42 protein-coding genes and 1 pseudogene (1 of these 43 running past the window's edge) are annotated in these 57,671 nt (G+C 67.7%); 23 read left to right on the top strand and 20 right to left on the bottom strand.

What is annotated here, in order from left to right:
• The 4 genes from AC3WT6_RS16920 to AC3WT6_RS16905 form a co-directional block, all read right to left on the bottom strand.
• A protein-coding gene (locus tag AC3WT6_RS16920) for a carbon-nitrogen hydrolase family protein (protein ID WP_492654777.1) crosses the window boundary here: on the bottom strand, positions 1-452 show its start. The gene continues 454 nt to the left of window position 1, outside the view; the window shows 452 of its 906 coding nt (coding positions 1-452); its start codon is at positions 450-452; the stop codon falls past the left edge of the window.
• Positions 449-1,039, bottom strand: coding sequence for a GNAT family N-acetyltransferase (locus AC3WT6_RS16915; protein WP_492654776.1), 591 nt, complete (start codon positions 1,037-1,039; stop codon positions 449-451). Before AC3WT6_RS16915 ends, AC3WT6_RS16920 begins: the two co-directional genes overlap by 4 nt.
• An 11-nt stretch (positions 1,040-1,050) precedes the next feature.
• Complete coding sequence (locus AC3WT6_RS16910; RefSeq protein ID WP_492654775.1) at positions 1,051-1,458, bottom strand: ketosteroid isomerase-related protein; 408 nt, start codon at positions 1,456-1,458, stop codon at positions 1,051-1,053.
• 96 nt (positions 1,459-1,554) lie between these two features.
• Entirely contained in the window at positions 1,555-3,048 is a 1,494-nt protein-coding gene (locus AC3WT6_RS16905; protein WP_492654774.1) for a thrombospondin type 3 repeat-containing protein, read from the bottom strand.
• Positions 3,049-3,678: 630 nt separating this feature from the next.
• Here AC3WT6_RS16905 and AC3WT6_RS16900 point away from each other — a divergent pair.
• Positions 3,679-5,319, top strand: a complete 1,641-nt coding sequence (locus tag AC3WT6_RS16900) for a hypothetical protein (RefSeq protein WP_492654773.1) — start codon at positions 3,679-3,681, stop codon at positions 5,317-5,319.
• 199 nt (positions 5,320-5,518) lie between these two features.
• Here AC3WT6_RS16900 and AC3WT6_RS16895 read toward each other — a convergent pair whose 3' ends face one another.
• The gene (locus AC3WT6_RS16895; RefSeq protein ID WP_492654772.1) at positions 5,519-6,670 is read right to left on the bottom strand and encodes an acyl-CoA dehydrogenase family protein; all 1,152 of its coding nucleotides are present in this window, start codon (positions 6,668-6,670) and stop codon (positions 5,519-5,521) included.
• Between the two features lie 105 nt (positions 6,671-6,775).
• Here AC3WT6_RS16895 and AC3WT6_RS16890 point away from each other — a divergent pair, with 105 nt between their 5' ends.
• Together AC3WT6_RS16890 and AC3WT6_RS16885 are read left to right on the top strand one after the other, a co-directional pair.
• Complete coding sequence (locus tag AC3WT6_RS16890) at positions 6,776-8,473, top strand: AMP-binding protein (RefSeq protein WP_492654771.1); 1,698 nt, start codon at positions 6,776-6,778, stop codon at positions 8,471-8,473.
• A gap of 431 nt (positions 8,474-8,904) precedes the next feature.
• Entirely contained in the window at positions 8,905-10,353 is a 1,449-nt protein-coding gene (locus tag AC3WT6_RS16885) for a lysyl oxidase family protein (protein WP_492654770.1), read from the top strand.
• 3 nt (positions 10,354-10,356) lie between these two features.
• Here AC3WT6_RS16885 and dxs read toward each other — a convergent pair whose 3' ends face one another.
• The 4 genes from dxs to glgA form a co-directional block, all read right to left on the bottom strand.
• Positions 10,357-12,255, bottom strand: a complete 1,899-nt coding sequence (dxs, locus tag AC3WT6_RS16880) for a 1-deoxy-D-xylulose-5-phosphate synthase (protein ID WP_492654769.1) — start codon at positions 12,253-12,255, stop codon at positions 10,357-10,359.
• 83 nt (positions 12,256-12,338) lie between these two features.
• Positions 12,339-13,229, bottom strand: a complete 891-nt coding sequence (locus AC3WT6_RS16875) for a polyprenyl synthetase family protein (protein WP_492654768.1) — start codon at positions 13,227-13,229, stop codon at positions 12,339-12,341.
• The gene (xseB, locus tag AC3WT6_RS16870) at positions 13,226-13,468 is read right to left on the bottom strand and encodes an exodeoxyribonuclease VII small subunit (RefSeq protein WP_492654767.1); all 243 of its coding nucleotides are present in this window, start codon (positions 13,466-13,468) and stop codon (positions 13,226-13,228) included. The genes AC3WT6_RS16875 and xseB overlap by 4 nt, the downstream gene beginning before the upstream one ends.
• Positions 13,469-13,530: 62 nt before the next feature.
• The gene (gene glgA / locus AC3WT6_RS16865; RefSeq protein ID WP_492654766.1) at positions 13,531-15,012 is read right to left on the bottom strand and encodes a glycogen synthase GlgA; all 1,482 of its coding nucleotides are present in this window, start codon (positions 15,010-15,012) and stop codon (positions 13,531-13,533) included.
• 113 nt (positions 15,013-15,125) lie between these two features.
• Here glgA and glgC point away from each other — a divergent pair, with 113 nt between their 5' ends.
• The 4 genes from glgC to malQ are packed head-to-tail and all read left to right on the top strand — an operon-like array spanning position 15,126 to position 22,830.
• Complete coding sequence (gene glgC / locus AC3WT6_RS16860) at positions 15,126-16,397, top strand: glucose-1-phosphate adenylyltransferase (RefSeq protein WP_492654765.1); 1,272 nt, start codon at positions 15,126-15,128, stop codon at positions 16,395-16,397.
• A gap of 3 nt (positions 16,398-16,400) precedes the next feature.
• Positions 16,401-18,641 carry a 1,4-alpha-glucan branching protein GlgB gene (gene glgB, locus AC3WT6_RS16855; RefSeq protein WP_492654764.1) on the top strand — a complete coding sequence of 747 codons (2,241 nt, stop codon included), beginning with the start codon at positions 16,401-16,403 and terminating at the stop codon, positions 18,639-18,641.
• Positions 18,641-20,746 (top strand): glycogen debranching protein GlgX, encoded by a 2,106-nt coding sequence (gene glgX, locus AC3WT6_RS16850; RefSeq protein WP_492654763.1) that lies wholly within the window; start codon positions 18,641-18,643, stop codon positions 20,744-20,746. The genes glgB and glgX overlap by 1 nt, the downstream gene beginning before the upstream one ends.
• On the top strand, positions 20,743-22,830 hold the full coding sequence (gene malQ / locus AC3WT6_RS16845; RefSeq protein ID WP_492654762.1) for a 4-alpha-glucanotransferase: 2,088 nt from the start codon (positions 20,743-20,745) through the stop codon (positions 22,828-22,830). Before glgX ends, malQ begins: the two co-directional genes overlap by 4 nt.
• On the opposite strand, the gene glgP is transcribed toward malQ, so the two are convergent.
• Positions 22,827-25,448, bottom strand: coding sequence for an alpha-glucan family phosphorylase (gene glgP, locus AC3WT6_RS16840; protein ID WP_492654761.1), 2,622 nt, complete (start codon positions 25,446-25,448; stop codon positions 22,827-22,829). The two genes, malQ and glgP, sit on opposite strands and share 4 nt — an antisense overlap.
• Before the next feature lie 142 nt (positions 25,449-25,590).
• On the opposite strand from glgP, the gene parE reads away from it, so the two are divergent.
• From parE to htpX, 3 genes are read left to right on the top strand one after another with little or no spacing between them, the layout of a single operon-like run.
• A complete protein-coding gene (parE, locus tag AC3WT6_RS16835; RefSeq protein ID WP_492654760.1) occupies positions 25,591-27,510 on the top strand; it encodes a DNA topoisomerase IV subunit B in 1,920 nt (639 codons plus the stop codon).
• Positions 27,507-29,747 (top strand): DNA topoisomerase IV subunit A, encoded by a 2,241-nt coding sequence (parC, locus tag AC3WT6_RS16830; protein ID WP_492654759.1) that lies wholly within the window; start codon positions 27,507-27,509, stop codon positions 29,745-29,747. The genes parE and parC overlap by 4 nt, the downstream gene beginning before the upstream one ends.
• A 56-nt stretch (positions 29,748-29,803) precedes the next feature.
• Positions 29,804-30,688 carry a protease HtpX gene (gene htpX, locus AC3WT6_RS16825; protein ID WP_492654758.1) on the top strand — a complete coding sequence of 295 codons (885 nt, stop codon included), beginning with the start codon at positions 29,804-29,806 and terminating at the stop codon, positions 30,686-30,688.
• 246 nt (positions 30,689-30,934) lie between these two features.
• Here htpX and AC3WT6_RS16820 read toward each other — a convergent pair whose 3' ends face one another.
• From AC3WT6_RS16820 to metG, 5 genes are read right to left on the bottom strand one after another with little or no spacing between them, the layout of a single operon-like run.
• Positions 30,935-33,106 carry a sensor domain-containing phosphodiesterase gene (locus AC3WT6_RS16820; protein ID WP_492654757.1) on the bottom strand — a complete coding sequence of 724 codons (2,172 nt, stop codon included), beginning with the start codon at positions 33,104-33,106 and terminating at the stop codon, positions 30,935-30,937.
• Positions 33,103-34,113: an EF-P beta-lysylation protein EpmB gene (gene epmB, locus AC3WT6_RS16815; RefSeq protein WP_492654756.1), complete on the bottom strand. Its 1,011-nt coding sequence runs from the start codon at positions 34,111-34,113 to the stop codon at positions 33,103-33,105. Before epmB ends, AC3WT6_RS16820 begins: the two co-directional genes overlap by 4 nt.
• A 49-nt stretch (positions 34,114-34,162) precedes the next feature.
• Positions 34,163-34,798, bottom strand: coding sequence for an endonuclease III (nth, locus tag AC3WT6_RS16810; protein WP_492654755.1), 636 nt, complete (start codon positions 34,796-34,798; stop codon positions 34,163-34,165).
• Complete coding sequence (locus AC3WT6_RS16805; protein WP_492654754.1) at positions 34,795-35,370, bottom strand: RnfABCDGE type electron transport complex subunit B; 576 nt, start codon at positions 35,368-35,370, stop codon at positions 34,795-34,797. Before AC3WT6_RS16805 ends, nth begins: the two co-directional genes overlap by 4 nt.
• 45 nt (positions 35,371-35,415) lie before the next feature.
• Positions 35,416-37,476: a methionine--tRNA ligase gene (gene metG / locus AC3WT6_RS16800; protein WP_492654753.1), complete on the bottom strand. Its 2,061-nt coding sequence runs from the start codon at positions 37,474-37,476 to the stop codon at positions 35,416-35,418.
• A 130-nt stretch (positions 37,477-37,606) separates the two neighbouring features.
• Here metG and AC3WT6_RS16795 point away from each other — a divergent pair, with 130 nt between their 5' ends.
• Together AC3WT6_RS16795 and AC3WT6_RS16790 are read left to right on the top strand one after the other, a co-directional pair.
• Positions 37,607-38,041 carry a hypothetical protein gene (locus AC3WT6_RS16795; protein WP_492654752.1) on the top strand — a complete coding sequence of 145 codons (435 nt, stop codon included), beginning with the start codon at positions 37,607-37,609 and terminating at the stop codon, positions 38,039-38,041.
• 69 nt (positions 38,042-38,110) lie between these two features.
• A complete protein-coding gene (locus tag AC3WT6_RS16790) occupies positions 38,111-39,547 on the top strand; it encodes an aldehyde dehydrogenase family protein (protein ID WP_492654751.1) in 1,437 nt (478 codons plus the stop codon).
• 18 nt (positions 39,548-39,565) lie between these two features.
• On the opposite strand, the gene sbcB is transcribed toward AC3WT6_RS16790, so the two are convergent.
• Complete coding sequence (gene sbcB, locus AC3WT6_RS16785) at positions 39,566-41,017, bottom strand: exodeoxyribonuclease I (protein WP_492654750.1); 1,452 nt, start codon at positions 41,015-41,017, stop codon at positions 39,566-39,568.
• Positions 41,018-41,177: 160 nt separating this feature from the next.
• On the opposite strand from sbcB, the gene AC3WT6_RS16780 reads away from it, so the two are divergent.
• From AC3WT6_RS16780 to AC3WT6_RS16760, 5 genes are all read left to right on the top strand, one after another.
• Entirely contained in the window at positions 41,178-42,485 is a 1,308-nt protein-coding gene (locus AC3WT6_RS16780; RefSeq protein ID WP_492654749.1) for a S8 family peptidase, read from the top strand.
• A 116-nt stretch (positions 42,486-42,601) separates the two neighbouring features.
• Positions 42,602-43,675 carry an iron-sulfur cluster carrier protein ApbC gene (apbC, locus tag AC3WT6_RS16775; RefSeq protein WP_492654748.1) on the top strand — a complete coding sequence of 358 codons (1,074 nt, stop codon included), beginning with the start codon at positions 42,602-42,604 and terminating at the stop codon, positions 43,673-43,675.
• Between the two features lie 3 nt (positions 43,676-43,678).
• Positions 43,679-44,284 (top strand): hypothetical protein, encoded by a 606-nt coding sequence (locus tag AC3WT6_RS16770; protein WP_492654747.1) that lies wholly within the window; start codon positions 43,679-43,681, stop codon positions 44,282-44,284.
• A gap of 22 nt (positions 44,285-44,306) precedes the next feature.
• Positions 44,307-44,873, top strand: a complete 567-nt coding sequence (dcd, locus tag AC3WT6_RS16765) for a dCTP deaminase (RefSeq protein WP_123211317.1) — start codon at positions 44,307-44,309, stop codon at positions 44,871-44,873.
• 163 nt (positions 44,874-45,036) lie between these two features.
• The gene (locus AC3WT6_RS16760; protein WP_492654746.1) at positions 45,037-45,549 is read left to right on the top strand and encodes a hypothetical protein; all 513 of its coding nucleotides are present in this window, start codon (positions 45,037-45,039) and stop codon (positions 45,547-45,549) included.
• Here AC3WT6_RS16760 and AC3WT6_RS16755 read toward each other — a convergent pair.
• Both AC3WT6_RS16755 and rlmKL read right to left on the bottom strand, forming a co-directional pair.
• Positions 45,513-46,964, bottom strand: coding sequence for an alkaline phosphatase family protein (locus AC3WT6_RS16755; RefSeq protein ID WP_492654745.1), 1,452 nt, complete (start codon positions 46,962-46,964; stop codon positions 45,513-45,515). The genes AC3WT6_RS16760 and AC3WT6_RS16755 overlap by 37 nt on opposite strands.
• An 80-nt stretch (positions 46,965-47,044) precedes the next feature.
• Positions 47,045-49,396 carry a bifunctional 23S rRNA (guanine(2069)-N(7))-methyltransferase RlmK/23S rRNA (guanine(2445)-N(2))-methyltransferase RlmL gene (rlmKL, locus tag AC3WT6_RS16750; RefSeq protein ID WP_492654744.1) on the bottom strand — a complete coding sequence of 784 codons (2,352 nt, stop codon included), beginning with the start codon at positions 49,394-49,396 and terminating at the stop codon, positions 47,045-47,047.
• Between the two features lie 59 nt (positions 49,397-49,455).
• Between rlmKL and AC3WT6_RS16745 the strand changes: the two genes are divergently transcribed.
• Both AC3WT6_RS16745 and AC3WT6_RS16740 read left to right on the top strand, forming a co-directional pair.
• The gene (locus AC3WT6_RS16745; RefSeq protein WP_492654743.1) at positions 49,456-51,222 is read left to right on the top strand and encodes a DUF885 domain-containing protein; all 1,767 of its coding nucleotides are present in this window, start codon (positions 49,456-49,458) and stop codon (positions 51,220-51,222) included.
• An 18-nt stretch (positions 51,223-51,240) separates the two neighbouring features.
• Entirely contained in the window at positions 51,241-51,441 is a 201-nt protein-coding gene (locus AC3WT6_RS16740) for a PLDc N-terminal domain-containing protein (RefSeq protein WP_492654742.1), read from the top strand.
• On the opposite strand, the gene AC3WT6_RS16735 is transcribed toward AC3WT6_RS16740, so the two are convergent.
• Positions 51,438-52,418, bottom strand: a complete 981-nt coding sequence (locus AC3WT6_RS16735; RefSeq protein ID WP_492654741.1) for a ketopantoate reductase family protein — start codon at positions 52,416-52,418, stop codon at positions 51,438-51,440. The genes AC3WT6_RS16740 and AC3WT6_RS16735 overlap by 4 nt on opposite strands.
• 153 nt (positions 52,419-52,571) lie before the next feature.
• On the opposite strand from AC3WT6_RS16735, the gene AC3WT6_RS16730 reads away from it, so the two are divergent.
• The 4 genes from AC3WT6_RS16730 (at position 52,572) to AC3WT6_RS16715 (ending at position 57,416) form a co-directional block, all read left to right on the top strand.
• Positions 52,572-53,354 (top strand): outer membrane lipoprotein-sorting protein, encoded by a 783-nt coding sequence (locus AC3WT6_RS16730; protein ID WP_492654740.1) that lies wholly within the window; start codon positions 52,572-52,574, stop codon positions 53,352-53,354.
• A gap of 10 nt (positions 53,355-53,364) precedes the next feature.
• Positions 53,365-56,082 carry an MMPL family transporter gene (locus AC3WT6_RS16725; RefSeq protein WP_492654739.1) on the top strand — a complete coding sequence of 906 codons (2,718 nt, stop codon included), beginning with the start codon at positions 53,365-53,367 and terminating at the stop codon, positions 56,080-56,082.
• A 24-nt stretch (positions 56,083-56,106) separates the two neighbouring features.
• On the top strand, positions 56,107-56,475 hold the full coding sequence (locus AC3WT6_RS16720; RefSeq protein WP_492654738.1) for a hypothetical protein: 369 nt from the start codon (positions 56,107-56,109) through the stop codon (positions 56,473-56,475).
• Positions 56,476-56,558: 83 nt separating this feature from the next.
• Positions 56,559-57,416, top strand: coding sequence for an SDR family oxidoreductase (locus AC3WT6_RS16715; protein ID WP_492654737.1), 858 nt, complete (start codon positions 56,559-56,561; stop codon positions 57,414-57,416).
• 61 nt (positions 57,417-57,477) lie between these two features.
• Here AC3WT6_RS16715 and AC3WT6_RS16710 read toward each other — a convergent pair.
• Positions 57,478-57,671 (bottom strand): annotated as a pseudogene (locus AC3WT6_RS16710) (hypothetical protein); the annotation flags it as partial.

Genomic DNA, 57,671 nt, shown 5'->3' with positions numbered 1-57,671 from the left:
CCCAGTGCGGTGTCGAAGACCTTGAGCTGGCGGCCGGCGCTGATGCCCCATTGCTCGGTCTCGAAGCGGGTCATGGTCCACTTGTCCTGCCAGCCGCTGGCGCCGCTGGGGGCGAACAACTCGGCGCGGTTGCGGTAGACCTCGCCGACCTGCAGGGGAAAGCTGCCGGCCAGGATGTAGATGCGGTACTGCCGTGCGAGGCGCCGATGCAGACTTTGGTAGTCACCGTGCAGTGCCTGCAAGGCCTGCAACTGCGCTTGCAGGTCGCTGCGCACCGCAGGCGGAAACAGCGCCGCCAGGGACATCGCCGCGTACTCGGGGAAGGCCAGCAACTGCGCGCCTGCCTGGGCGGCCTCGGCCACCCAGCTCTCCAATTGTGTCTCCACTGCCTGCCAGCTCGCGGGTTCGCTGACCGGGTATTGCGCGGCGGCGATACGGACGCTGGCGCTCATAGAGTCTTGAGCCAATAGATGAGCGGGTGAGAACTGGGGGCGGCCTCGCCGAGATCCTGCCAGTCGAAGTGGCAGACCAGTTCCGGATGGCGCTGGTAGCCGCGTCGTTGCCAGAACGCGTCGTTGGGAACGTAGCCGGCGGGTTTCAGCGGGTGTAGTTCCGGACGGTCCACGGCGCAGAAGGCGCAGCGACCCAGACCCAGACGGCGGGCATGTGCTTCCCGTTCGGCGAAGAAGCGCAGGCCGATGCCGCGGCCGCGATAGGGGCTCAGCACGACCGATTCGCCGAAGTAGAGGATGTCCTCGGTGGCAACGCCGGCCCGCTCGAAAGGCTCGCGCATTTCCGGCTGGGCGTCGCGCAGGGGCAGGGCGGTGGTGGTGCCGATGCAGGTCGAGCCGTCCCAGGCCAGAACCGCGAGACTGTCCGGGCAGCGGCTGTAGGTCTCCAGATAGTGGCGCTCATAAGCTAGCGTGCCCTCGTACAGATAGGGCCAGTCCCGAAATACCTGCAGACGTAGCGCGGCCAGCGGTTCCACCCGCGCGGCGATGGTCTCGCCCTGCACCAGTTCGTAGCGCAACTCGGACACGCTGGGCGACCTCAGGCGCCGACCTGGTGCAGCCAGTCCTGCAGGTTGTAGTAATTGCTGATGCGCGCGACCTTGCCGTCGCGGATATCAAAGAAGGCGCCGGCCGGCAGACGGTAGGTCTGGCCGTGCGCCTCGGGCAGGCCCTCGTCGGTCTTCAGGTATTCGCCTAGCACGGTGAACTCGGCGGCAGCGCGGCGGCCGTCCTCGCTGGCGAACACGCAGAGGTCGACGATCTGCTCGCGGTAGCTGCGGTTCATACGCTCCATGAAGGCGACGAAGGCCGCGCGACCGGTTTCGCGCCCGCTCTGGTTGATGTCGTGGGCGACGTCATCGCTGAGCATGTCCAGAAAGCGGGGCATGTCACCGGCGTTGAAGGCGGCGTAGTAGTTCTCGATCAGCTGGCGGGTGGCGGCGGTCATGGGCTTCGGGTGAGGTCGATTCGCAGGCAATAAAAAGCCCGGCGGATGTTGCCATCCGCCGGGCCAGGTCTGCTAGCAGCCTGCTGTGAGCGAACCTTAGTTGGTCACCTTGAATTCGACGCGACGGTTGTTGTCGCGGCCGGCTTCGGTGAGGTTGGTGTCAATCGGCACGCTCTCGCCATAACCCACCGGCTTGAGGTTGACCGGGTTGACGCCGTTGTCGACCAGGAACTTCTTCACCACGTTGGAGCGGCGCTCCGACAGGCCCAGGTTGTAGGCGTCGGTGCCGACATCGTCGGTGTGGCCTTCCACGTCCACCTTGACGTCCGGGTAGCTGAGCAGCGTCACCGCCACCTCGGCCAGGATCTCCTTGGAGGGTTCGGTCAGGCGGTCGGAGTCGAACTCGAACTTCACGCCGCGCAGGATGAAGCGCTGATCCAGCGCGCAGCCCTTCTTGTCCACCGCTTCGCCCGGACGCGGACGACGGCAGTCACCCTTCAGCGCGCAGCCGTTGGGCAGCACCTTCAGGCCAGGCGGGGTGTTGGGGCATTCGTCGAGGTAGTCGGGGATGCCGTCACCGTCGCTGTCGAGCGGGCAGCCGTCCTTGCCGACCGGAATGTCCTTGGGCGAATCCGGGCACTTGTCGAGGTAGTCCGGCACGCCGTCGCCGTCCTTGTCGACGAAGGGGCAGCCACGGGCATCGACGCGCTCACCCTTGGGAGTGTTCGGGCACTGGTCGAGGTAGTCGGGCACGCCGTCGCCGTCACTGTCGAGCGGGCAGCCGTCCTTGCCGGTGGGCACGCCCTTGGGGGTGCCGGGGCACTTGTCGAGGTAGTCGAGCACGCCGTCGCCGTCGGCGTCGGCCGGGCAACCGTCCTTGTTGACCGCGGTGCCCTTGGGAGTGCCGGGGCACTTGTCGAGGTAGTCCGGCACGCCATCGCCATCGAGGTCGGTGGGGCAGCCATCGGAGTAGACCTTCACGCCGCGCGGGGTGTCGGGGCACTTGTCCTTGCCGTTCGGCACGCCGTCGCCGTCGGAGTCGTCCGGGTCGGCGCCAAATTTGTAGCGCACGCCGACGGTGCCGGTGCCGACATTGAAGGTCTTCTCGGCCACCGGACCGGAAGCCGACACGAAGTCGAGGTTGTAGCGGCCGTCCAGACGCAGATCCAGGCTCTTGGTGATGCTGATGAAGGCACCGCCACCGAGGCCGATGCCGGCGCCCGACAGGCTCTCACCCAGAAAGTCGATCGCGTGGAAGTTGCCGTTGGCCAGCAGGTAGGGGCGGATCTTCTCGCCCTGCGGCGTCAGATAGGCCAGGGCATTGACGCCGAAGATGGTGCGCTCGTAGTCGTTGCCGGAGGGCAGGTTATCGACGCTTTGGCTACCAGTCGCCAGCTCCAGTTCAACGCCGAAGTTGGGCAGCACGTCACGGCCTGCGGCCAGACTGAAGTGGGCGCCGCCGCCGGTGCCGGAGAAAATTGCCCCAACCGATGGTGAGACATACCACCGATAGTCGGGTTCGGCTGCCTGGGCGGCGACCGCCAGTCCGACGGTGGCAAGCACCGTGTACAACCATTTAATCCGCTTCATGAGTGTCATCCGTAGATGCTGCCGTTGCGTTAAGAGTTATTGGTCGCCGCTGCCGAGGCGTGCGCTGCTTGTGGTGCAAGAGTTGCATGTACTACCGCTCGGCCACGACTTTTCAACCGCTCTTCAGATTATGATTCGCGAAGGGCGGCGTCGTAAACCGTCCAACAGCATGGAAACCGAAAGAATTTTGTGTCAGCCTCCACCAATCTCGGGACAGGGGAATTTCAGATGATGCGCTTTGCGTGGTTAGCGGTAATGAGTGTGGCCGTGCTCTCGGCTTGCGATGGCGGGGTGGAAAGCCCGAACTTTGACGACCAGGTGGTCGGAATCCAAATTTCCCCTGATCCCGTGCGCGTGGATGTCGGCGGCACGGTGCAACTGGTTGCTCAGGGCCTGTATTCGCTGCCCCCCGGTCAGACGTCCTCCGTACCTTGCAGCACCGGTTTCTGCTCGGTGGGGCCTGCTCCTTCGAGCGTGGTCTGGACCATCGACGGCGCGGGCTCTAGCCAGAAAGCCAGCATTGATTCTTCTTCGGGTCTGGTCCGAGGCCTGCGTCATGGCACAGCAACGGTGACCGCGCAATTCCGCGGCTATTCGGACACCGCCCCGGCTTTGGTGGGCGGCGAAGTCTTGACTGCTATAGAGGTCAAGTCCACCGAGACCGGCAGCTCCACGTCGACGGCGCTCGGGCGCTCGATTGCCTATTCGGCGACCGGCACCTACACCACTTACGCCTGCACGGCTCCGAGCGGTGAATCTACGAGCGGCAACTGCACCGTGGCTTCGAGCCGCACGGCGCCAGCCAGCGTGAACTGGGCGCTGGCCAATGCCACCCTCGGCACGCCGAGCCCGGCGCAGGGCAGCGACACCATCGTGCAGAGCCTCCAGCAGGGTGCCACCACCCTGCGTGCCACGGTGACCAATGCCGAGGGCGATCCGCTGACCGCCAGCCAGCCGTTCTCCGTTACTCAGCCGGTGCTGGAAGAAATCGTGATCGCGCCGGACAACCAGTCGGCTCCGGTAGGCACTACCAAGAACTTCACGGTGACCGGCCGTTACAGCAATAGCACTAGCTTCGGTGAGATTCCGTCTTCGGCGGTTGACATCAAGTGGGCTTCTTCGCAGGTCGACTACGCGACCGTGGTCGAAGGTCCGGGCACCAGCACGGTGGCGACGGCGGTTTCCACCGGTTCTTCGGCTCCGAACTCGACGGTGACGGTCACCTTGACCGCGCGCGCGCTCGACAAGGGCGGCAGCGCCATCAAGGACGAGAACGGCAACAACGTCATCGACACCGCGCTGTTTGTGGTGACCCAGGCCGACCTCTTGGAAGTGCTGCAGGCCTGCCCGGTGTCGACCACCACTGGCGCCGTGGAGTGCCCGACTGGTGCGACCGACAGCTTCAATCTGCCGGCCTCGACCTCTGCGGCCAATCCGGACTCCAAGCGTGAAGTGCGCCTACTGGGCCGCTTCAGCAACAGCGAGGAGCCTCAGGAGATCAGTGACAGCTTCATCAACTGGACGGCCTCCAGCAACCTCGCCGCAGTCAGCGCCCAGGGCATCATCAGCGCCGGCACGACGGTGGGTGCGGTGGTGGTGACCGGCACCATCAAGGCGGGTGTTTATCCGAACGCCACCGTGCGTTCCGATGCCATCCAGGTGAACCTTACCGACCGGGTCTGCGTGATTCCGCTGCGCTCGGCCGACGGTGCCACCGTGTCTGGTACGCCGACGCCGTCGACCACGCCGATCTTCGGCAATCCCTCTGGCGTCACCGATGCCGGCAATGTGATTGACGAGGATGCCAACAACTTCGCTACCGTGGAGCTGGCTGCCGGTCCGCTGGACACCGAAATCCGGCTGGCGGTGTCGGCTGCGGCGGGCATCGAGTTCCCCTCGGAGAAGCGGGTTGGTTTCATCATCGAGCGCGCCACCAACAGCGTCTTCGTGCCGGGAGACACGGCCAACAACTCCGGCCTGGGCCTGTCGGTATGGTCTGGCGGCACCGAGTACGTCGGTAGTGCGCTGTCGGTGAACACCCTGCCGGGCGCCAGCGCCAGCAACCGTGTTCGCGAATTGGTCACCGTTGCTACTCCGACGACCAAGCCGACCTTCAATCGTGTCGACATGACGCTGACGGTGCCCGGCTTCCTGACCAGCGATCCGGTTGTTGTCGGGCCGGTGCTGGGCTTGCTGGAGTTCCTGTTGCTGGGCGGCAGCACCGAGTTCACCGTCTATGGCTCCTGCGCGCAGGCGGTTCTGCCCAACTGAGGTTTGCTGGGTAACGAAAAGGGGCGCCATCTGGCGCCCCTTTTTTTGTGCTGCTGCCGCTGCGGCGGACTAATACCCCATCTGCTTGCCAGCCGGATTCTTCATGATCTCCAGCGAACCGTCGCCGGTGGTCAGTACCTTGGTCTCGCGGTGCGCCGGCGAGACGGTGTCTTGAGTCCGGCCGCCGGCGCCGACCGCGTCAGTACCCCATCTGCTTGCCGGCCAGATCCTTCATGATTTCCAGCGAGCCGCCGCCGATGGTCAGCACCTTGGTCTCGCGGTAGATGCGCTCCACCCTGGAGCCGCGCAGATAGCCGGCGCCACCGAAGATCTGCATGGCCTCGTTGGCGATCCATTCCAGCGCGGTGCAGGCATGGTTCTTCAGCAGGCAGACCTCGGCGACCGGCATCTGCTTGTGGCTGACCCGCCAGGCCAGGATGTCGAGGTGCGCCTTCACTGCGTCCAGGCGCATCTTCATGTCGGCCAGCTTGTGGCGGATCACCTGGTTGCGGATCAGCGGCTTGCCAAAGGTCTGCCGTTCGCGGGCATAGGCCAGGCTGTCCTCGTAGCAGACCTTGGCGAAGGCCCAGGCCTGGGTGGCGAGCATGATCCGCTCCTGGTTGAAGTTCATCATGATCGCCATGAAGCCCATGTTCTCAGGCCCGATGCGGTTGGCGACCGGCACGCGGCAATCCTGGAAGTACAGGCTGGCGGTGTCCGAGGCCCACCAGCCCATCTTCTGCAATGGCGAGCGGCTGAAGCCGGGCATGCCGGCCTCGATCACCAGCAGGGAGATGCCGCCCATGCCCTCGCCGCCGGTGCGTACCGCGCAGGTGATGTAGTCGGCGCGCATGCCGGAGGTGATGAAGGTCTTGGAGCCGTTCACCACGTAGTGCTCGCCGTCGCGTACCGCGCGGGTCTTCAGCGCGGCGACGTCGGAGCCGCCGGAGGGCTCGGTGATGGCCAGCGCGCCGATCTTCTCGCCGGCCAGCACCGGTGCTGCGAAGCGCGCGATCTGCTCGGCGCTGCCGGTATGGCAGATCGGCGGGGTGGCGATGCCATGGCTCATCAGCGAGGCGATCAGGCCGCCGCTGCCGGCGCGTGCCAGCTCCTCGGTCAGCACGATCATGTAGAACAGGTCGGGTACTTCGACGCCGCCGGCCCGCTCGGGAAAGCCGATCTGTAGCAGCCCTGCGTCTGCCGCCTTGCGGTGCAGTTCGCGGGGCAGTTGCTCGGCGGCTTCCCAGTGTTCGATATGTGGAACAATCTCTCTTTCCACAAAGCGTCTAACCTGGCTTCTAAAGTCCTCATGTTCTTGGTTATAGAAAGGACTTGTGACGGATACAGACATTTCCATCTCCTCCAGAATTGTTGTTCCGGCAGGTTACGGGAGATGTTGGCGATGCGCTAGCATCGAAATACAACGAGAACCGCCTAAGCGTGTAGAGGAGAATCCATGTCTGCGCACCCCTGTGCCCCCGAATTCCTGCCGCTGGCGCGCATCTTTTACTGGGAGCACGAGCGGGCTCATTACCCCTATCTCACCCAACCCATGGGCAATGGCCTGGTGCGCGACTACACCTGGGCACAGGCGGTGGGCGAGGCACGCCGGGTGGCGGCCTGGTTGCAGGCACAGGGCTGGGAGCCGGGCTCGCGGGTGGCGATCCTTTCCAAGAACTGCGCCCACTGGATCATGGCCGACTTCGCGATCTGGATGGCCGGTTACGTCAGCGTGCCGGTGTACCCGACGCTGACCGCCGACAGCGTGCGCCAGATACTGGAGCACAGCGAGGCCAGGGCCTGTCTGGTCGGCAAGCTCGATGGCTGGGAGGCGATGCGTCCGGGCATCCCCGAAGGCGTGCTGTGCTTTGCCACGCCACTGTCGCCGAAGAACGACTATCCGCAGTGGGAGCAGATCGTGGCCGAGACCGAGCCGCTGCAAGGCGAGGTCGTCCGCGATGCCGACGAACTGGCCACCATCGTCTATACCTCCGGCACCACCGGCATGCCCAAGGGTGTGATGCACAGCTTCGGATCCATAGGCTGGTCCACCGGTCCAGTGACCGCCGCCAGCGGCATCGGTGCCGACGACCGTATGCTCTCCTATCTGCCGCTGGCGCATGTCGCCGAGCGCTGGCTGGTGGAGGCGGCTTCGATCCGCGCCGGCTTTCGCGTCTACTTTGCCGAGTCGCTGGACAGCTTCCTGAGCGATCTCCGCCGCGCCCGGCCCACCCACTTCGTCTCGGTGCCGCGGCTGTGGACCAAGTTCCAGCAGGGCGTGTTCAGCAAGCTGCCGAAGCAGAAGCTGGATCTGATCTTCAAGCTGCCACTACTGGGCGGTTTGATGAAGAAGAAGATCCTCAAGGGCCTGGGCCTGGAGCACTGCCGCTATGCCGGCGGCGGTGCCTCGCCGATGCCGCCCTCGCTGATCCAGTGGTACCGCGACCTTGGCCTGGAGCTGCTGGAAGGCTACGGCATGACCGAGAACTTTGGCTGCTCGCACGGCTGCCGCGTCGGTCGTGCACGCATCGGTTACGTCGGCGAGGTCTGGGAAGGTACCGAGCATCGCCTGTCGCCGGAGGGCGAGGTGCAGACCCGTGGACCGACCACCATGCTCGGCTACTACAAGGAGCCGGAGAAGACTCGCGAGGCCCTGACCGAGGATGGCTGGCTGCGCACCGGTGATCTCGGCGAGATCGACGAACTGGGGCGGCTGCGCATCATCGGCCGGCTCAAGGAGCAGTTCAAGACCAGTAAGGGCAAGTACGTGGCGCCGTCGCCGATCGAGAACAAGCTCAGCGTGCATCCGGCGGTGGAGGCCTGCTGCGTGGTTGGCGCCGGCTTTCCGCAGCCTTTCGCGCTGCTGATGCTCAATGCCGACATCGCCGCCGCCTGCGCCGCCGATGCCGGGCGGAGGGCGGAGCTGAGCGCCTCGCTGCAGCAGTTGCTGAACGAGGTGAATGCCAGGCTGGACGAGCACGAGAAGCTGGATTTTCTGGTGGTGGTGACCGAGCAGTGGACGGTGGATAACGGGCTGATCACGCCGACCCTGAAGGTCAAGCGGCCCAGCATCGAGGCCAGCTATGCCGCCCAGTTCGAGCCCTGGGCCCGGCGCAAGCAGAGCGTGATCTGGCAGGGATTGGCCGCGGCATAGGGCCTGCTAACACTGCGGGAATCGCTGCGTTGCCGGTCAAAAGCGCGTCAGGCAAGGCGCCGGCCGACGCCAAGGCTGGTTGCCTTCGCGAGGCGGGCAACGCCGCATGACGCGCTTTTGGCCAGCAACCCTTCGGGGCGGGACGGTTTTGGGGCATTGCAGCGTCAGCAAGAGTTTCAATAGGCCCGCTATTGCGCACTCTTGCTTCCTTGCACTGCCCCAAAACCGCCTTCCGCCGCAGCGATTCCCGCAGTGTTAGCAGGCCCTAACAGCCCGCGTCTTGGCATGCTGCTTGCGCTTTCCTCTGGCAATCACCAGGGGAAGGACCGATGCGGCAAGTGGCAAGACAGCGGGCTGGGCGGTGGATGGCGGCGGCGATACTGACTTCAGCTTCGGGCCTCGTCTGGGCGCATGGCACGGCGCATGCGCCGATGACGGCCAAGGCCGGCCTCAATGGCGGTGTGCTGGGCCTGGACGAGGCGGTGTTCTGGGACGGCGGCACGCTGGCGGGCACTGTGCCCTCCGCCGCGCTCTGCGATACCGCCGCCGGTGCATGCCCCACCTACAAGCTCAGCATCACCCACGGCGGCGCGCGGCTGCGGGTGGGCATCGACAGCCCGGTGCGCACCAATACCTTCGTGGTGGAACTGCTGGATGCGGCCGGCACGGTGCTGGCCAGCGAGGACAACTCCAACCAGTTCAACTCCGAGGCCATGCTGTTGCAGCCGGCCGGCGGGGTCTACACGGTGCGGGTAAGGCCGCAGTCGGTGAAGCAGGGTTCCTACCGCATGCGTGCCAAGCTGGAGTCCATGCTGCCGGAAGACTTGCCACGCGCGCCCGGCGTGGTCCCGGAACTGCCCAACCTCAAGGTGGTGCCGCCCTACGAGTTCGGCTTCATCGCGCCGCTGAATCCGCTCAATGGTCTGTATCCGCCGGACACCATCAATCCGCCGCTGGATATCGCCGGCATCCATCCGATCTCCTGCACGGTGGACGAGATGGCGCCGATTGCCCTGGGCGGCGGCGCGGCGAAGAAATGCCTGCGCTTCACCTCCGGGCCGATCAATCTCGGCGAAGGTCTCTACGACATGCGCTTCGACATGATCGGCGACTTCATCGCCGGCACCGCGCAGTTGGCGCCGCAGGAGGCTCTGTCGCGACTGGTGATCGGGCCGATGCGCCAGGTCATCCACTACAGCGACGGCAGCACCCAGGAGCGCTCGGCCGGCACCTACAGTTTCCATCCCATCCACGCGCACTTCCACGACGACTACGTGCTGAGCTTCCGGCTCTACGCGGTGCACGACACCGCCGGCGGCGTCATGGAGCGGGTGGGCGAGGGCACCAAGTCGGGCTTCTGCCCGGCCGATCAGCTCTGGGGTGATTGGTACAGCTTCGACCAGGGTTACGAGGTGCCGGGCGGCGACGAGCCGCTGGGCAACTGCACCTCGCCGGCCAATGGCGTGATGGGTTTGTCGGTGGGCTGGGGCGATGTCTACCGCTGGCAGCGGCCCGGCATGTACGTGGAGTTCTACGGCCAGCCCAACGGGCGCTACGTGGTGCAGTCCCGCGTTGACGAGCGCGACGCCATCCTCGAAAGCAACGAGAACGACAACGTCGCCTACGCTTATGTGCAGGTCGAGAACGACGTGGTGCAGTTGCTCGAGCGCGGCTGGGGCGAGAGCCCCTGGGATCCGAACAAGACGCTGTTCGCCGGCAACGGCCCCGCGCAGCGCGAGGTGCTGGCCATGCAGGCTTCGACGCCGGATACCGGCAAGGTCTTGGCGCAGTCGCCGACCGAGGCTGCCGACGGCGGTGCCTTGCCGCTGGGCTTGTTGAGCCTGCTGCTAGTGGCCGCCGGCTTGCGCCGGCGGCACTGAAACTCAGGAGGCCTGGCGCGGCAGCGCGCCGCTTTCGCGCGCGTCGAATTCCTTGCCGCGCAGGCGCTTCTGCACCGCGCGCAGTACGCCGGCGGCATCCAGGCCGATCTGCGCCAGCAGCTCCTCGCGGGTGCCATGCTCGACGAAGTGATCGGGCAGGCCGAGGTTGAGCACCGACAGCGGCTGGTGGTGGGCGGCCAGCACTTCGTTGACACCGCTGCCGGCGCCGCCCAGGCGGGCGTTCTCCTCCAGGGTCACCAGCAGGTCGTTTTCCTGGGCGAGATCGAGGATCAGCTCGACGTCCAGCGGCTTCACGAAGCGCATGTCGGCGACCGTGGCGTCGAGGATCTCCGCCGCTTCCAGCGCGGTCTGCACCATGGCGCCAAAGGCCAGGAAGGCGACCCGGGGCCGGCGCCGGCCGTGGGTCTCGCGGACGATGCGACCCTTGCCCAGCGGTAGCGGCTTGGCGATGGCGTCTACCTCTACGCCCTGCACATTGGCGCGCGGATAGCGCACCGCGCTGGGGCCGGCATGCGCCAGCCCGGTGGCGAGCTGGCGGCGCAGCTCGTTTTCGTCGGAAGGCGCCATCACCACCAGGTTGGGGATGCAGCGCAGGAAGCTGAGGTCGAACACCCCGTGATGGGTGGCGCCATCGGCGCCGACCAGGCCACCACGGTCGATGGCGAACAGCACCGGCAGGTTCTGGATGGCGACGTCGTGGATCAACTGATCGTAGCCGCGCTGCAAGAAGGTGGAGTAGATCGCGCAGACCGGCTTCAGGCCTTCGCAGGCCAGGCCAGCGGCAAGCGTCACCGCGTGCTGCTCGGCGATGCCGCAGTCGAAGTAGCGTTCGGGGAACTTCTGCGAGTACTCGACCAGGCCGGAACCCTCGCGCATCGCCGGGGTGATCGCCACCAGCTTGGGGTCGCGCGCGGCGGCCTCGCACAGCCAGTCGCCGAACACCTGGGTGTAGGTCTGCTTGGCGCCCGGCTTCTTGCCCGGAAAAGCACCCGTGACCGGATCGAACTGGGTGACGCCGTGATACTTGATCGGGTCGCCCTCGGCCGGCTCGAAGCCCTTGCCCTTGGTGGTGATGATGTGCAGGAACTGCGGACCCTTGGCGTTCTTCAGCTGCTCGAAGGCGGTGAGAAGCGCGTCGAGGTCGTGGCCGTCGATGGGGCCGTGATAGCTGAACCCCAGGGTCTCGAACAACGCGCCAGGTCGGTCGGCGAGGTGCATGGCGTTCTCGCAAGCCTCCGCCTCGCGGTGTGGAGTGGGGAAGCCGAGCTTGGCGGCGATCCGCGCCGAGTGGTTGCGCAGGGCGCCAACGTTCTCGGAGATGGACATGTCGTTGTCGTTGTAGACCACCAGCAGGTCCAGGCCGAGGTGGCCGGCGTGGTTCATGGCCTCGTAGGCCATGCCGCCGGTCATGCCGCCGTCGCCAATGATGGCGACCACGCGGCGCTTTTCGGCCTTCACCCGCGCGGCGGCGGCCATGCCGGCGGCGGCGCTGATGCTGGTGGAGGAGTGGCCGACCCCAAAGGCGTCGTACTCGCTCTCGCCACGATGGCAGAACGGCATCAGCCCACCCAGCTTGCGGATCGACTCCAGGCGCGCGCGGCGGCCGGTGAGCATCTTGTGTGGGTAGGCCTGGTGGCCGACGTCCCAGACCAGACGGTCGTGCGGAGTGTCGAAGGCGTGGTGCAGGGCGATCGTCAGCTCGACGGTGCCGAGGTTGGCGGCGAAATGCCCGCCGATCCGGCCCAGGGTTTCGATCAGGTGCCGGCGCATTTCCACTGCGAGATGGGGCAGCTCGCGCACCGGCAGCTGGCGCAGGTCGGCAGGAGTATTGACGCGTCCTAGCAGGGTGTAGCCGGGCGTGTCGGCGGAATGGGTGGTCATGTCGCGATTATGACGGAGCGGCGCACCAGCAAGGTGCAGGGGCACGGGTCGTTATTCTGACGAAGTTGTGCGTTGCAGCAAAATCAGTGCCGACGAGCCTGGATGCGGTCGGTGAGATCGCGCAAGGGGTCGGCGCGTTGGTCGAAGCCGGCCAGTGCCGCCAGTGCCTCTTCGAACAGGGCGCTGGCTCTGGCCTGGGCGGCGTCCAGACCGAGCAGGCGCACATAGGTGGACTTCACGCTGGCAGCGTCCTTGCCGGCGGTCTTGCCCAGGGTGCCGGTGCTGGCGGTGACGTCCAGCACATCGTCCTGAATCTGGTAGGCCAGGCCCAGGGCGCGGCCATAGCGGTTCAGCGCCAGACGCGACTCCGGGTCGGCCGTGGGCGCGGCCGACAAGGGTAGTTCCAGACAGGCCAGGATCAGGGCGCCGGTCTTGTGGCTATGCAACTGCTCCAGCTCGGCGAGGCTCAGGCTGGCGCCTTCGGCTTCGAGATCGGCCTGCTGGCCACCAGTCATGCCCCGGGAGCCGCTGGCACGCGCCAGCTGACAGAGCATTTCGGCCCTTGCCTGGGCGCTGAGCGGAGCGGCGCAGGCCAGCACCTCGAAGGCCAGCGTCTGCAGGCCGTCGCCGACCAGGATCGCGGTGCCCTCGTCATAGGCCTTGTGCACGGTGGCGCGGCCGCGGCGCAGGTCGTCGTTGTCCATTGCTGGTAGATCATCGTGCACCAGCGAGAAAGCGTGGATCAGCTCCACCGCCAACGCCGGCGCGTCGAGCTGCTCCGGGGCCAGGCCCAGCGTCTCGCCGGCGCCGTAGACCAGCAGCGCGCGCAAACGCTTGCCGCCCTCGCTGGCATAGCGCATGGCGCCGTGCAGGCGCGCAGGGTAGGCCTCGGCCGGCGGCAGCGCGGCATCCAGCGCCGCGTGCAGGCGCGCGCGCCGGGACAGCTCCCAGGCGGAATAATCACAGCGGTTCATTCGCTATCGTCAGCCGTCTTGCCAGGGACCAGGGTCTTGATCTTCAGTTCGGCACTGTCCAATGCGCCGCGGCACTCCTGGCTCAGGGCCATACCGCGTTCGAACAGGCTCAGCGATTCCTCCAGCTTCAGCTCGCCCCGCTCCAGCTTCTGGACAATGGCTTCCAGCTCTTTCATCGCCTCTTCAAAGCGCGCGACCGGGTCGGGCGTCAGCGGGCTGGTTGCGGGTATCGAGGACATGCCGGTTCCAAGTCGAAGGCCGGCATTTTAGCGGTACCCCGGACCCGGCGGCGGTCGACGGCTCAGCGGCCGGATTCCGGCCGCGCACTCAGCACCTGGGCGTAGCTTTGCCGGTAGCGCTGCGCCGAGGCCGACCAACTGAAGTCGCGCGCCATGCCCTGACGCCTCAGCTGCTTGCGCAGCTGCTGGTCGGCGCAGAACTCCAGGCCGCGCCGCAGCCCCCAGAGCAGGCCGTCGACATCGGCATGATCGAACAGTATTCCGCTGCCTTCTTCCGCCGCCGGTGAGCCGCCGCGCGCGTCGACGACGGTGTCAGCCAGACCGCCGGTCCGGTGCACGACTGGAATGGTTCCGTAGCGCTGCGCGTACATCTGGTTGAGACCGCAGGGCTCGAAGCGAGAGGGCATCACCAGCAGGTCGGCGGCAGCGGTCAACTGGTGCGCCAGCACCTCGTCGTGCGCGAGGCGCACCGCCAGACGGCCGGCAGGCGCCCGCCCGGCCCAATCGCGGAAAGCCGCTTCCAGCTTTGGGTCGCCGCTGGCCAGCACCGCCAACTGCAGAGGCAGCTGCATCAGCTCGTCCTGGGCGGCAAGCAGCAGGTCGGCGCCTTTCTGGTCGGCCAGGCGGCCGATGAACACCACCAGGGGCAGCGTCTGGCCGCGCGTCGGCGGAGTCAGGCCCAGCGTCGAGGAAACGGCAAGGCGGTTGGCCTGCTTGCCGGCCTCGACCGTGCGGGAGTCGTAATGCCTGACCAGATGCGGGTCGGTGGCCGGATTCCAGATCGCGGTGTCGATGCCGTTGACGATACCGATCAGCCGGTCGGCCCTGGTCGCGAGCAGGCCATCGAGGCCACAGCCGAAGGCGGGTGTCTGGATCTCCCTTGCATAGGTGGGGCTGACCGTGGTGATGAGATCGGCGTAGTTGAGGCCGCCCTTCATGCAGGAAAACCCGCCCCAGAATTCCAGGGCTTCGGGGGACCACCATTCCAGAGGCAGGCCCAAGGTCTCGAACGCCTCGCGGCCGAACTGTCCCTGATAGGCCAGGTTGTGGATGGTGAAGATCAGGGCCGGCCGTCGCGGCGCCGCGGCAAGCCAGGGGGCGGCGAGCGCGGTCTGCCAGTCGTGCAGATGCAGGATCTGCGGAGCGAAGCCGGCGGCACCCTCCGCGACGAAGGCCGCCAAGGCGGCGGAGAACGTGCCGAAACGCAGGGCGTTGTCGGCATAGGGTTGTTGCGACTCGTCGGCGTAAGGGCCGCCGGCGCGGTCGAACAACTGGGGTGCGTCGAACAGATAGACCGGCAGCCCGTCCGCCAATGCCCCGCGCAGCACCGTGTAGCGGATGCCGTTGATCTCATGGCTGGACAGCGGCTCGACACGGCCCAGGCTCCGGGCCACTCCGCGATAGGCCGGCAAGGCCACGCGGGCATCACAACCCAGCGAGCGAAGTGCGGCGGGCAGGGCGCCAGCGACGTCGCCCAAGCCGCCGGTCTTGGCCAAGGGGAAACACTCTGCGGCGGCGTGGAGAACACGCAAGTCGGATGTCATGTGTTACAGAGTAGCGAATCCGCTCCGGATATCGACAGACGACCCCACTTAACCACTAGGATAAGCGCATCAATCCGTAGGTGGCGCTGGCGTCGGATCGGGGGAGGGACTGCATGAGCAGCACGAGCACGAGCAACGAGCAGGACAGCCGTTTCGTCAGCCGCCTGACTCGCGACACCCTGGCGCTGATCATGGCGGGAGGACGCGGCAGCCGGCTGATGCAGATGACGCTGTCGCGCGCCAAGCCGGCGGTGCCCTTCGGTGGCAAGTTCCGCATCATCGACTTCACCCTCTCCAACTGCATCAACAGCGGCATCCGCCGGGTCGGCGTGCTCACCCAATACAAGAGCCACTCGCTGATCCGCCATCTGCAGCAGGGCTGGGGTTTTCTGCGTGGCCAGTTCGGCGAGTTCATCGAACTGCTGCCCGCCGAGCAGCGCGGCGAGGCCTACGACTGGTACTCGGGAACCGCGGACTCGGTGTACCAGAACCTGGACTTCATCCGCCGCCATCAGCCGGCCTATGTGCTGGTGCTCGCCGGCGACCACATCTACAAGATGGACTACGGGCCGATGCTGGCGCAGCACGCGCGTACCGGGGCGCAGGTCACCGTCGGTTGCATCGAGGTGCCGGCCGAGGAGGCCAACGGTTTCGGAGTGATGCAGGTCGATGCCGCCAACCGCGTGGTCGAGTTTCAGGAGAAGCCGCAAGCGCCCCATTGCCTCGCCGACAAGCCCGGGGTGGCACTGGCGAGCATGGGCATCTATGTGTTCGACGCGCGCTTCCTGCTGGAGCAGCTGTCGCGCGATGCCGGCGTGGGCGAGTCCAGCCACGATTTCGGCAAGGACGTGGTGCCCTCGCTCATCGCCGGCGGCAAGGTTTACGCCTACCGCTTCAGCGACCTCTACGAACCCGGCCGCCAGGGCTACTGGCGCGATGTCGGCACCATCGACTCCTACTGGCTGGCCAACATCGAGCTCACCTATCTGGTGCCGGAGCTCAATCTCTACGACGCGCAATGGCCGATCTGGACCCTGCAGGAGCAGGTGCCGCCCGCCAAGTTCGTGTTCGAGGAGGAGCCGGCTGCCGGCACGGCGGTCGAATCCCTGGTTGCCGGCGGCTGCATCGTCTCGGGCGCACAGGTGCGGCGCAGCGTGCTCTCGGTCAATGTCCGGATCGAACGTGACTCGCAGATCGAAGACTCGCTGCTGCTGCCGGGCGCGCGTATCGGCAGCAATTGCCAGATCAGGCGCGCCATCATCGACGAGAACTGCGTCATCCCCGATGGCAGCCGCATCGGCTGTGACAGCAGCCTCGACAGGAAGCGCTATTACGTCAGTGCTGGTGGCGTGACCCTGGTGACACGCGAAATGCTGGACGCCTGAGGCGTGGCTGGCACCACTAACTGCGAGCCTGTGCCCCTGGGGTTGGATGCAAGCGCCGCGGCGGCCCTGAGCGGCGGGCAGGTGGGCGATCCGTTTTCGCTGCTGGGCCCGCAACCCTGCGACGCCGGCTGGCTGGTACGCGCCTACCTGCCCGGCGCGCTGGGGGTCGATCTGGTCGATGCCGGCAGCGGCCAGGTGCTGGCGGCGATGCAGGCGCTGTCGCCGCCTGGGCTCTACGCGGCGCGGCTCGGGTTGCGCCGACCTTACCGCCTGCGTATCCGCTGGCCGGCGGCTGGTGGTGGCGAGGCCGAGCAGGAGACCGAAGACCCTTACTCCTTTGGCCTGTTGCTGGGCGAGCTGGATCTGCACCTGATCTTCGAGGGCCGCCACCGCGAACTCGCGCACTGCCTGGGCGCTCAGGCGATGGTGGTGGAGGGCGTGGCTGGTGTCCGTTTCGCGGTCTGGGCGCCGACGGCCCGGCGGGTGTCGGTGGTCGGCGCGTTCAACGGCTGGGACGGCCGCCGCCATGCCATGCGTCGCCGCGTCGAGAACGGAGTCTGGGAGTTGTTCCTGCCTCGCTTGGCGCCGGGGGAGGTCTATCAGTACGAACTGCTGACCGCCGACGGAACCCTGTCGCGCAAGGCCGACCCCTTGGCCCGTCAGGCGCTGACCGCGCCGCAGACCGCCTCGGTGGTCTTCGATCCGACGCCGTTCGCCTGGAACGACGCAGGCTGGCTGGCCGAGCGTGGACAGCGCCAGTCCAGTGGCAGGCCGATGAGCATTTACGAAGTCCATGCTGGCTCCTGGCGCCGGCACCCGGACGGACGCGCCTACCAATGGGGGGAGCTGGCGCAGGCGCTGATCCCCTATGTGCTGGAACTCGGCTTCACCCACATCGAGCTGCTGCCGGTGATGGCGCATCCCTTCGGCGGGTCCTGGGGCTATCAGCCGCTGTCGCTGTTCGCGCCGCAGCCGGAATGGGGCGAGCCGGCGGCGTTCGCCGGCTTTGTCGATGCCTGTCATCAGGCCGGGATCGGCGTGCTGCTGGACTGGGTGCCCGCCCATTTTCCCGCCGACCCCCACGGCCTCGCCCGCTTCGACGGCAGTGCGCTCTACGAGCACGCCGATCCGCGCGAGGGGTTTCATCGCGACTGGAAGACCCTGATTTACAACTTCGGACGCAGCGAAGTCGCCGGCTTCCTGATCGCTTCCGCCTTGTACTGGCTGCGCCACTACCACCTCGACGGCCTGCGGGTGGATGCGGTCGCCTCGATGTTGTACCGCGACTACTCGCGGACGCCGGGTGAGTGGCTGCCCAATCGCTACGGCGGCCGGGAGAACCTCGAAGCGGTGGACTTTCTCCGCGCCCTCAACGAGGCCGTGCGGGAACACAGTCCGGGCTGCCTGATGATCGCCGAGGAATCGACCTCCTGGCCGGGGGTCACGGCGGCGGTGGCCGATGGCGGACTCGGCTTTTCCCACAAGTGGAACATGGGCTGGATGAACGACACGCTGGCCTACGCGCGTCTGGATCCGGTCTACCGCCGCCATGCCCACGACCGCCTGACCTTTGGCCTGATGTACGCCTATGCGGAGCGCTTCGTGCTGCCGCTGTCCCACGACGAGGTGGTGCATGGCAAGGGCTCGCTCTGGCGCAAGCTGCCGGGTGACGACTGGCAGCGTTATGCCGGCCTGCGCGGCCTGCTCGGCTGGATGTGGGCGCATCCGGGAGGAAAGCTGCTGTTCATGGGCGGCGAGCTGGCGCAGAAAGCCGAGTGGAACCACGACGCCGAACTCGACTGGGCGGCCCTCGCGCATGCCGCCCCCCAGGGGGCCTGGCATCGCGGCCTGCAGGCAGTGGTGCGCGACCTCAACCGGCGCTACCGCGAACAGCCGGCGCTGCATGCCGAGGATCACCGCCCGGAGGGATTCGAGTGGCGGCTGGTCGATGCCCGTGCCGAGAGTCTGTTCGCGTTCTGCCGTCACGCGGCCGACGCGTCACCGGTCTTGGTGGTCAGCAATTTCACACCGGTGCCGCGTCACGGACTCCGGCTGGGCGTGCCGCGCGCCGGGCGCTGGCGCGAGCTGTTCAACAGCGATGCCGCCGAGTACGGCGGCGCCGGCGGCGGCAATCTCGGCGGCGTACTGGCCGAGCCGGGCGACTATCACGGCCGGCCGGCCAGTCTGAGCCTGTTCCTGCCCTCGCTGGCGACGATCTGGCTGATCTGGGAAGGCGGGGCCTGATGCCGTTGCCGGCGCCGTTGCCGCACCTGGAACCCTGCCCGCCGGGGCCGCTGGGCGCGCATCCCTATCGCCAGGGCTTGCGCTTCTGCGTCTATTCGGCGGCCGCGGAGTGGCTGGAACTCTGCCTGTTCGATCGTGATGGCCAGTCTGAACTGGCGCGGCTGCGTATGCCCGAATGCAGTGGCGGCGTCTGGCATGGCTATCTGCCCGGAGCCGGCCTGGGCCTGGTCTATGGCTATCGCGCCCACGGACCCTACGCACCCGCCCGCGGCCTGCGGTTCAACCCGCATAAGCTCCTGCTGGACCCCTATGCCACCGAGTTGCGCGGCGAGCTGATCTGGCACGACGCCCTGTTCGGGCATCACCGCGAGGTCGCGGCGGCGCAGCCGGACGAGCGCGACAGCGCCCCCTACATGCCCAAGGCGGTGGTGGTCAGCGAGGACTACGACTGGCAGGGCGATCGTCCGCCGGAGGTTCCCTGGTCACGGACGGTGATCTACGAGTTGCACGTCAAGGGCTACAGCCGCCTGCGTGCGGATCTGCCCGAGGCCTTGCGTGGCGGTTACCGGGCGCTGGGCCGGCCGGAAGTCCGGGCCTATCTGAGCGATCTGGGAGTGACGGCGGTGGAGCTGCTGCCGGTGCACGCCATGGTTCGTGAACGCCGGCTGCTGGAACGCGGCCTGACCAATTACTGGGGCTACAACAGCCTGGCCTATTTCGCGCCGGAGCCCGCCTATGGCAGTCGCGACGATCTGAAGTGGGCGGTAAGGGAGCTGCACAAGTCCGGCATCGAGGTGATCCTCGACGTCGTCTACAACCACAGCGGCGAGGGCGACGAGACCGGCCCCACCCTGAGTCTGCGCGGCCTGGGCAATGCCGAGTACTACCGCTTGCAGCCCGAGGACCGGTCGCGCTATCTGAACTACAGCGGCTGCGGCAACACCCTGGATTTCAGCCGGCCGCGCGTGGTCCAGCTGGTGATGGACTCCCTGCGCCACTGGGTCCAGGCCTATCACGTCGATGGCTTCCGCTTCGATCTGGGCGTGGTGCTGGGTCGCGGGGTGGGCGGCTACGACCCTGCCACCGGTTTCTTCCACGCCCTGTTGCAGGACCCGGTGCTCAGCCGGGTCAAGCTCATCACCGAGCCCTGGGATCTGGGGCCCGAGGGCTATCAGCTGGGCCGGCAGCCTACCGGCCTGGCGGAATGGAACGACCGCTACCGGGATCAGCTGCGGCGTTACTGGAGAGGCGACGCCGGCACCCGCGGCGCGCTGGCCACCGGTCTGCAGGGCTCGGCGGACCGTTTCGACCATGCGCGCCGCCATCCCTGGGCGAGCATCAACTACCTTACCGCGCACGACGGCTTCACCCTGGAAGATCTGGTGAGCTACAGTCACCGGCACAATGCCGCCAATGGCGAGCACGGGCGGGACGGACATCCCCACAACGAGTCCTGCAATTGGGGAGTCGAGGGCGAGAGCGAAAACGCCGAGGTCAGGGCCAGGCGCGAACGTATCCAGAGGGCCTTGCTGGCCACCCTGGCGTTCAGTCACGGCACGCCGATGTTCCTGGCCGGCGACGAGTTCGGGCAGACCCAATCCGGCAACAACAATCCCTACTGCCAGGACTCGCCACTGACCTGGCTGGACTGGAGCCGGCTCGATCAGCCGCACGGACGGATGCTGCACGACTGCCTGCGCCAGTTGCTGCGCCTGCGCCGCGAGCATCCTGCGCTGCGCAGCGCCGACTTCCAGCACGGCCGGGAGATCCTGCCGGGCTGGCCGGACACCAGTTGGTTCGACGAGCGGGGCCGGCCGCTCTCGACCCAGGATTGGCAGTCGCCGCTGGGACAGTTGCTGGGGCTGCGCAGGGTGGCCGCGCGGGAGCAGGGCGAGGGCTACGAGGTGTTGTATCTGCTGTTCAACGCCGGCATCGTCGATCAGGAGGTCCAGCTGCCGCCGCCGCTGCTGGACACCGAACTGCTGTTCGATAGCGAGGACCCGGCGCCGATGCCACGTCCCTGGCGTTCGGCCAGCTACCGACTGCGTGGCCAGAGCGTGGCGCTGCTGGCGGCAGCTCTGCCGGAACCGGGAGCCAGGGCATGAGTGAGTCCAGTTCGGCGCTGATGGCGCTGGCCGAGGAGGCCGGCATCGCGGTGCATTGGCAGGACTACCAGGGACAGACCAGGACGGTTTCCGACCCGGTGCTGCAGGCGCTGCTGAGTGCCCTGGAGCTGCCCTGCGCGAGCCGCGGCGACATCGCCCATAGCCGCGCCCAACTGGCGGCCGAAGGCGCCGCCGGGCAGTGGCCGGCACTGCTGACCGGCGAGGCCGGGCGAGCGCTGCCGCTGCCGTCCTGCGCGGCCGACCTGCCCGCCGTCGACGTCCTGCTCGAAGCCGGAGGCCAGCGGCGCCTGCCGGTCTCGCGCGCTGCCGATGGCAGGCCCTGGCTGGCGGCAATTCCGGAGACCGGTTACCACCTCCTGCTGGTTGGCTCCGGGGCGCCACCGACACTGGCCATCGCTCCGGCCAAGGCCTTTCCGATCTCGGCCCTGGCCGAGGGTCGCCGCCTGCATGGCCTGGTGGCGCAGTTGGCCTCGCTGCGCAGGGCCGGCGACGGCGGCATCGGTGATTTCGGCGGCCTGGCGCAGCTGGTCGCGGCGGCGGCTCCGGCCGGAGTGGATGCGCTCGCCATCAGCCCGGTGCACGCGCTCTACGCCGGTGATCCCGACCGCTATGCGCCCTATTCGCCGTCGAGCCGGCTGTTCCTCAATCCGCTTCACGCCGATCCGGCGATGGTGCTGGGCGAGGCGGCGGTGGCCTCGGCCCTGGCCGCCAACGGCTTGGCCGGCCTGTATGCCGAACTGGAGGCGCTGCCGCTGATCGACTACCCCCGCGCGGCGCGTGCCAAATGGCGCCTGCTGCGGGCGCTATGGCAGGCGCAGGCCGGCGAGCTGGAACAGGGCGAGTCGCCCTTGGCGCGGCGGTTTCGCGCCTACCGCGCAGGCGGCGGTCGCGCGCTGCTCGATCACGCGCGCTTCGAGGCTCTGCAGGTCGGGCAGGGCGGGGCGGACTGGCGGCGCTGGCCGGCCGAGCTGCGCGAGTCCGGCAGCGCGGCAGTCGAGGCCTACGCCGCCAATCACGCGGCGGAGGTGGGTTTCCATTGCTTCGTGCAGTGGCTGGCCGCGGACGGCCTGGCCGCCGTGCAGGCCGGCGCGCGCGCCGGTGGCATGCGGATCGGCCTGATCGGCGATCTGGCGGTGGGCACCGACGGCGGTGGTAGCCACGCCTGGAGCAATCCGCACGATCTGCTGCGCGGGGTGAGCATTGGCGCGCCGCCCGATCCCCTCGGCCCCCTGGGGCAGAACTGGGGGCTGACCACCTTCTCGCCGCGGGCCCTGAAAGCCCAGGGCTACGGTCCTTTTCTGGAGTTGCTGCGCGCCAACCTGCGGCATGCCGGTGGAATCCGCATCGACCATGTGCTCGGCCTGCGCCGGCTCTGGCTGGCGCCGGAAGGCGCGGCACCGGGCGAGGGCGCCTATCTGCGCTACCCCACGCAGGACCTGCTGCGGCTGGCGGCGCTGGAATCGCACCGGCACCGGGCCATCATCCTCGGCGAGGACCTCGGCACCCTGCCGGCCGGTTTCCAGAGCGAGCTCGCCGAGGCCGGCGTGCTGGGCCTGCGGGTGCTGTATTTCCAGCGCGAGCACAAGCTGTTCGTCGAGCCGGAGCGCTGGTCGGCGAGCGCCGTGGCCACCACCTCCACCCACGATCTGCCGACCGTCGCCGGCTGGTGGGCCGGCCGCGACCTGGACTGGCGCCGCCGCCTGGACCTGGTCGATGCCGAGGCGCAGGCCGGCGAAGAAGCGGAGCGGGAGGAGGGGCGGCAATGCCTGTGGTCGGCGCTGGAGCATGCCGGACTGGTCCAGGGCACGCGGCCGGAGCCGGCGGCTGGCGCGGCGGTCGTCGATGCCGCCTGCGCCTTCGTCGCCCGCAGCCCGGCGCCGCTGCTGCTACTGCCGCTGGAAGACCTGCTGGCCCTGGAGGAAGCACCCAACCTGCCCGGCACCGTCAGTGGGCACCCCAATTGGCAGCGCCGGCTGCCGGGCGAGGCGGGACGGTTGCTGGAACAAGCCGAGGTCGGCACCCGGCTGGCGCTGGTCCGCAGGGAGCGCGGGGCTGGTTCCTAGACCCAGACGACGCAGCCCATCTCGAACGGGTGCGACAAGGCGTCGTGATGAGGGCGCATGCGCAAGCGGTAGCTCTGCAGACCCGGCAGCGGTTCGAGGTCGAGTGCGTACAGATGGGCCTCGCCGACGGTGCCGGTGCTGGTCAGGGTTTCGGTCTTCTGGGGCTGGAAAACTCCCTGCGAGTCCTCGCGACCGACCACGCATTCAACCACCACGTCGGCAGGCGTCAGGCCATTCAGCCGGGCGTGGATCCGCAGCGGCAGGGTCTCGCCGTGGTAGAGCGCCTCGGGGTGGGGAGCTGCGGTCTGCAGGGACACCCCCGGCCACTGTGCGTGGACCCGGCGCTTCCAGGCCGCCAGATCCTTGGCGAGGCTACCGCCTGCGGCGGTGAACCTCGCGGTCTGCCGCGCCGCCGGGCCGTAGTACTGGCGCACGTAGTCCATCACCTGCCGCGCCGAATTGAAGCGCGGGATCAGTGTCTTCATCGCGTTCTTGCTGATCTGCACCCACTCGGGCGCGTAGCCATACTTGCGCGGACCGTAATACAGCGGCGCCACCTGGTGTTCGAGGATGTCGAGCAGTTGCCGGCATTCCTCCTGGTCGCGGTGCGCGCGGGCGGTGGCGTCGTCCGCCAGTTGGCCCCAGTAGCGGGGATCGACCGGCTTGATCGCGAAACCGTTGATCTGGCTCAGGTCGCCGCCGACATAGCCCTCGTCCCACCAGCCGTCGAGCACCGAGACATTGACCACGCCGTTGATGCCGGCCTTCTCGCCGCTGGTGCCGCTGGCCTCCATCGGATACTCGGGGTTGTTGAGCCAGACGTCGCAACCCTGCACGAGGTTGCGCGCGAGCAGCATGTCGTAGCCCTCGATCATGATCAGCCGGCCGATGAACTCCGGCTTCATGCTGGTCTCGTAGAGCTTCTTGATCAGCGCCTGGCCGGGCAGATCCTTGGGATGCGCCTTGCCGGCGAAGATCAGGATGGCGGGGTGATCGGGGTTGTTCAGCAGCCGCGCGAGCCTCGCCTCGTCGGCGAGGACCAGGGTGGCGCGCTTGTAGGTGGCGAAGCGCCGCGCGAAGCCCAGCACCAGGCTGCGGCTGTCGGGATTGGCGATGTACTGGGTGGCGTGGTTGATGATCGCTTCCGGCACGCCGTTCCGGCGCAACTGCCGGCGCAGCCGCTCGGCGACATCCAGCAGCAGGTCGTGCTTGAGCTTGTGGCGCACCGCCACGAAGGCGTCGTAGGGGATATTGTCGATGCAGCGCCAGTGGTCGACATCCAGCAGCTTGCTGCGCCATTCGCGGAAGCTGTCGTGGAACAACTGCGTCCAGGCGCGGGCGATGAAGGTGTGCATGTGCACGCCGTTGGTGACGTAGCCGATCGGGTTGTCTTCCGGCGCCACCTGCGGCCACAGCGCCTGCTCCATGCGGCTGGCGACCCCGCCGTGGATCTTCGAGACACCGTTGTGGAAGCGGCTGCCACGCAGGGCGAAGGTGGTCATGTTGAAGCGTTCGGCGCTCGGCTCCAGCGCTCCGAGTTGCAGCACCCGCGCCTCCGGCACCCCGAGTTGCGGCAGCAGACTGCCCAGATACCAGCGCAGCTTGCCGTGGTCGAACACGTCATGGCCGGCGGGCACTGGGGTGTGGGTGGTGAACACATGGCTGGCCGCGACCAGCTCCAGCGCCGAGTCGAAATCCAGCCCCGCCTGCACCTGCTCGCGGATGCGTTCGAGGATCATGAAGGCGGCGTGGCCCTCGTTCATGTGCCAGACCGTCGGCCCGCTGGCCAGGGCCGGCGTCGCGCTAGGCTGCCGGCCCAGCGCCCGCAGCGCGCGCACGCCACCGATGCCGAGCACGATCTCCTGCTGGATGCGGGTGTCGTTGTCACCGCCGTAGAGCTGGTAGGTGATCATGCGGTCGGCGGCGGAGTTCTCGGCGACGTCGGAATCCAGCAGATAAAGCGCCGACAGGCTGATCCGCGCCACCCAGACCCGCAGCTGCACCAGCCGGTCGGCGATTTCCACCGTCACCCTCAGCTCGCTGCCATCGGCGTTCAGGCATAGCGAGATCGGCAGGTCGGCGAAGTCCACCGCATGGGGGATGGCCTGCTGGTTGCCCTGGCCGTCGATCTGCTGGATGAAATAGCCCTGACGGTACAGCAGGCCGACGCCGACAAAGGGAACGCCGAGGTCTGCTACCGCCTTGCAGTGGTCGCCGGCCAGGATGCCCAGACCGCCGGAATAGATCGGAAAGCTTTCGTGCAAGCCGAACTCGGCACAGAAATAGGCGACCAGATCCCGGTCGGCGTCGAGGTATTTGTCGATCTCCGGGCGGTGGCCAGCGGCCAGGTGGGAGTCGAAGGAAGACAGCGCCGAGTGGTAGTCCTCGAGAAAGTCACGGTCCGCCGCCACCTGTTCCAGCCGGGCCTGATCGACCCGGCGCAGGAACAGCTTGGGGTTGTTGCCGCAGTCGCGCCAGAGCTCGCGGTCCAGCCGCCAGAACACCCCACGCACCTCACGGTCCCAGGAATACGCCAGATTGCCGGCAATCTCCTCCAAGCGACGGATATTGCTGGGAATACGGGGGCGTAACTCGAGGCGAAAGGTCTGGCCTTGCATGGCGCGCTCGCAATGGATGGGGTCCGTATCTCAGTGTAGCCAGCTCCGGGCCGGTGTTGCGCCCGACCGCGAAATTCCAGGGCGGTTGTGGGCTGGCGCCGGCTCCGGTACCTTGCCGCCCTCTCGCAGGTAGCCCCACGACATGGCTCAGCAGCAATACGACGTCAATGCCATCGAAGTCCTCGACGGCCTGGACCCGGTGCGCAAGCGCCCGGGCATGTACACCGACACCAGCCGCCCCAACCATCTGGCGCAGGAAGTCATCGACAACGCGGTCGACGAGGCCCTGGGCGGCTATGCCAAGCAGGTGCAGGTCACGCTCTACGCCGACGGTTCCTGCGAGGTGCGCGACGACGGCCGCGGCATCCCCACCGACATCCACCCGGTGCACAAGATCAGCGGTGTCGAGCTGGTGCTGACCAAGCTGCATGCCGGCGGCAAGTTCAGCAACAACAACTACCAGTTCTCCGGTGGCCTGCACGGTGTCGGTGTGTCAGTGGTCAATGCCCTGTCCACCCGCCTGGAAGTCTCGGTGCGCCGCAATGGCGTCGAGCAGGCCATGCACTTCGAGAACGGCTACACCGCCAGCCCCCTGCGCGAGGTGGGAACCTGCGCGAAGAAGGACACCGGCACCCGGGTGCGCTTCTGGGCCGACCCGAAGTATTTCGACTCGCCGAAGTTCTCGCTGCCAAGGCTCAAGCAGATCCTGCGCGCCAAGGCGGTGCTCTGCCCGGGGCTCAAGATCACGCTCAAGGACGAGCCGGGCAACGAGGAGACGGTCTGGTACTACGAGAACGGCCTCACCGACTACCTGCTCGACGCGGTCAAGGGCCAGGAGATCGTGCCGGCCGCGCCGTTCACCGGCCAGTTCAAGTCGCCGCGCGAAGAGGCCGAGTGGGCGCTGGCCTGGGTCAATGCCGACGGCGTCGGCGAGCTGCTGGCGGAGAGCTACGTCAACCTCATCCCGACCATGCAGGGCGGCACCCATGTCAACGGTCTGCGCACCGGCCTGACCGAGGCGATCCGCGAGTTCTGCGAGTTCCGCAATCTGCTGCCGCGCGGCATGAAGCTGGCCCCGGAGGACATCTGGCAGGGCCTGGCCTATGTGCTGAGCGTGAAGATGCAGGATCCGCAGTTCGCCGGCCAGACCAAGGAGCGCCTGTCTTCGCGCGAGACCGCCGCCTTCGTCAGCGGCGTGGTGCACGACTCCTTCGGGCTCTGGCTCAACCAGCACCCGGACGAGGGCGAGCGCGTCGCCCAGCTGGTGATCGCCAATGCCAGCGCGCGCATGAAGGCCGCCAAGCAGGTGGTGCGCAAGAAGATCACCTCCGGCCCGGCGCTGCCCGGCAAGCTCGCCGACTGCGTGCTCACCGACTTGAACCGCACCGAGCTGTTCCTGGTCGAGGGCGACTCCGCCGGCGGCAGCGCCAAGCAGGCGCGCGACCGCGACACCCAGGCGATCATGCCGCTGCGCGGCAAGATCCTGAACACCTGGGAAGCCACTGCCGGCGAGGCCATCGCCAGCGAGGAAATCCACAACATCAGCGTCGCGATTGGTGTTGATCCCGGCAGCCCCGACCTCAGCGGCCTGCGCTACGGCAAGATCTGCGTGCTGGCCGATGCCGACTCCGACGGTCTGCACATCGCCACCCTGTTATGCGCGCTGTTTCTGCGCCACTTCCGGCCGCTGGTGCAGGCGGGCCATGTCTACATCGCCATGCCGCCGCTGTTCCGCATCGACGCCGGCAAGCAGGTGTTCTACGCGCTCGACGAGGGCGAGAAGCAGGGCGTGCTGGACCGGCTCGCCGCCGAGGGCAACAGGGCCAAGGTCCAGGTGACCCGCTTCAAGGGCCTGGGCGAGATGAATCCCTTGCAGCTGCGCGAGACCACCATGAGCGCCGACACCCGCCGCCTGGTGCAGCTGACCCTGGACGAACCGGAGGCCGAGTCCGGCCTGGTCAACACCGACGGTCTGATGGACATGCTGCTGGCCAAGAAGCGCGCCGGTGATCGCAAGAACTGGCTGGAAGAGAACGGCAACAAGGCGGAGATCGAGGTATGAGCAGCACCCCGATGATGGAGGTCGAACGCACACCGCTGCGGGTGTTCGCCGAAAAGGCCTATCTCGACTACTCGATGTACGTGGTGCTCGACCGCGCCCTGCCCAACATCGCCGACGGCTTGAAGCCGGTGCAGCGGCGCATCGTCTACGCGATGAGCGAGCTGGGCCTGCAATCGACGGCCAAGCACAAGAAGTCGGCGCGCACCGTCGGCGACGTGCTTGGCAAGTACCACCCGCATGGCGACTCGGCCTGCTACGAGGCCATGGTCACCATGGCCCAGCCCTTCAACTACCGCTATCCGCTGGTGGACGGGCAGGGCAACTGGGGTTCGGCGGACGATCCGAAGTCCTTCGCGGCGATGCGCTACACCGAGTCGCGGCTGACGCCCTATGCGCAGGCGCTGCTGCAGGAGCTGGAGCAGGGCACGGTCGACTGGGCGCCGAACTTCGACGGCACGCTGGAAGAGCCCAAGCTCTTGCCGGCGCGGCTGCCCAACATCCTGGTCAATGGCACCACCGGCATCGCGGTCGGCATGGCCACCGACATCCCGCCGCACAACGTCGGCGAGCTGGTGAAGGCCTGCCTGCACCTACTCAAGCACCCGAACGCCCAGCTGGAAACGCTGATGGAGTTCGTGCCGGCGCCGGACTTTCCGACCGGTTGCGAGATCGTCAGCGAGTCGGCGGACCTGTTGAAGCTCTACCAGACCGGCAACGGCCAGATCCGCATGCGCGCGCGCTGGGAGCGCGAGGACGACGGCAATATCGTCATCACCCACCTGCCGCACCAGGTCAGCGGCAACAAGATCCAGGAGCAGATCGCCGAGCAGATGCGGGCGAAGAAGCTGCCGCTGGTCGAGGACCTGCGCGACGAATCCGACCACGAGAATCCGACCCGCCTCGTCATCGTGCCGCGCAGCAACCGCGTTGACGCCGAGCAGTTGATGGCACATCTGTTCGCCACCACCGATCTCGAAAAATCGGCGCGCGCCAACCTCAACATGATCGGCCTCGACGGCCGGCCGCGGGTGAAGAACCTGCGCGAGATCCTGGTCGAGTGGCTGGACTTCCGCTTTGCCACCGTCACCCGCCGGCTCAACCACCGGCTGCAGAAGGTCAACGACCGCCTGCACCTGTTGGAAGGCCTGCTGATCGCCTTCCTGAATCTGGACGAGGTGATCCGCATCATCCGCTTCGAGGACGAGCCGCGCCTGAAGCTGATGCAGACCTTCGCGCTCTCGGAAATCCAGACCGACTACATCCTCGACACCCGCCTGCGCCAGTTGCAGCGGCTGGAAGAGATGAAGATCAAGGGCGAGCAGGACGAACTCGCCGCCGAGAAGGCGCGCATCGAGGCGCTGCTGGATTCCGAAGACGCGCTCAAGAAGCTGATCGGCGAGGAGCTGCGCGAGGATGCCAAGAAGTACGGCGACGCGCGCCGCTGCCCGATGGTGGCGCGGCCAGCGGCGGTGGCGCTGGCCGCCGAGGAGATCTTGCCGGCAGAGGCGATCACCGTGGTGCTGTCCAAGGCCGGCTGGATCCGTGCCGGCAAGGGCCACGAGCTGGACCCGACCACGCTTTCCTACAAGGCCGGCGACGAATACTTCTGCCACGCCCAGGGCAAGACCAACCAGCTCCTGATCCTGCTCGACGACAAGGGCCGCGCCTACACGCTCAACCCGCGCGAGCTGCCTTCGGCGCGCTCGCAGGGCGAGCCGATCACCACCCGCATCGACCTACAGGACGGCGGCAAGGTGGTGGCGATGCTGCTCGGCGAAGCCGGCGAGAAGCTGCTGCTGGCTGGCAGCGACGGCTACGGCTTTGTCGCCAAGCTGGGCGATCTGGAAGGCCGCAACAAGGCCGGCAAGGCGGTGGTGAATATCGAGGGCGCGCTGCTGGCTCCGCTGCGGGTCGGCGACAGCGCCAGCGATCGCGTCGCGCTGGCCACCGCCGAAGGCCGGCTGCTGGTGTTCCCGGTGGCGGAACTGCCGGAGCTGGCCAAGGGCAAGGGCAACAAGCTGGTCACGCTCAAGGGCGAGGACCGCATCCTCGCTCACTGTGTGCTGCCGGCCGGCGCGCCGCTGGAGATCACCAGCGGCAAGCGCACCTACACGCTCAAGGCCAGCGATCTCGAAGGCTATCTCGGCTCGCGCGCCACCCGTGGCAACCATCTGCCGCGCGGCTTCCAGAGGGTCGACGTCATGCGGCCTGATCTGCCGACGAAACCTCAGGCTTGAGTTCGTGGTCACAGTCTCCACAATCCCTTGACACTTTGTTTTCACGACAATCCGCCATGAAACGCATTGCCTTGTTCCTGCTCACCAATCTCGCCGTGGTCCTGGTACTCGGCGTGGTCTGCTCGCTGCTCGGCGTCGACCGCTACCTGACCAAGAACGGTCTCAACCTCACCTCGCTGCTGGCGTTCTCCGCCGTCATGGGCATGGGCGGCAGCTTTATCTCGCTGGCGATGAGCAAGTGGATGGCCAAGCGCAGCACCGGCGCCAAGGTCATCACCCAGCCGAGCAATTCCGCCGAGCTGTGGCTGGTGCAGACGGTGGAGCGCCAGGCGCGCGCTGCTGGCATCGGAATGCCGGAAGTCGCGATCTACGATTCGCCGGAGCCCAATGCCTTCGCCACCGGCATGAACAAGAACAGCGCCCTGGTGGCGGTTTCCACCGGTCTCCTGCGCAGCATGAAGCAGGAAGAAGTCGAGGCGGTGCTGGGCCACGAGATCGGCCACGTCGCCAATGGCGACATGGTGACGTTGACCCTGATCCAGGGCGTGGTCAACACCTTCGTGATCTTCCTCTCGCGCGTCATCGCCTACGCGGTGGACCAGTTCCTGCGCCGTGGCGACAGCCGCGACAGCGGCCCCGGTATGGCCTACATGCTGGTGTCAATGCTCATGCAGGTGGTGCTGGGTATCGGCGCCTCGATGATCGTCGCCGCCTTCTCGCGCTACCGCGAGTTCCGCGCCGATGCCGCCGGCGCGCAGTTTGCCGGCCGCCGCAAGATGATCGCCGCCCTACAGCGCCTGCAGTCGTTCAAGGACAGCCCCAGCCAGCTGCCCAAGGAGATGACCGCCTTCGGCATCCGCGAGGGCATGATGGGCCTGTTCTCCTCGCACCCGCCGCTGGAAAAGCGCATCGCCGCGCTGGAGCAGGCGCAGGGCAATTAGCGAAAAGGCGGCCTTCGGGCCGCCTTTTCGGTGAGGGCGGCGGCTGCGCCGCCTGTGAGGGCGCCAGCATCGCTGCGCTCGCTGGCTGTGAGTCACTCCCCGCTGCGCGGGGCGTTGTGAGGGGAAGCGTAAGACAGGGCGCGGCCGTTTCTTGGCTTTTCCCTCACAGCGATGCGGAGCATCGCGCCCTTACAGTCGGGGAGCGCAGCGAACCCGACGCCCTCACAGGCGGCGCAGCCGCCGACCTCACCTCGGCGCGTGGATCGACTTCGCCTTGGTGATGAACTCGCTGGCCAGCAGCACCACTTCCGGCTCCTGTACGTGGTAGCCCTGGATGTAGTTGACGCCCATCTGCCAGAGCCGCGCCATCACATTGGCGTCTTCGACATGGCTGACGATGGTCTTGATCTTCTTCTGCTTGGCGACCTCCATCAGCTGGTTCATCCGCCGATTCACTTCCTTCTCGTTGAACTTCTGCGTGTAGGAGGAGTGGAACTTCAGATAGCTGATGTTGGGCAAGTGCTCCAGCAGCTGGGCGCTGTTGCTGGACATGCCGTAGTGATCCACGGCGATGCTGGCGCCCAGCTTGGCCAGGGTCTCGGTGAGGGTCCTGGCCTTGCGGATGTGGTTTTGCAGGATCATCTCCTGTATCTCGAAGACGAACTCCTCGTTCTGCAGGGGATGCGCCTTGAGCAGCTCGGTGAGCCATTTCAGGAACTCATCGGTCTCGCGCAGGGTGTCTTCCGAGAGGCGCACGAACAGCGAGGGCGCGTCCTTGCCGCCGGCGCGCTTGGCGATGATCGCCAGGCTGCGGGCGATCACCCAGCGGTCGACGTTGCGCATCAGGTTGAATTTGGCGGCGGCCGGCAGGAATTCGCCGGCATGCAGCTCCTTGCCGGTGTCGTCGATCATGCGCACCAGCACGTCGAAATGCTGACGGGAGTCGCCCTCCAGGCTGGCGATCGACTGGTAGGCGAGCTTCAGGCGGTTTTCCTCGATGGCCTTCTTCACCATCGCCGCCTTGCGGGCGTCCTCGCGCTCGCTCTGGCTGGCCTCGGCGGCCGCGCCCAGCACCGCGAACTGATTGCCACCTTTCTGGCTCAGCCGGCGGCCTTCGCGCTGCACGTCGCGCACCACCGCCTCGGCCTTCTCGTCGCCGCCCAGAGGGTAGGCGACCAGGGTCAGGGTCAGCTGCGCCTCGTGATTGGCGGTGGTGTAGATCTGCTGGCTCAGCTCGCGCTGCAACAGCTCGCCCAGGGCCTGGACGTCGGCCAGCCGTGGCCGGCTGACCACGGCGGCCAGCTCGCTGACCGAGAAGCGGTACACCTGATCGGCCGGCGCCAGCCGGGTCTTCAAGGCCTGGCGCAGCTGCTCCAGCAGCTCCTCGCAGTCGGCCAGACCAAAGCGCTCTTCCAGCGCTGAAAAGCCGTCCACCGACAGCAGCAGGGCGCCGCCGGGCTGGCCGGATTTCTGGCTGGCGGTCAGCGCGTGCAGAAAGGCCAGACGCTCGTTCTGCGCCGGTCCGCTGGCAATGGCGGCGACCGCCGGCGGGTTGGCGATCAAGGTGCCGTCCATGGCCACCGGCGGTGCGGCCGCTGGCTGGGTGTCGGAGCGGATGATCATCTGGATCACCCTCTCGCCGTCCTCGCTGCTCACCACCAGCTGGGCGCTGACCGATACCGGATGGTCCTTGCCGGCGAAGCTGAACTCCAGCGGCTCACCGACGTGCTTGCCCTTCAGCACCAGGCGCAGGCGCTCCTTGACGCGCGTGCGCTGGTCGGCGGCTACGAAGTCGATCAGCGGCTCGCCCTGCAGGGGTTCCGGGTTGTCGTAGCCCAGCAGTTTGGCGAAGGAGGGGTTGGCATGCAGCAGGATGCCTTCCTGGATGTGCGCCACGGCGTCGGCGGTGGTTTCCAGCAGCTGGCTGTGACGCTGCTCGAAGTCGTGCAGGCGGTCGCTCATCACCCGCAGCCGGCGCAGGTGCTGATGGTTGAGAAACTCGCGGATCACTACCAGCTCCAGCTGACGCAGCTGGCCGGCGTCGCCGTAACCGAGCAGGTCCCTGGCGCCGTGTTCCAGCGCCGAGACCAGGCTGGAAGGCTTGGGCTCGCGGCTCAAGATCAGCACCGGCAGGTCGGGACGCAGTTCCGTCGCCGCACTCAGCAGCCGGTCGGTCTGAGCCGGGCCGGCGGCGTCATCGCAGAGCAGCAGGTCGGGTGGCGAGCGGCGCAGGATGTCCTCGGCTTCGCCGGGATCGTCGACCCAGGCGCAGCGCAGCGGGTGCCCGGCATTGCGCAGGAAGCTCTCGATGCGCTTGGCCACCTCCTCCGAGGGCCCTGCCACCAGCAGCAGGCCACGGCTGTCGGCGGCGAGGGTGGCGCCGATGGGGCTGGGGTGACTGCGGGCGGGTGCGTTCACCAGGCGATCCAGGTCTTTGCGGGCTTGTCGGGAATCTCGCGGACCAGGCGCGGTACGAGGTAACCGGGAAGATGGCCGGCCAGCTCGCGCACCAGCGCCTTGCCAACCGCCTCGTCCACCTCGAAGTGCGCCGCGCCCTGCACGCGATCCAGTAGGTGCAGATAGTAGGGCAGCACGCCGATCTCAAACAGCCGCTCGGACAGGGTTTTCAGCACGTCCAGCGAGTCGTTGACTCCGGCCAGCAGCACCGATTGGTTGAGCAGGGGCACGCCGGCCGCCTTCATCCGGGCGCAGGCCTGGGCTACCGCCGGGCTCAGTTCCTGTGCGTGGTTGGCGTGCAGCACCAGCACCGGCTGCAGGCGCGAGCCGGTGAGCCAGTCGAGCAGGTCGTCGTTGACCCGCTCCGGCAGCACGATGGGCTGGCGGCTGTGCACGCGCAGGCGCTTCAGGTGCGGGATGCCGGCCAGGCCTTCGGCCAGATCGGCGAGCTTGTCGTCGGTCAGCGACAGTGGATCGCCGCCGGAGAGGATCACTTCCTCGATGCTGTCGTCGGCCGCCAGCTCGGCCAGCACGCCCTTCCAGTGGTTGCGCGAGGCGCGGGTCTCGCCGTAGGGGAAGTGGCGGCGGAAGCAGTAGCGGCAGTTCACCGCGCAGGCGCCGGTGGCGATCACCAGGGCTCGGCCGTGGTACTTGTGGATGATGCCGCCGGGCTTGAGCTTGGCCAGATCGCCGACCGCGTCGATCGCATAGTCGCGGCGGGTTTCGGCCTCCATCGCCTGCGGCCAGACCTGCAGGAACAGCGGATCGAACGGATTGCCCTTTTCCATCTGCTCGGCGAAGGCGCGCGGCACCCGCAGCGGGAACTCGCGCATCTGCGCCAGCCGCAGTGCCGGCAGGTCGGCAGGCAGGCGCAGAAACTCCAGCAGCTCGGCCGGCCGGGTGAAGGCCTCGGTCAGCGCCGACTGCCAGGCGGGGATCAGCCGCTGGGGTGAAGAAATCGCATTCATGGGGGGATTGTGCGTCGCAACACCTGAGGCGACAAGTGAAAAACCCGGCCTAGGCCATGGTTTTGGAAGGATATTCGCACCATTCACGGATACTGCACTGCGGGCAGTCGGGCTTTCGGGCCTTGCAGACATAGCGGCCATGCAGGATCAGCCAGTGGTGGGCGTCGCGGGCAAATTCCGGCTCGGTGAACTTCACCAGCCGGTCCTCGACCTGGCGCACGTCCTTGCCGGCGGCCAGCCGGGTGCGGTTGGCAACCCGGAAGATGTGGGTATCGACAGCGATTGTCGGCTCGCCGAAGGCGGTGTTGAGCACCACGTTGGCGGTCTTGCGGCCGACGCCGGGGAGGGCCTCCAACGCCGCGCGAGAGCGTGGCACCTCGCCCCCGTGCCGGTCGAGCAACTGCTGGCAGAGGCCGATGACGTTCCTGGCCTTGGTCTGGTAGAGGCCAATCGTCTTGATGTATTCGCGCAGCCTCGCCTCGCCCAGCGCCAGGATCGCCTCGGGCGTGTTGGCGACCGGGTAGAGCCTGGCGGTGGCCTTGTTCACCGAGACATCGGTGGCCTGCGCCGACAGCACTACCGCCACCAGCAATTCGAAGGGGCTGGAGTAGTGCAGCTCGGTGGTCGGCACCGGATTGGCGGCACGCAGGGTTTCGTAGATGGCGCGGCGCTTGGCGGCGTTCATGGCGCGGCTCCACGGGCCTTGGCGAGCGCCGCCGCCAGCGGGTCGGCGGCCTTGTTGCGCGCGCGCGCGGCGGCGTCCTCGGCCTGCCAGCGGTGCAGGCGCTGCTGGTGGGCGCTGTAGCGCTTGAGCGAATGCCGGGCGCGGGCGTAGGGCGGCGGCAGGCCGGGCGCCTCGACCATCTCGATGCAGTCCACCGGGCAGGGCGGGATGCACAGCTCGCAGCCGGTGCACTCGGCGCTGATGACGGTGTGCATGAGGTTGGGGCCGCCGGAGATGGCATCCACCGGGCAGGCCTGTATGCACTTGGTGCAACCGATGCAGTCGGCCTCGATCACCCGTGCCACCAACTCCACCGCGATCTCGACCCCGAACTGGGGGTTGAGCGGCTTTTCCGCCACCCCCAGCAGCGCCGCTAACCGCGCGACGCCGGCCTGGCCGCCGGGCGGGCACTGGTCGATGTCGGCCGCGCGGTTCGCCAGCGCTTCCGCGTAGGCGCGGCAGTCCGGGTAGCCGCAGCGGGTGCATTGGGTCTGCGGCAGGGCGGCGTCGAGGCGGTCGGCGAGACTGGTCACGGTAGAAGGCGGCTCAGAGCGCCAGCGGCGCGGCGGACCGGCGCCTCACTTGATGCGCATGCCCGGCTGCGCGCCGCTGTCGGGCGACAGCAGGTAGGGGCCGCCGCGCTCGTCGCTGGCGGCCAGCACCATGCCCTCGCTCATCCCAAACTTCATCTTGCGCGGCGCCAGGTTGGCGACGCAGACGGTGAGCCGGCCGACCAGGGTTTCCGGCGCATAGGCGCTCTTGATGCCGGCGAACACCTGGCGCTCGCCGAGCGGGCCGAGGTCGAGCTTCAGGCGCAGCAGCTTGTCGGCGCCTTCCACCGGCCCGGCTTCGGCGATGCGGGCGATACGCAGATCGACCTTGTTGAAGTCCTCGATGGCGATGGTGTCGCTGGCGGCTGGTGCCGGGCTGGCTGCCGGTGCCGGCTTCGCTGCCGACGGTTTCGCGGCTTCGGTCTTGGCCAGAGCAGGGGCGGGCGTGGCCGCGGCTTCTTCGGCGAGCATCGCGTCCACGGCCTTGGGGTCAATGCGGGTGGCGAGCGGCTGGTAGGGCTGGATGGCGTGATCGAGCAGCGGCCGCTTGAGATCGTCCCAGGACAGCGGCGCCACGCCCAGGAAGCGCTCAGCCTGGGCTGCCAGCTGTGGTAGCAAGGGTTTGAGCAGCACGCTGACCACGCGGAACGTGTTGAGTGCCGCCGAGCAGATCGCGTGCAGTTCCTGGCGGCGCGACTCGTCAGCCGCCAGTTTCCAGGGCGCGTGCAGCTGCAACTGCTCGTTGGCGCGGTCGCAGATGCCGGTGGCGAGACGCACCACTGCTGCGTATTCGCCGGCCTCGTAGAGCGCCGCCACTTCGGCGCCATCGAGTTGCGGGGTGTAGAGCGGGCCGATCTCGCCGAGGTCCGCCGCCAGCCGGCCGCCGAACAGCTTCTCGATAAAGCCGGCGCAGCGGCTGGCGAGGTTCACGTACTTGCCGACGATGTCGCTGTTGATGCGCGCCTGGAAATCCTTGAGATCGAGGTCGAGGTCTTCCGGCGTGCTGCCCAGCTTGGCGGCGAAGTAGTAGCGCAGGTACTCGGGATTCAGATGATTGAGGTAAGTGCGCGCCCGGATGAAGGTGCCGCGCGACTTGCTCATCTTCGCGCCGTTCACCGTCAGATAGCCGTTGACGTGCAGCGCAGTGGGCGTGCGGTGGCCGGAGCCGTGCAGCATCGCCGGCCAAAACAGGCCATGGAAGTTGACGATGTCCTTGCCGATGAAGTGGTGCAGTTCCGCCGCACTGCCGGCGTTCCAGTAGCTGTCGAAGTCCAGGCCCTGCTTGGCGCAGAGCGCGCGGAAGCTCGCCATGTAGCCGATCGGCGCGTCCAGCCAGACGTAGAAGAACTTGCCCGGCGCATCGGGGATCGGGAAGCCGAAATAGGGCGCGTCGCGGGAGATGTCCCAGCCCTTGAGGCCGGCCTCGAACCATTCGCGCAGCTTGGCGCGCACCGGCGCCGGCGCCACTGCTTCCTGGCTCAGCCAGCCTTCGAGAAAGCTCTGGAACTGACCCAGCTCGAAGAAGTAGTGTTCGGAATCGCGCAGCACCGGTGTCGCACCGGATACCACGCTCTTCGGGTTCTTCAGATCAGTGGGCGAATAGGCCGCGCCGCAGTTCTCGCAGTTGTCGCCGTACTGATCGGGAGTGCCGCACTTCGGGCACTCACCCTTGATGTAGCGGTCCGGCAGGAACATCTCCTTCACCGGGTCGTAGAGCTGCTGGATGCTGCGCACGCTGATCGCGCCGCCGGCCTTCAGCCGGGCGTAGATCAGCTCCGCCATCTGCTGGTTTTCCGGCGAATGGGTGGAGTGGTAGTGGTCGAAGGCCACGCCGAAGTCGGCGAAGTCCTGCTCGTGCTCGGCGCGGGTGGCGGCGATGAAGGCCTCCGGCGTCACCCCGGCCTTTTCGGCGGCGAGCATGATCGGCGTGCCGTGGGCGTCGTCGGCGCAGACGTAGTGCACTTCCTCGCCCGACATGCGCTGGAACCGCACCCAGATGTCGGCTTGCAGGTAGCCCACCATATGGCCCAGATGCAGGGGGCCGTTGGCGTAGGGCAGGGCATTGGTGACGAGGATGCGGCGCGACATGGGGACCTCTGCGTAGGGGGGCGCGATTATGCCACCCGGCCAGGCGGCTCCCGCCTTTCGGGGGCGGAGTTCAGAGCCGGTTCAGGCCGCCAGGCCTAGCTTGGGGACACCCGATATTCAGGAGTTCCCCATGAGCAACCTGTTGATGCGGTATGGGCTCGCGCTGAGCCTGCTCGCCGCCCTGGGATTGGCGCCGCTGCTATTGCCCCGCCTGGTGCCCGCAGCGCCCACCATCGCCGCCGCGAAACTGGTGCCGGCCGAGATCGCGGTTCCGGCGCTGGCGTCGGATGAGGTCTCCGGCTCGACCCGCGAATACGTCTACTACCCCGATGGCGGCTTCTATTACGCGCCACGCACCAAGACCTGGTTCTGGCAGGCCGATGGCGGCTGGCAGTACGGGCTGTCGCTGCCGGAGCGCTACTGGAATGCCTCCGGCTACGGCGTGAATCTGCGACTGCAGAGCGACCTGCCGTACCTGGAACACGAGCGGGTATTTGCCCACTACCAGGAACTTGAGCAGTTGCTCGCGTACCACCAGGACGCGGCTGCGGCTCTCGCGCCCTGAATCACCGCGGCTGGGCAAGCGGCGCGGGCGGCCGCAGACTAGCCGCCCGTTCCCATCGGTCGCGCCGGCATGAGCCCTTCCCAGTCCCGCCCTCAGGAGCCGACGGCCACGACGCTGCGGGTCGAGGCGCCCTATGACCGCAGTCCCATTGGCCAGATCGGTCTGGCCGACGCGGTAGCGGTGGAACGCGCCCTGGCCAGGGCACATGCGCTGTTCCGCAATCGCGACGCCTGGCTGCCCATGCCCAAGCGCATTGCCGTGCTCGAAGGCGCCATCGCCCGCATGCAGGCGCGTGCCGAAGAGCTGGCGGTGGAAGCCGCCCGCGAAGGTGGCAAGCCTCTGATCGACAGCCGGGTCGAGGTGGCGCGCGCCATCGACTCGCTCAAGCTCTGCATCGAAACCCTGCGCAGCGAGGCCGGCGAGGTGGTGCCGATGGGGGCCACCGCTTCCAGCGCCCAGCGCATCGCCTTCACTCAGCTGGAGCCGATCGGCGTGGTGGTGGCGGTCTCCGCCTTCAACCATCCGCTCAATCTCATCGCCCACCAGGTCGGGCCGGCGCTGGCGGTGGGCTGCCCGGTGCTGGTGAAGCCGGCCAAGGCCACACCGCTGTCCTGCCAGCGCTTTGTCGACATTCTCCACGAGGCCGGCCTGCCCGAGGGTTGGGTGCAGCTGGTGCTGCCGGTGGACAACCAGCTGACCACGGTGATGGTCAGCGATCCCCGAGTTGCCTTCCTCAGCTTCATCGGCAGCGCGGCGGTGGGCTGGAAGCTCAAGAGCCAGCTGGCTCCCGGCGCGCGCTGCGCGCTGGAGCACGGCGGCGTGGCGCCGGTGATCGTCGCCGCCGACGCCGATCTCGACGCCGTGGTACCCAGCCTCGCCAAGGGCGGCTACTACCACGCCGGCCAGGTCTGCGTGTCGGTACAGCGGGTCTATGCCGAGGCGACCATCGCCGAGACCCTGGCGCAGCGTCTGGCGGAAGCGGCGCAGCGTCTCAAGGTCGGCGATCCGACCCTGGCCGAGACCGAGGTGGGGCCGCTGATCTCGCCCGCCGAGGTGCAGCGCATCGACGCCTGGGTGAAGAAGGCCGTGGCCGGCGGCGCGCGCCTGCTGTGCGGCGGCGAGCCGCTGTCCGCCACCTGCTATGCGCCGACCCTGCTACTCGACCCGCCGGCCGAGGCCGAGGTCTCGAACCAGGAAGTGTTCGGGCCGGTGGTCTGCGTCTACCGCTATAGCCAGCTGGACGAGGCCATCGCCCGTGCCAACAGCCTGTCGGTGGCTTTCCAGGCGGCGGTGTACAGCCGCGATCTCGACACCGCCCTGCGCTGCTACCAGCGCCTCGATGCCTCGGCAGTGATGGTCAACGACCACACTGCTTTCCGCGTCGACTGGATGCCCTTCGCCGGGCTCAAGCATTCCGGCTACGGCGTCGGCGGCATTCCCCACACCATGCACGAGCTGCAGGTGCGCAAGATGCTGGTTCTCAAGTCCAGGGAGATTGTTCGCTAGGCGGATTGCGGATTGCGCTCAGCTTTCCAGCAACCGCAGCAGACCCGATTCCACCGGCCAGTCCTTGAGCTTCTGCAACAGCCGCAGGCGCTCGGGCTGGTGTTCGCCGGCGAAACGCTCGGCGAGCAGAGCTTCGTAGGCTTCCAGGGTGAGGCTGGCGAGGCCGGTGTCGTAGTGCAGCTTGCGCTGCACGAAGTCCTGCCAGCGGGCCTTTTCCTCCTCGTCGAGAAAGCCCGGGAAGTGGCGGGCGCGGTAGCGGAACAGCAGCTCGTCGTAACGCGGGTCCTTGAAGCTGTCCTGGTAGCGCCAGAGCGCGTCGCCGCTGGCGGCGCGGACCTTGGCGAGCTTGGCCTTGTCCTCGTCGGGCAGAAAGCCGCCGTAGAGCGAGAGCTCGGGGTCCTGCTCGCCGTACTCGGGCGCGCTGAACACCTCCTGCACCTTGGTCGCCAGCGCCTCGCGCAGCGCGTACAAGGCCTCGCGCCGTTCCTGGCAGGCGGCGAGGTCGATGCCCCAGCGCTCGGCGTCGGTGGCGCGCAGGGCCGAGAGCGGCGAGAGCATCGGCGACTTGTTGAGGTGCACGCCTTTCAGCGGCAGCCGCGCGACGCCCTCGGGCAGGTCTTCGGCGCGGGCGAACACCCGCTCGCGCAGTTCCTCGGGGTCCAGGCTGAGCAGTTCCTCGATGTCCTGGCCGAGGTCGTAGGTCAGCACGCAGTTGTTGTTGGTCGGATGGCGCGCCAGCGGCACGATCACCGCCAGGCAGCCGCGACTGGCCGGAATCTTTGAGGAGACGTGCAACACTGGGGTCATCGCGCTGACGTCGAGCAGGCTGGCGGCATAGCGCTTGTCGCGCAGCTTCAGGGCGTGCTCGAACAGCCGCGGCTGCGCCTGGCGCAGGCGGCGGGCAAGGGCGATGGTGGCTTCGACGTCGGAGAGCGCGTCATGGGCCTTGGCGTGATTCAAAGCGTTGGCGGCGCTCAGATGCTCCAGCTTGAAGCTGGTGGCGCCGTCCTCCCGCTTCGGCCATTCCAGACCCTGCGGGCGCAGGGCATGCCAGAGCCGCACCACGTCGATCAGATCCCAGCGCGAGTTGCCGCCGCGCCATTCCCGCTCGTAGGGATCATAGAAGTTGCGGTAGAGCAGATGCCGGGTCACCTCGTCGTCGAAGCGGATCGAGTTGTAGCCGGCGCCACAGGTTCCGGGCTGGCCGAAGGCCTCGGCGATCTGGCGGGCGAACTCGTATTCCGGCACGCCCAGTTCGCGCGCCTGCTGCGGACTGATGCCGGTGAGCAGGCAGGCGTCGGGGTGGGGCAGCACGTCGATCGACGGCTGGCAGTAGAGCAGGATCGGCTCTCCCAGCGGCTCCAGTTCGGCATTGGTGCGCTGCGCGGCGAACTGGCTGGGCCGGTCCCTGGCGGGGTCGGCGCCGAAAGTCTCGTAGTCGTGCCAGAGGAAGCTGGGAGTGGTGCTCATCGTGACCTACTTATCACCTGACAGTTGGTTCTGGTTGCTGATCGGAAAGTAAATTTGTGAGCATTGCCGTCAACCCATCCGTCGGGCGGCCGTTGCCAATCATCGGATGTTCTCTTGCTGGACTGCACTACTACTCCCCTCCACGTCGCTCAGGATTCCCATGACCGCTCGTAGCAAGCTGCTGAAATCCGTGTTTACCGCCGCCGTTGCCGGCTGCGCCACCCTCGCCGCCATGCCCGCCTCCTCGGCTCCGGCCGCAGCGGCGTCGCAGGCCCGCATCATCCCCAATCAGTACATCGTCGTGCTCAAGCCGGAGGCGCTGCCCAAGTCCTACCGTGGCCAGGGCGTCCAGAGCCTGGTGCAGTCGGTGCTGGCCCAGGTGGGTGGTGGTCAGGTGATCAACCACTACCAGGCGGCCCTGCTCGGCTTCTCGGCGCGGATGAGCGCCAACCAGGCCGCGGCGCTGGCCAAGCTGCCCTACGTGGCTTCGGTCGAAGCCGATCAGGTGATGAGCGCCACGGCCACCCAGACCGGCGCTACCTGGGGACTGGATCGCGTCGACCAGCGCAGCATGCCGCTCAACGGCCAGTACATCTACCGTGACCAGGGCGGCGCCGGCGTCAACGTCTACGTGATCGACACCGGCCTCAACCCCAACCACAGCGAGTTCACCGGCCGCGTCGGCGCCGGCCGCAACTTTGCCCCCAACAACGACGGTCTGGTCGGCGGTCTCCTGGGTGGCCTGCTCACCGGGCTGGTCCCGCTCAACCTCGCGGCGCTGGACTTTGGCCTGGGGCTGTTCTCCGGCCCCACCGATGCCGCCGATACCACCGACTGCAACGGCCACGGCACCCATGTCGCCGGCACCGCGGTCGGCACCAGCTATGGCGTCGCCAAGAAGGCCACCATCCATTCGGTGCGCGTGCTCGGTTGCAGCGGCTCCGGGTCCAACGAGGGCGTGATCGCCGGCGTCGACTGGGTGGCTGCCAACGCCCAGCATCCGGCGGTGGCCAACATGTCGCTGGGCGGCGGTGACTCGGCTGCCCTGGACGCCGCCGTGCAGAACTTGATCGCCAGCGGTGTCTCCATCGCGGTGGCGGCCGGCAACGATTCCGCCAACGCCTGCTCGGGCTCGCCGAACAAGGTGCCGGACGCGATCACCGTCGGCTCCACCACCAATACCGATGCGATGTCCTCGTTCTCCAACTTTGGCGCCTGTGTCGACATCTTCGCGCCTGGCTCCGACATCACCTCGGCCGACTACAGCAACAACAGCGGCTCGACGGTGCTGTCCGGCACCTCGATGGCCAGCCCGCACGTTGCCGGCGCCGCCGCGCTGGTGCTGGGTCTGAACCCGACCGCCTCGCCGGACGAAGTCGCCAACAGCCTGCTCGGCGACGCCACTCCCGGCGTGCTGACCGGCCTCGGCGCCGGCTCGCCCAACGCGCTGCTGTACACCGCGCACTGAGCGCGAACGCGGCAAGGAAGGCGGGCCTAGTGCCCGCCTTTTTTGTGTCTGTCGCCTTCGGCGGACGCGCGGTGAGCCGGTGCTAGACTGCGGTCCGTTTTTGCCCCGTCCTAGCCATGAGCCTAAGCCGCGAAACCCTGCTTGCCGCCCTCGATACCCACATCGACCCCCTGCTCGGTCAGGGCCTGGTCAGCGCTGGCGTGGTTAAGTCGGTGCAGACCGGCAGTCGGCCGGTAGTGGAGATCGAACTGGGCTTCCCGGCCGCCGGCATCCGCGAGAGCTTTTGCCTGGCGGTGGCCCAGACGCTGCGCGACCGCTGCGGCGTCGAGGCCGAGGTGAGCCTGAGCTGGCGCATTCAGTCGCAGGCCTTGCGGCGCAATCTGCAGCCGCTGCCGGAGATCAAGAACATCATCGCCGTCGCCTCCGGCAAGGGCGGCGTCGGCAAGAGCACGGTGGCGGCCAATCTGGCGCTGGCGCTGCGGCTGGAAGGCGCGCGTGTGGGTCTGCTCGATGCCGACATCTACGGCCCCAGCCAGCCACGCATGCTGGGTGTCGACGGCTCCCGCCCGACCTCGCCGGACGGCCGGCGCATGCATCCCATCGAGGCGCAGGGCCTGCAGGTGATGAGCATCGGTTTTCTGATCGACGACGACCAGCCGATGATCTGGCGCGGCCCGATGGCCACCCAGGCGCTCAACCAGCTGCTGGGTGAGACCGACTGGCAGGGCCTGGACTATCTAGTCGTCGACCTGCCGCCGGGCACCGGCGACATCCAGCTCACGCTTTCGCAGAAGATCCCGGTCTCCGGCGCGGTGATCGTCACCACGCCACAGGACATTGCCCTGCTCGACGCCCGCAAGGGCCTGCAGATGTTCCGCAAGGTCGAGGTGCCGGTGCTCGGCATCGTCGAGAACATGGCCATCTACTGCTGCCCCAACTGCGGCCACAGCGAGCACATCTTCGGCGCCGGTGGCGGCGAGAAGCTGGCGCGCGAATACGGCACCGAGTTGCTTGGCTCGCTGCCGCTGTCGGCGAAGATCCGCGCCCAGGCCGATGGCGGGCGCCCGACCGTGATTGCCGAGCCGGACTCGGCCGAGGCGCAGAGCTACCGCGCCATCGCCCGCACCGCCGCCGCCCGGCTGGCGCACGGTGCGGCGCAGGCGGCGTTCCCCTCCATCGAGATCGCCTGAGCGATGTCGCGGCTGTGGCTGACGCTGCTGCTGGCGCTCTGTGCCTGGCAGGCCGGCCAGTGGTGGCGCTTGCGCCCGGTGCAGCAGGCCGACGGCGTGCTGGTGGCGGAAGACCCACAACAGGAGACGCTCGGCACCCCCGCCTTCGCGCACGAGGCGTATCGGCTCACTCCGCGCGCCAGCTATCACCTCCGCGCCCGCCTGCTCTCGCGTGAGGCCTATCACCTGGGCCGCGAGGCGGAGTTGTCGCCGCTGGACTTCGCGCTGGGCTGGGGGGTGATGTCGGACAGCCGGGTGCTGGACGCGCTGGAGATCAGCCAGTCCGGCCGCTATTTCTGGCTGCGCTGGGGCGAGCAGCCGCCGGTGGGCGAAGCCGAGATGCTGCGCCACGCCGCCAACACCCATTTGATTCCCGCCGACGACAGCGTGCGCCGCGCGCTCGCTAGAATGCGCCCGGGGCAGGTGGTGGCGCTGGACGGCTGGCTGGTGGACGTCGCTGCCGAAGACGGCTGGCAATGGCAGAGCTCGCTGACCCGATCCGACACCGGTGCCGGCGCCTGCGAGCTGTTGTGGGTGCGCTCGGCCTCGGTGTTTCTCCGTGGCAAATGACCAACAAGACTAGACGGACGCGATGAGCATCAAATCGGACAAGTGGATCCGCCGCATGGCGGCGCAAGGCATGATCGAGCCCTTCGAGCCCGGCCAGGTGCGGGTGGCCGCCGACGGTCACAAGATCGTCAGCTACGGCACTTCCAGCTACGGCTACGACGTGCGCTGCGCCGACGAGTTCAAGATCTTCACCAACATCAACTCCACCATCGTCGACCCGAAGGCCTTCGACCCGAAGAGCTTCATCGACGTGAAGTCGGACGTCTGCATCATCCCGCCCAATTCCTTCGCGCTGGCGCGTACCGTCGAGTACTTCCGCATTCCGCGTTCCACCCTGGTGGTCTGCCTGGGCAAGAGTACCTATGCGCGCTGCGGCATCATCGTCAACGTCACCCCGCTGGAACCGGAGTGGGAGGGCCATGTGACCCTGGAATTCAGCAACACCACCACCCTGCCGGCGAAGATCTACGCCAACGAGGGTGTGGCGCAGATGCTGTTCTACGAATCGGACGAGGTCTGCGAGACCAGCTACAAGGATCGCGGCGGCAAGTATCAGGGCCAGCGCGGTGTGACTTTGCCGCGCACCTGATCATGCCGACCCCTTGCCGCGACCCGGCGCCGACTCGCCTTGCCGTCGATCCCGCTACGCGGGGCCCTCGCTGGGTGGCTCGCGTCGGCCATCGTGGTGGCCGGTACCAGAGCCAGCGCGGTGTGACCCTGCCGCGTACCTGAGCCTCGCGGACGGCGCCGGCATGCCCAGCCTGGAAGTCCGCTTCGAGAAGGTCACCCCGGTCACCAGCATCCTGCGCTGCACCCGTAGCGACGGGCGCAGCCTGGCGATGGTGACGCCGCACCAGCCGGGCCTGCCGCACGATCTGCTGCACTGGCTGGTGGAGACCGAACTGGGTTTCGGCGACGCCATGTTCGGCCAGTTGCTGCACAACCAGAATGTCCGCGAAGAGCCGGCCACAGGCAGCTTCGCCGGCTTCGATGCCGGCACCGAGGACTCGGTGAATGCCGAGACCATCGCCAGCACCCTCGACTGGGTGGACTGGAGCCAGTCACCGGACTGGCAGGAATTGCGCCGTCAGTGCGCCGAGTCCTTCGCCTACTACCACTTGCCGATGCCGGAGCTGCCCGAGGCGCGCTGGCGGGCGCTGCAGGCCGCCCTGGAGCAGATGCTGGCGCGCTGGCCGGGCCTGCCGGTGGGCGGCGTGCTGAGCTTCCGTTACCCGCCGCCGGCGGAGGGTTCGGGGAAGCCGTAGCGGCGCGCGATCTCGCGCAGCACCAGCCACTCGCCATAGTGCGATTCGGCGGCGCGGGTTTCCATGGTCTTGGCCGAGGACACGCCCAGTACTGTGTCCAGCGGCGTGCCGGTGGTGCACAGCCGGCCGTGCGGGCCGGCGGGCACATCGAAGGCCGGCTTGTCGCTGCGCGGCGGATTGTCGAAGTCCAGCGCGTAGGCGAGGTTCAGCGACCAGTCGGCGCGCGGCCCGATCGGGTCCAGGCCAAAGCGCCAGGTGATCAGGTTGAGGATGGACTGCGGATCGAAAGGCAGCGAGCTGACGCCCTTGGCAACGCGCGGCCCGGCCAGCAGGCAGGGCACCCGGAAGCCCAGACGACCGTCGTTGCCCAGGGCTTTCTCCGCCTCCGACAACGGCGCCAGCGGCGGCACCACGTGGTCGAAGAAGCCGCCCCATTCGTCGTAGTTGATGATCAGCAGGGTCTTGTCCCAGTTCGGCGAGTTGCGCAGCGTCTCGTAGACCTGATTGAGGAAGGCCTGGCCGTCGCGCACATCGGCTACCGGGTGGTCGTCGTTGGAGATGCCCTGGGGGTTCTCGCCGAGAAAGCGCGGCTCCACATAGCTCACCGCCGGCAGCAGGCCCAGCGAAGCCTGCAGCAGGAACGTGGCGTAGGGCAGGCTGACGTTGAGGTGCTGCTCGTACCAGAGCGCGGTCAGCGGCAGATCCTGGAAGTAGTAGCTGCCGCTGACGCCCTTGGCCGCCAGCCGGTCCCAGATGGTCGGCAGCGCGCAGCGGTCGAAGCCGTTGCTGAGCCGGTCGGTTTCCCCCGAGTGCATGTAGATGCGGTTGGGGTAGGTGGAGCTGAGGATGCCGTGGTAGTACTGGTCGCAGACGGTCCAGTGCTCCGCCATGCCCTTGTAGAAGGGCAGATCCTCGCCGGTGAAATAGCCAACCGGGAACTTGTCTGCCGGGTTGAGCTTGGTGTCGTCGGTGAGCAGCCAGCCATCGAGCTTGCCGTTGTTGAGATGCACGCGACCACCGTTGTAGCCGTGGTCGGGGTCGGCCCAGCCGCAGCTCTGGTAGCCGTAGTCGGCATCGCTGGAAAGCCGGAAGGTCTCGACGCTCTTGCCTTCGACGTTGGGGAAGCGCAGGCCGGCCTGGCGGCCATTGGCGCCGGGCACCCAGCCGAGCATGTGATCGAAGGAGCGGTTCTCCATCATCACCACCACGATGTGCTCGATGCCGCTGTCCTCCGGCTTGGGCAGCGTTTTGCCGGCCGGCGGATGCTGGGCCGGGACGTAGTCCGCGGGCAGGCCGTTGTCGCTCGGTGCTTCGGAACTGGCGCAGGCGGCGAGCAGGGAGGCTCCGGCGGCGGAGCCGGCGAGGCCGGCCAGCACCCGCCGGCGGGAAATGTCGAAGGAATCGTTGTCAGACATGGGGCGTAACCGGCATTCAGTCAGCAGCCGGCAAGCCTAGCGGCGCGATGTTTCGCGCCGATGAATTCCCTGTGTTTGCGCTAGGCGGTGATGCGCCAGCAGCGGTGCGCCGGTGGTGGCCGCTTGAAATCCTCGTCCAGGGTCTGCGGGCTGATGTCGCGCACCTGATAGCCCTCCAGCGCGTCCAGCTTGAAGCGCTGGCGGTTGCAGCTGAAATAGAGCACGCCGCCGGGCGCCAACAGGCGCATGGCGTCGGCGATCAGCGCCGCGTGGTCGCGCTGCACGTCCCAGCTGTCCTCCATCTTCTTGGAGTTGGAGAAGGTCGGCGGGTCGCAGAAGATCACGTCGAACTGGGGCGCGCGCGGATCGGCGGCGGTGCGCGCCAGCCATTCCAGACAGTCGGCGCGCAGCGTCGCGTGCGCCGGCAGCCGGGTCGGCAGCGGGCCACGGCCGTCCACCTCGGTGCAGGCGATCTGGTTCAGCTCCAGGTTCTGCGCCAGCCAGTCGAGATAGGTGTTGGAGAGGTCCACCGACAGCGTCTGCGCCGCGCCGCCCACCGCCGCCTGCACGGTTGCCGCGCCGGTGTAGCAGAAGAGGTTGAGAAAGCGCTTGCCGGCGCATTCCTTCTGCAGGCGCAGGCGCATCGGCCGGTGGTCGAGGAACAAGCCGGTGTCGAGATAGTCGTCGAAGTTCACCCACAGCTTGGCGCCGTGCTCCTGCACGATGTGGTAGCGCTCGGTGTCGGCCTGGCGCTGATACTGGCTGGGGCCCTTCTGGGCGCGGCGCAGCTTGTAGTGCAGGTTGGCCGAGGGCAGTTCCAGCACCTGCTGGATCACCGTCAGCGCCTCGCGCAGACGGCGTTCGGCGGCGGCCGGCTCGATGGTTTTCGGCGGCGCGTATTCCTGAACCACCGCGTGGCGTTCGGGGGTTGCGTAGAGGTCGACGGCGACCGCGTAGTCCTTGAGATCGGCATCGTAGAGGCGGTAGTTGCTCACGCCGCTGCGCTTGGCCCACTTGTTGAGGTGGCTGAGGTTCTTACGCAGGCGGTTGGCGAAGTCGGGCGCGACCTCCTTGCGCTCGCCGCTACCCAGCGGCGAGGGTTTGGATACCGCCAAGGCGGTGCCGGAATCCGGCTCGCTGCCTTCAGTCAGTTGTTCGCTGACCAGCGCCGGCGCGGCGCCGGCGGCCTGCGCATGCACATCCATCAGCAGCAGCTTGCAGGGCAGGGCGCCGTTGTAGAAGGCGTAAAGCTTGTCGGCACGCAGGCCCAGACGGTGGCCGAGGTCGGGGCGGCCGGTGAACAGCGCCGCCCGCCAGCCGCCGAAGGCCGCTTTCAGCCGGCTGCCGTAGAGCGAGTGCAGCTTCACCAGCTCGGCCTCGTTGGCGAGCCGCTCGCCGTAGGGCGGGTTGCAGATCACCAGGCCCGGCGCGCCGGCCGGCGGTGTCGCGGCGGTGGCGTCGCCGACGGTGAAATCGACCTTGCCGGTGAGCCCGGCGCGCTGGCCGTTGGTGCGCGCGGCGGAGATCGCCGCTGGGTCCAGATCGCGGCCGACCAGGGCCGGCAACTCGGCTTTCAACCCGCGCTCGCGGCGGCCCTCGGCCTGCTCGCGCAGGGTGCGCCAGAGCTTGGGCTGATGCTCATTCCAGGCGGCAAAGCCCCAGCGCTCGCGCAACAGGCCGGGGGCGATGTCGGCGGCGATCCAGCCGGCCTCGATCACCAGGGTGCCGCTGCCGCACATGGGGTCGAGCAGGCCGCCGCCACGGGCGGCGATGGCCGGCCAGCCGGCGCGCAGCAGCAGGGCGGCGGCGAGGTTTTCCTTCAGCGGCGCGGTGACGCCGCGATGGCGGTAGCCGCGCTGGTGCAGGGACTCGCCGGCCAGATCCAGCGACAGCGTCGCAAACTCGCCATCGAGGTGCAGATGGATGCGGATGTCCGGCGCCTCGGCATCGACGTCGGGGCGCTTGCCGACGGCGGCACGGAAGCGGTCGGCGACCGCGTCCTTCACCTTCAGCGCCGCGTAGTGGCTGTGGGTGACGATCTGCGAACGGCCGGCGACCTCGATGGCGAAGCTGAAACGGGCGTCGAACAGTTCCGGCCAGTCGATGGCGTGGGCGGCGGCGTAGAGCACCTCGCTGCCGGCGTGCGGACCGCTGCCGCCACTCAGGGGGAAGCGTTGCAGCGGCATCAGGATGCGCGAGGCCAGGCGCGACCACAGGCAGGCCTTGTAGGCAAAGGCGAGGTCGCCACTGGCGTGGATGCCGCCAACGGTTTCCTTGACGCTGGCCGCGCCCAGGCTGCGCAGTTCCTCCAGCAGCAGTGGCTCGACGCCGCGCGGACAGGTGGCGAACAGGGGCATGGCCTGGGCGGCGGCCGAGCTCAGTTCGGGGCTGGGCTCGGAGGCCGGGGTAACTGCGGAGGGGCTATCGCTCATGGCGCATTATCTCGCAGCCGCCTCGTTATCATGCGGCGTCCATGCAAAGGAGTTGCCTCGTGAGCAAGAACTGGGGATGGCTGGCTCTATGCCTGGCCCTGTGCGGTACGTCCGGCCTGGCTCGCGCGGGCACGGCGGATGCCGCCTTCGAGCAGCGCTTCGGCGATACCTTTCTCGATGGCTACTGGCGCGAGAACCCAGATGCGGGCATCAGCAACGGCTATTACCGCTACGCCGACCGCCTGCTGGCGCCCAGCGCCGCCGCCCGCGCCGGCTACCTGCGCTATCTCGACCGCCAGCTGGCGGCGCTGGCCGCCGTCGATCCTCAGGCCCTGGACGAGAGCCATCGCAGCGACTGGGCGGTGCTCTCCAACCGCCTGGAGCTGGAGCGCTGGTCGTTACGCGAGCTGAAGGAATGGCAGTGGAATCCGGCGCTCTACAACGTCGCCGAGCCCTTTGCGCTGCTGCTGAACACGCCCTATGCGCCGGAGCCGGAGCGCCTGCGCGTGGTGCTGCGCCGGCTGGCGGCGGTGCCGGCCTACTACGCGGCGGCGAAGGCGGCGGTGAGCCAGCCCACCCGCGAGCACACGCAGTTGGCGATCCAGCAGAACGCCGGCGCCCTTGACGTGCTGGGCAAGCCGCTGGAAACGCAGTTGGCCGGTTCCGGCCTGAGCGCCGCCGAGCGCACCCTGTTCCTGCAACGCCTGGGCAAGGCGCGGGCGGCGGTCAGCGACTACCTCGCCTGGCTCAAGGTGCTCGACGCCGATCTCGCCGCGCACGGCGGTGCCCGCAGCTTCCGGCTCGGCGAGGCGCTGTACGAAACCAAGTTCGGCTACGAGGTGCAGTCCGGCGCCAGTGCCAAGCAGCTCTATGAGCGCGCGCAGGCCGAGAAGGAGCGCCTGCATGCGCGCATGGCGGTGCTCGCCGAGCAGCTCTGGCCCAAGTACTTCCCCGACACCGCGCCCCCCGCCGACCGGGTGGCGAAGATCGCGGCCCTGATCGGCAAGCTTTCGGAAAACCACACCACGCCGGAAAACTTCATCCCCGAGGTGAAGCGGCAGATTCCTCTGCTGGAAGCCTGGGTGCGCGAGCACGATCTGGTCGGCCAGGATGCGACGCGGCCGCTGCAGGTGCGCGAGACGCCGGTGTACATGCGCGGCTTCTCCATCGCCAGCATCAATGCCCCCGGACCCTACGACCCTACCGCCAACACCTACTACAACGTCTCACCGCTCAGCAACTACACGCCAGAGCAGGCCGAGAGCTTCCTGCGCGAGTACAACCACTGGCAGTTGCAGGTGCTCAACATCCACGAGGCGGTGCCCGGCCACTACGTGCAGCTGTTGCACGCCAACAAGTCACCGAGCCGGATCAAGACCCTGTTCGGCAACGGCGCGATGGTTGAAGGCTGGGCGGTGTACGCCGAGAAGATGATGCTGGAGAGCGGCTGGGGCGGCTTCGAGCCGGAGATGGAGTTCATCCACAGCAAATGGCTGCTGCGGGTGGTCACCAACACCCTGCTCGACTACGGCATCCAGGTGCTGGGCTGGTCCGAGCAGCAGGTGCTGGACCTGATCCGCGACGAGGCTTTTCAGAGCGAGACCGAGGCGCGCGGCAAGTGGCGGCGGGCGACGCTGAGCCAGGTGCAGCTGACCAGCTACTTCGCCGGCTATTCGGCGATCTACGACTACCGCGAGCGGCTGAAGGCCGAACTGGGGCCGCGCTTTGACCTGAAGCGCTTCCACGAGCGCTTCCTGAGCTTCGGCAGCGCGCCGGTGGCGGTGATCGAATCTCTGATGCGGCCGGAAGACGCCGCCAAACCCTGAAGTGAAAGGAGCGCAGACATGCACATGAACCTCGGTGGCGGTTACGGCGGCCTATTCGGATTGCTGGTCCTGGCGGCCGATCTCTACGCGCTGTTCAGCATCTTCAGCAGCAGCGAGACGGTGGGCAAGAAGGTGGTGTGGACCCTGCTGGTGCTATTGCTGCCCATACTCGGCTTCATCATCTGGTGGCTGGCTGGGCCGCGCGCCAAGGCCGGCTAGAGGCCGAGTTCCCGACGCAGCTCCGCCGGGCTGCGGCGCTGCGGCTGGCGCAGGTCCAGGGCCTCGACCAGTTCCAGCAGCCGGGCGTTGAGCGGCGCCGGCCAATGGAGTTTTTCACCGAGTGCCACGATCTCGCCGTTGAGCTGGCGCACCTCGGTGCCGCGACCGGCGCGCACATCCGAGACCATGCTGGGATAGGCGCCGTCGTCGAGGCCGTTCTTGACCCGCGCTAGCCACCAGGTCAGCGGCCCGCCGCGCAGCAACAGCTGCCGGTAGGCGGCCTGGGGCAGGGGCATGGGCAGCTTGTAGGCAATCTGCGCCGCCTCGATGCGGTCCACTGCTTCTTCCAGCACGGCGGCGAAGATCAGCCGCAGGTCGGGTTCGCTGAGCAGGTCGCGGAAGGTGCTCTGGGTCAGGGCACCGACGGCGTTGGCGAGATTGATCAGCAGCTTGCCCCAGCAGGCCTCCTCGCCCCGACTGCGGCCGACGGCCAGGCCACTGCCCTCGAAGAGGCCGCGCAACTGGTCATCGCCGTCGGCGAGGATCACCGCCGGTTTGGTGGTGAGCTGCGCGTGCAGCGGTCCCAGATGCTGGGCGTTGAGCATGATGGTCAGAGCCAGCGCCGGCGTCTGTGGCAGCCGCTCGCGCAGACGCGGCAGCGCACGCACGCCGTTGAGCGTGGAGACCAGGCTCAGCTCCGGCGGCGGCGTGCCGAGCGCGTCGATCACGCCGTCCAGCGCGCCGAACTTGGTGGCGATCAGCAGATAACGGGTATCGGCGTCGACAAGTCGCTCGGTGAGCGCCGGCAGCGGCGCCTCCAGCGCGCCGCCGCGTGGCCGCTCCAGGCGCAGCCGGCCGGCCTGCTCGAAGGCGGCGCGATCCTTGGCGCGTACATAGAGCCGCAGCGGCCGGCCAGCGGCAGCCAGATAGCTGGCGAGCGTGATGCCGACCGCGCCGGCACCGACGAGGGTGATCATGTTGAGCTTCCTCCAGGCCGGCTGCTGTGGTGGTCCGCGGCGAGCTCTGGGCCAGGCGCGCGGTGCAGGGGCAATGGCGGCGAGCTTACGCGCCGCCGGTCGGCCCCGGCTACACTGCCGCCGGGATTACAGCCTCAAGTCAGGGAGTTGAGTATGCGTCGTACGCTGTTGCGCGGTTTTGGCGCGCTGGCCCTGAGCTGGCTGGCGAGCGCCGCGCATGCAGGCGCGCCGGAAGAGCAGCTGATGAGCTGCATGCGCGCCAATATCCCGCAGACCCTGCGCATCCAGGAGTTCGACCTTGCCGCCACCGACCGCGGCGGCGGCAGCCGCCTGTTGCGTGGCCGCCTGTATGCCAAGCGCGAGAACGAAAAACTGCGGGCGATGCTGCGGCTGGTGGCGCCCAATGACGTCAACGGCGCCTCCTACCTGCTGCGCGAGGGCGAGAAGGCCGACGAGATGTACGTGTTTCTGCCGGCGCTCAACAAGGTGCGGCGGATCACCGGCGGCAGCAGCGACGGCCCCTTGTTTGGCACCGATCTCTCGTATTCCGACATCAAGCAGATCCACAACGCCTTCAGCGGCAACCAGCCCACGATCGAGGCCACCGAGAAGCTGGACGGCCGGCCGGTGAAGCGGCTGTCGGTGGTGCCGCATGCGGAAAGCGGTTCGCGCTACAGCCTGATCCGCGCCTGGGTCGACGACGAGAGCTGCGTGGCGCTGAAGGTGGAGTTTCTCGAAGGCAATACCGTGCGCAAGCGGCTCACCAGTCCGATCAAGGCGCTAAGCCGCTCCGGCAGCTACTGGTATCTGTCGGAAGCGACCATGGAAGACCTGAAGGAAGGCAGCCGCACGCGCCTGAAGATCACCGGGGTGAAGAGCGGCGAGGACATGGCCAACCGCTACTTCGATTCCCGCAATTTCTACGTCGGCAACTGAGGCGGTCCGCGTGCTGCGCCTGCTCGAGCGTCTTGCCGCCCGTCCCTGGTGGGTGGTGCTGGGCATGGCGCTGCTCAGCCTGCTGGCGGTGGTCAGCGTCTTTGACTTTCCCAATCGTCAGCTGAAGCTGGGCATCGACCCGGCGATGGAGCGTCTGCTGCCGGCGCAGGACAGTGACCGCGCCGTGCTCGACCGCGCCCGCGCAGTGTTCGGCGACACCGATCCGGTGCTGTTGACGGTGCGCTTCGAGGACGGGGTGTTCACTGCCGCCAATCTCGCCACCGTCGCCCGCCTCAGCGACCGCCTGCGCGAGCAGCCGGGCGTGGCCGATGTGTTTTCGCTGGCCAGCGCGCCCAACCTCACCGCCAATGGCGAGGATGTCGAGGTGTCGAGCTTTACCCAGCAGGCCGAGGCCGATCCGGCGCGGGTGCCGCTGCTGGCCGGGCAGATGGCCGACAACCCGGTGTATCGCAACACCCTGGTCTCCGCCGACGGCAAGGAGGCGGCCTTCGCGCTGTCGCTGCACGACTTCGACGAGCAGGCGTTTCGCGCCGCCGGCTATCCCGAGCGGCTGACGGCTCTGGCCAAGGAAGTCAGCGGCGCCAGCGTGGTGCGGGTCAGCGGCGCGCCGGTGATCAAGCGCGCCACCGCCGATGCCCTGCTGAAGACCTTCATGGTCACCGTGCCGATGGTGCTGCTGGTGATTGTCGCTGTGCTGCTGGTGGCCTTCCGCGATCTGCGGGCGACGCTGGCCGGCACGCTGACCGTCAGCGTGGCGCTGATCTGGACGCTGGCGATTGCCCAGTGCCTGGGCTGGAAGCTGCACATGCTCACTGCGCTGACGCCGGTATTGGTGGTCACCCAGGGGCTGTGCTACTGCATCCACTGGCTGGCCGACTATGTGCAGCACAGCGACACCCGCGCCAGCGCCGCGCGCGCCAGCTGGGCGCTCAAGCACTCCTCGCTGCCGCTGGGCCTGAATGCGCTGACCACCTGTGCGGGCTTTCTGGCGCTGCTGCTCAACGACCTGCCGGCGATCCGCCAGTTCGCCATCCTCACCGCCATCGGCACCGCGCTGGCGGTGGTGCTCTCGCTCACCCTGCTGCCGGCGCTGGCGCAGCTCCTGGGCAGCGGCCGCTACCGGCAACCACGCGAGCCGATCTACCACGCTATCGCCGCCCGGCTGTCGCGGCTGGCGGTACGCCGCCGCGCGCTCATCATCGGCACCGCCATCGTCCTGTTGCTCAGTGGCGGCATGCTGGCGCTGCAGCTCGAACCCAGCGCCGAATTCGTGCGCGGCTTTCCCGAAAATGCGCCGGTGCGCGTCGACTACGAGGCGATCAACCGCAATTTCGACGGCGCCAACGTGCTCACCGTGCTGGTCGAAACCCATGTGCCGGATGCGCTCACCGACCCGGCGCTGGCGCGCGAACTCGATGGCCTCGCCGCCTGGCTGCGCCAGCAGCCCGAGGTGGGCGGCGTCTACACCTATGTCGATCTGCTGAAGCTGCTCAACCGCAGCCTCAACGAGGGCGACCCGGTGTACGCGGTGGTGCCCGACAACGCGCCGGCGATCAAACAGCTGCTGGTGTTTGCCGGTGGCGAGCAGATCAAGCGGGTGCTCGACAAGCAGTTCAAGACCGCCGCCGTGGTGCTGCGGGTGAAGGTCGACGATGCCGCCGCGCTCACCGCTTTTGCGCAGCGCGTCGAGGCGCGGCTGGCGCTGCTGCCGCCGCCACTGTCGGCCAGCCTCACTGGCTCCAGCCTGCTCGCCACCCGCACGGTGGCGCAGCTCACCTCCGGCCAGTGGGCGACGGTGGCGCTGACCGCGGCGCTGATCTGGGCGATTCTGGCGGTGATCTTCACCTCGCCGCGCGCGGCACTGCTGGCCCTGCTGCCGAATCTGGTGCCGGTGTCGATCTACTACGGCCTGCTGCAGCTCACCGGCATCGGCCTGTCGCCCACCACCAGCCTGATCGCCAGCATCGTGCTCGGCATCTCGGTGGACGACACCATTCACTACATGGTGCGCTTCAATCGCGAGGCGAGGGCGCGCGGCGACGAGACCGAGGCGGTCTACCACGCCCTGGCCGGAGTGCTGCGGCCGATCACCCTGACCATGATCGCGCTCTGTCTGGGTTTCCTGGTGTTCCTCGGCGCCGACATGAAGAGCCAGGTGCAGTTCGGAGCGCTGGCGGCGTTCACGCTGTTCCTGTCCTGGGCCTCCGACATCACCCTGACCCCGGCGCTGGCCTCCTACGCCCGCATTGTCACGCTCTGGGATCTGCTGCGCCTGGACCTGGGCCACAGCCCGCAGCACACCATCCCGCTGCTGTCCGGCCTGTCGCTGCGGCAGGCGCGCACCTTCGCGCTGCTCTCGAACATGGAGAAGCTGCCCGGCGGCCGGCGGGTGATCACCGAGGGCGACTATGCCCGCGACATGTACGTGATCATCGACGGCCAGGTCGAGGCCTGGGTGGAGCGCAACGGCGAGCGCAAGACCCTCGCCACCCTGGGCCGTGGCGCGGTGATCGGCGAAGCCGGCTACTTCGGCCAGCGGCGCACCGCCAACATCGACGCCACCAGCAATGTCCGCCTGCTGCGCTTCGACAGCCAGGATCTCGAGCGCCTGCGTCTGCGCCACCCGCGCATCGCCGCCACCGTGTTCCGCAACCTCAACCGCATCCAGTCCGAGCGCATCGCGCGGATGACGGCGATGCTGAGCTAGACCGGGTCGGTGACCGCAGTGGGCATGCGTGCCTGGAGGCGTCTGCGCCGCGCTGGACTGCTCTTGCTGGCATTGCTGCCGGCGATGCCGGCGCTGGCTGCGGGGCCGGCGGCAAACGCCGACGCGGCGGCAGTGGCTGCGGCAGTCGCGCCGACGGCTGCAGAAGCGGAGTACTACACCCGCCCGCTGGTACGCGCCCGCCTGCGAGTGCCGGACAGCTTGCAGGACTACCGCGTCGCCAGCCTGCGGCCTTCGGCGGACGATCCCTCGCGCTTCGAGGTCGAGGTGCAGTTCCGGGCGCGCACGCCGTTCGGGGGAATGAGCGCTCACAGCGCCCGCTTTCGGATGAAGCGCGCGGCCGCCGGCGGCGGCTGGATCGTGACCGCGAAATGAGCCTGTGCGGGCGGCCGGCAAGCCCCATTACCACCGCTGCTCGCTAGACTCCGGACAGACCAACTCAAGAGGAGGAGAGCGGCATGAGTCTCAAAGGCAAAACCCTGTTCATCACCGGCGGCAGCCGCGGCATCGGCCTTGCCATCGCCCTGCGTGCGGCGCGCGACGGCGCCAATGTGGTGATCGCCGCCAAGACCGCCGAGCCGCATCCCAAGCTGGCCGGCACCATCCATACCGCCGTCGCCGAGATCGAGCAGGCCGGTGGTCAGGGCCTGGCGGTGCAGTGCGACATCCGCGACGAACAGCAGGTGATCGACGCCGTGCAGCAGGCGGTGGCGCGCTTCGGCGGCATCGACATCCTGGTCAACAATGCCAGCGCGATCCAGCTCACCGGCACGCTGGCCACCGACATGAAGCGCTACGACCTGATGAACGGGATCAATGCGCGCGGCACCTATCTGACCGGTCGTGTGGTGCTGCCGCATCTACTTGCGGCGGCCAAGGCCGGCCGCAATCCGCACATCCTCACCCTGTCGCCGCCCTTGGCGATGGAGCCGCGCTGGTTTGGCCCCAACGTCGCCTACGCGATCGCCAAGTACGGCATGAGCCTCTGCACCCTGGGCTGGGCCGAGGAGTTCAAGCGCGAAGGCATTGCCGCCAACAGCCTGTGGCCGCGTACCACCATCGCCACCGCCGCGATCCAGATGGTGGGTGGTGATCCGATGATGAAGCAGAGCCGCCTGCCCAGCATCATGGCCGACGCCGCGCAGGTGATTTTGAGCAAGCCGGCGAAGGAGTTCAGCGGGCGCTTCTGCATAGATGATCTGGTGCTCTACGAAGCCGGGGTGCGGGATCTCTCGGCCTATGCGGCGGTGCCGGGCACGACCAAGTTTCTGCCGGATTTCTTCCTGCCCAAGGACGTGGCGGAACTGCCGGAGTAGGCGACAGAACTGTCCGCCAAGGCTGGTCTTTGCGGTTTCCTCCTTTCCCTTGTGGGGAGGGCTAGGGGAGGGGGGCGGCCGTGGCGGAGTGCTTGGCCTTCGCCTTGGTCTGCGTGTGTGTGGTTCGCGCGTTCGCGCTCTGCTGGCTGCGCAGGGCCTGATAGCTTTTTTTCGCCTTTTGGCGACTCACTTTTCTTTGCTTGTGCAAAGAAAAGTAAGCAAAAGAAAGCACACCCCTGCGTCGCGCCCCTACGG

It is taken from the genome of Stagnimonas sp. FW305-C-60, from assembly GCF_058782965.1.
Note: the sequence above shows the minus strand (reverse complement) of the source record. Positions and strands in the feature narration are given on the sequence as shown.

Bases quoted from the DNA above. Each gene is read 5' to 3' on its own strand.
- AC3WT6_RS16910 (WP_492654775.1), bottom strand. From the start codon at position 1,458: ATGACCGCCGCCACCCGCCAGCTGATCGAGAACTACTACGCCGCCTTC.
- AC3WT6_RS16905 (WP_492654774.1), bottom strand. From the start codon at position 3,048: ATGAAGCGGATTAAATGGTTGTACACGGTGCTTGCCACCGTCGGACTG.
- AC3WT6_RS16895 (WP_492654772.1), bottom strand. From the start codon at position 6,670: ATGTCTGTATCCGTCACAAGTCCTTTCTATAACCAAGAACATGAGGAC.
- AC3WT6_RS16890 (WP_492654771.1), top strand. From the start codon at position 6,776: ATGTCTGCGCACCCCTGTGCCCCCGAATTCCTGCCGCTGGCGCGCATC.
- AC3WT6_RS16885 (WP_492654770.1), top strand. From the start codon at position 8,905: ATGACGGCCAAGGCCGGCCTCAATGGCGGTGTGCTGGGCCTGGACGAG.
- dxs (WP_492654769.1), bottom strand. From the start codon at position 12,255: ATGACCACCCATTCCGCCGACACGCCCGGCTACACCCTGCTAGGACGC.
- AC3WT6_RS16875 (WP_492654768.1), bottom strand. From the start codon at position 13,229: ATGAACCGCTGTGATTATTCCGCCTGGGAGCTGTCCCGGCGCGCGCGC.
- xseB (WP_492654767.1), bottom strand. From the start codon at position 13,468: ATGTCCTCGATACCCGCAACCAGCCCGCTGACGCCCGACCCGGTCGCG.
- glgA (WP_492654766.1), bottom strand. From the start codon at position 15,012: ATGACATCCGACTTGCGTGTTCTCCACGCCGCCGCAGAGTGTTTCCCC.
- glgC (WP_492654765.1), top strand. From the start codon at position 15,126: ATGAGCAGCACGAGCACGAGCAACGAGCAGGACAGCCGTTTCGTCAGC.
- glgX (WP_492654763.1), top strand. From the start codon at position 18,641: ATGCCGTTGCCGGCGCCGTTGCCGCACCTGGAACCCTGCCCGCCGGGG.
- malQ (WP_492654762.1), top strand. From the start codon at position 20,743: ATGAGTGAGTCCAGTTCGGCGCTGATGGCGCTGGCCGAGGAGGCCGGC.
- glgP (WP_492654761.1), bottom strand. From the start codon at position 25,448: ATGCAAGGCCAGACCTTTCGCCTCGAGTTACGCCCCCGTATTCCCAGC.
- parE (WP_492654760.1), top strand. From the start codon at position 25,591: ATGGCTCAGCAGCAATACGACGTCAATGCCATCGAAGTCCTCGACGGC.
- parC (WP_492654759.1), top strand. From the start codon at position 27,507: ATGAGCAGCACCCCGATGATGGAGGTCGAACGCACACCGCTGCGGGTG.
- htpX (WP_492654758.1), top strand. From the start codon at position 29,804: ATGAAACGCATTGCCTTGTTCCTGCTCACCAATCTCGCCGTGGTCCTG.
- epmB (WP_492654756.1), bottom strand. From the start codon at position 34,113: ATGAATGCGATTTCTTCACCCCAGCGGCTGATCCCCGCCTGGCAGTCG.
- nth (WP_492654755.1), bottom strand. From the start codon at position 34,798: ATGAACGCCGCCAAGCGCCGCGCCATCTACGAAACCCTGCGTGCCGCC.
- metG (WP_492654753.1), bottom strand. From the start codon at position 37,476: ATGTCGCGCCGCATCCTCGTCACCAATGCCCTGCCCTACGCCAACGGC.
- AC3WT6_RS16795 (WP_492654752.1), top strand. From the start codon at position 37,607: ATGAGCAACCTGTTGATGCGGTATGGGCTCGCGCTGAGCCTGCTCGCC.
- AC3WT6_RS16790 (WP_492654751.1), top strand. From the start codon at position 38,111: ATGAGCCCTTCCCAGTCCCGCCCTCAGGAGCCGACGGCCACGACGCTG.
- sbcB (WP_492654750.1), bottom strand. From the start codon at position 41,017: ATGAGCACCACTCCCAGCTTCCTCTGGCACGACTACGAGACTTTCGGC.
- AC3WT6_RS16780 (WP_492654749.1), top strand. From the start codon at position 41,178: ATGACCGCTCGTAGCAAGCTGCTGAAATCCGTGTTTACCGCCGCCGTT.
- apbC (WP_492654748.1), top strand. From the start codon at position 42,602: ATGAGCCTAAGCCGCGAAACCCTGCTTGCCGCCCTCGATACCCACATC.
- AC3WT6_RS16770 (WP_492654747.1), top strand. From the start codon at position 43,679: ATGTCGCGGCTGTGGCTGACGCTGCTGCTGGCGCTCTGTGCCTGGCAG.
- dcd (WP_123211317.1), top strand. From the start codon at position 44,307: ATGAGCATCAAATCGGACAAGTGGATCCGCCGCATGGCGGCGCAAGGC.
- AC3WT6_RS16760 (WP_492654746.1), top strand. From the start codon at position 45,037: ATGCCCAGCCTGGAAGTCCGCTTCGAGAAGGTCACCCCGGTCACCAGC.
- AC3WT6_RS16755 (WP_492654745.1), bottom strand. From the start codon at position 46,964: ATGTCTGACAACGATTCCTTCGACATTTCCCGCCGGCGGGTGCTGGCC.
- rlmKL (WP_492654744.1), bottom strand. From the start codon at position 49,396: ATGAGCGATAGCCCCTCCGCAGTTACCCCGGCCTCCGAGCCCAGCCCC.
- AC3WT6_RS16740 (WP_492654742.1), top strand. From the start codon at position 51,241: ATGCACATGAACCTCGGTGGCGGTTACGGCGGCCTATTCGGATTGCTG.
- AC3WT6_RS16735 (WP_492654741.1), bottom strand. From the start codon at position 52,418: ATGATCACCCTCGTCGGTGCCGGCGCGGTCGGCATCACGCTCGCCAGC.
- AC3WT6_RS16730 (WP_492654740.1), top strand. From the start codon at position 52,572: ATGCGTCGTACGCTGTTGCGCGGTTTTGGCGCGCTGGCCCTGAGCTGG.
- AC3WT6_RS16720 (WP_492654738.1), top strand. From the start codon at position 56,107: ATGCGTGCCTGGAGGCGTCTGCGCCGCGCTGGACTGCTCTTGCTGGCA.
- AC3WT6_RS16715 (WP_492654737.1), top strand. From the start codon at position 56,559: ATGAGTCTCAAAGGCAAAACCCTGTTCATCACCGGCGGCAGCCGCGGC.